Raw genomic sequence first — 57,374 nt, forward strand, 5'->3', positions numbered from 1 at the left:
TGCCTGGCCGGACCCATGCGATCGAGGTGCTGGGCTGGGGTTATCAAGGCGCGCGGGGCATCAAGTCCGGTGTGGTGGTCGACATGGACCAGGCCGAGCATGCGATCCGGCTGGCCGTCGACAGCGCGGAGCGGATGGCGGGCGTTACCGTCGAATCGCTGATTGCGAACATCAGCTGCGGCCGACTTCAGAGCGAGATTTTCAGCGCAACCGTTCCTCTGGCCGGTGAAAGCGTCTCGGAAGCGGATATCCAAAGGGTGCTTTCCGCCGGGTCGAGCCATTCTGTGACGGAAGGCCGGGCGGTCACCCATGCGCTGCCGATTTCCTATTCGCTCGATGGCAACCGGGGGATCCGCGATCCGCGCGGAATGATGGGCGTGAAGCTCGGCGTTGACATGCAGGTGGTGACGGCGGAAGTGCCGCCGGTGCGGAACCTGGAGCTGTGCATCAACCGGGGCCATCTGCACGTTGAGACACTGGTGGCGACACCTTTTGCCAGCGGCCTTTCGACCCTTGTCGACGACGAGGCCGAGCTTGGGGTGGCCTGTATCGACATGGGGGGAGGGACAACCACCTTGTCGGTCTTCATCGACGGCCACATGGTTCATCTCGATGCGATTGCGGTCGGCGGGCAACACGTCACGACAGACATCGCGCGCGCCTTTGCCACGCGTTTGAAGGATGCCGAGCGGTTGAAGACCCTGCATGGGTCGCCCCTGGCCAGTTCCGCCGACGATCGGGACATGCTGACCGTACCGCCGCTCGAAGACGACAACGATTTACCGAACCAGATTCCGCGTTCGGCCCTGACACGTGTCATCCGGCCGCGGATCGAAGAAATTCTTGAACTCGTTCGCGACCGTTTGACGGCCTCCGGCTTTGCCGGCCGGGTTGGAAAGCAGATCGTGCTGACTGGTGGGGCTAGCCAGTTGACGGGTTTGAGTGAAGTTGCGCGTCAAATTCTGGGGCGCAACGTCCGTCTCGGCCGGCCTTTGGGCGTCGCCGGTCTTCCCGAGACCGCCAAAGGTCCGGCTTTCGCCGCGGCCGTCGGTCTCTTGATTTATCCGCAAGCCGCACAGATCGAACAGTTCGAGCACAAGAACCGCCGGTCGGCGTGGAGTGGGCAATCTGGCTATCTGGCCCGTGTCGGCCAGTGGATCAGGGAAAGCTTTTGACGACATGAGCCAAGGACAGGAACTGCCGGAAACGGCTGACGAGATTAGGGAAGAAGAGGGAACCCAGAATCAGGGTTCTGAAGCGGGTCGCGAGGAAAACATGACCATCAACCTGAAGATGCCCGATATCCAGGAGCTGAAGCCGCGCATCACGGTCTTCGGCGTCGGCGGCGCGGGCGGAAACGCCGTCAACAACATGATCACCGCTGGGCTTCAGGGCTGCGACTTTGTCGTCGCGAACACCGACGCCCAGGCTCTTGCCATGAACCAATCGGAACGCCTGGTTCAAATGGGCGTCGCCGTGACCGAGGGCCTTGGCGCCGGATCCCAGCCCGAGGTTGGCGGAGCGGCCGCCGAAGAGGTGATTGACGAGATCAACGACCACCTGTCCGGGTCCCACATGGTGTTCATCACCGCCGGCATGGGCGGTGGCACAGGAACCGGTGCGGCGCCCGTGATCGCGAAGGCAGCCCGCGAGCAGGGTATTCTGACCGTCGGCGTCGTCACGAAACCTTTCCATTTTGAAGGCCAGCGCCGCATGCGCATTGCCGACAGCGGCATCGAAGAGCTGCAGCGCAATGTTGATACGCTGATCGTGATCCCGAACCAGAACCTGTTCCGGATCGCCAATGCCCAAACCACCTTCGCCGATGCCTTCGCCATGGCCGATCAGGTGCTTTACTCGGGTGTTGCCTGCATCACCGATCTGATGGTCAAGGAAGGCCTGATCAATCTCGACTTTGCCGATGTGCGCTCCGTGATGCGCGGCATGGGCAAGGCGATGATGGGCACGGGTGAAGCGTCGGGCGAAAAACGCGCCCAGCAGGCGGCCGAGGCAGCCATTGCCAATCCGCTGCTGGACGAATCCTCCATGAAGGGGGCTCGCGGCCTGCTGATCTCGATCACGGGCGGCAATGACCTGACCCTCTTCGAGGTTGACGAAGCCGCAACGCGTATCCGCGAAGAAGTGGATCCGGATGCCAATATCATCCTCGGTGCCACCTTTGACGAAAGCCTGGACGGCATCATCCGCGTGTCCGTGGTAGCGACGGGCATCGACCGCGAGGCTGAGGCGCGCATGCACGAGCTTCACACCAGCCCGATAACGGTCACATCGGCAGCGAAGCCGGTCCTGGAAACGCCCGCCGCAACGCCGGCCGCCCCGCAAACCTTGGCACGGTCCGAAGACGTGGCGGCCAAGGCGATGGCCAGCCTGGAACGGGAACTCGCCCTGCCGGACCCGAAGCCGGTCGCCGCGGCAACGGATCCGGATGTCGAAATCACACGCTACCAGCCGGCCCCGTCGCCGATGCGCCCGGGCAGCGGTGAAGTTGATTTCGAGAACGCACCGGTTTCATCGGCCGCCCATGACGAGCCGGTCAGCAAGCCCTATATCCCGCCGGCACCGGAACAGCATTCGCCCGCGCCCCGCATGCCGCGCGTGGAGGACTTTCCACCGATCGCTCAGCGCGAAATGATGGCCAAGCAATCAGCCGCGTCCGGATCTGTTGCGTCCGCTCAACCGGCGGCCGGCATCGGCCAAGGTCCCGGACATGGGACGGAAGGCGCGGAGGAACACGACGAAGATCGCCGCCCGATGGGGCTGCTGCGCCGCCTTGCCAGCGGTTTGGGCCGCCGTGAAGACCACGAGGACGACGGTCTAGACATGGGGCACGCGGTTTCCCAACGGCCCGCTCCGGCGCAGCCGGCCGCGGCTCCGGCTCCCCGCCCGGCCCAGCCAAGGTCCGAAACCGGCGGTGCGGCGGGGCATCTTGATCCCACCGGGCGCGCTCAGCCCAAGCCTCTGTCGCATCCGGATGACGAACAGTTGGAAATCCCGGCCTTCTTGCGCCGGCAAGCCAACTGATTCCCGCCGGCCATCAGGTTTTCCTCTCTCCACGGCCCGCAACATATTGGCGCGGGCCGTGGGGTGTTTCTGGGATAGTTCAATTCATTCAGAGCGTTAGAGGCGCAGATTTCGTTACAATCCGTAATAAAGCTTTATTTCTGTCAACAGGCCCGCGGGCGTATGGTCCTGCCACCGCGCAATGTTGTTAATAGTTCGTAATCGACTGTCTCGTCTTTTGAGCCAATCACGCGGTGCGACAGAAAAGGGCCTGGATTGCATGACGACCCAAATCGATCGCCAAACGACGATTTCCCAACAGATCACCCTTCAAGGGATCGGGGTCCATTCCGGCAAACCGGCCACACTCACCTTGCTACCCGCCGAAGCTGGTGTGGGGATTGTATTTCAGCGGACCGATAAAGATGGCTCACCGCTTATCCCCGCATTGTGGAGCCGTGTGACCGCCACGTCCCTTTGCACCGTGCTTGGAGATCCGGCGAACCACGGGGTGTCTACCGTTGAACATTTGATGGCGGCCCTGGCTGGTATGGGCGTCGATAACGTCATTGCCGAACTGGATGGGCCGGAAATGCCGATCATGGACGGCAGCAGTGCGGGTTTCGTGCAGGCCATCGCCGATGCAGGGCTGCGGCGCCTGGATCGCGGCCGCCGCTATCTGAAAATCAAGCGCAAGGTGCGCGTCGACAATGGCGGCGCTTGGTGCGAGCTGGTTCCCAATGACCGGACGAGATTCGATATCACCATCGATTTCGAGACGCCGGTTATCGGAAAACAGCGGTTTGCGGCCGATCTGACCCCTGCGATGTTTGAAAAAGACTTGGCGCGCGCGCGGACATTCGGTTCGGTCCAGGACGTCGAAAAGCTTTGGTCGATGGGCTTTGCCCTGGGGTCGTCGCTGGAGAATTCGGTGGCCCTGTCGGAAGGGAAGGTCCTCAATCCGGAGGGCACCCGCTGGCCGGACGAATTTGCCCGGCACAAGGCCCTGGATGCCGTCGGAGACCTGGCGCTTGCGGGTTTGCCGATCATCGGTACCTACCGGTCCTACAAGGGCGGGCACCGGATGAACCATGCCATCCTCGAAAAGCTGTTCGAAGACCGGAGTGCTTACGACATCATCGAAGCCCCCGTTTTCCGCAACGCCGGCCAGGCCGCACCCGGTCTTGCCGCAGCTGCTTTCGGTCCCGAGACCAATTGATCGTCCGCCGCTTTGCGGCTGGTGTCGGCCGGTTGCCACAAAAACGCTCCAATATGCCGTCACAGCCATCAATTTCGGGCGTGACGGGCATGGGTCCTTTCCGGTAAACAACGTCCGACGATGTTCAAATTGGAAATTTGCAGCGAGAAGTCATTCGGGTGAACCCTTGGATGGCCGCTGGAAGACAGTAAGACTGGGGCGTAACGGTGACGGATATGAAGCAGCAACATAGAGGTCTGTCCCTCACCGGACTTGCGAAAATGGTGTGTCTGCTGCTTCCCCTTGGTTTGGCGGCATGCTCCTCAACCGGGGACCAGGACGATTACGCGCTGAACGACACGCCGCCGGAGGTTCTCTACAACGAGGGCTTGGCGCTGCGGTCACAGGGCAATCTGAAGGCGGCTGACGACAAATTCCGCGAGCTGGACCGCCTTTATCCCTATTCCGAATATGCCAAGCGCTCGCTTGTGAACATGGCCTTCATCAACTACCGGCGCGGGAACTACACCGATGCGATCACGTCGGCCCGGCGGTTTTTGACCCTTTATCCGGGCAACGAAGATGCGGCCTATGCGCTCTACATCATCGGTCAGAGCTACTACGCGCAGATCCCCGACATCACCCGTGACCAGCGGGTGACCATGGAAGCCGCGCAAGCCTTTTCCGAATTGATCCAGCGCTATCCGGATTCCGAATATGTGGCCGATTCCCGCACGAAACTGATCGCCGCCGAGGACCAGCTTGCCGGCAAGGAAATGCAGATCGGGCGGTACTATCTGAAGAAGCGCAACTACATTGCCGCGATCAATCGGTTCAAGACGGTGGTGCTGGAGTATCAGACGACCCGCCATGTGGAAGAGGCCCTGTTCCGGCTGACCGAGTCCTACTATTCCTTGGGTGTCGTGAACGAAGCACAGACGGCCGCCGCCGTCCTCGGGCACAATTTCCCGGATACCGCCTGGTACAAGAATGCCTACGCCTTGCTGAACGAAGGCGGATATGCACCGTCCGAGGACAGTGGCAGCTGGATCAGCCGCGCATTCGACGGTATCAACGTGCTCTGATCCCACCGCCGATCATCCGATCCGGAGCACCTATCATGCTGGTCACGCTGGCCATCCGCGACATCGTCCTGATTGACCGCCTCGATCTCGACTTCGCCGACGGAATGTCGGTTCTGACCGGGGAAACCGGCGCGGGCAAATCCATCCTTCTGGATTCCCTTGCCCTTGCCCTTGGCGGACGGGGCGACGCGGATCTGGTCCGGCATGGCGAAAAGCAGGGTCAGGTTTCCGCCGTTTTCGATATCGCGGGCGATCATGTGGTTCGGAACCTTCTGCGCGAAAACGATGTTCCAGATGATGGCGACGTCATTCTCCGGCGAATCCAGACCGCCGACGGGCGCACGCGCGCATTCATCAACGATCAGCCGGTCAGCGTTGGATTGATGCGGCAGGTCGGCAATCTTCTGGTGGAAATCCATGGTCAGCATGATGACCGTGCCCTTGTTGATCCGGAGTCCCACCGGGCGCTTGTCGATTCTTTCGGCGCCCTGAGCGCCGATCTCGGCGAGGTGGCGGCCGCCTATTCGGCCTACCGGAGTGCCGAGCGGGCTGTTGCCGATCACGAGGCGCGTATCGAGCACGCGCGCAAGGAAGCCGACTTCCTCTCCGCCGCCGTTGACGAGCTCTCGCGGCTTGCCCCCAAGGCGGGCGAGGAGGAGGAACTGGCCGAACGCCGGGCCACCATGATGCAGGTCGAGAAGATCGCCGGAGATCTCAACGAAGCGTTTGAGACCCTGAATGGCGGGGCCTCGCCAATCCCGGAATTGGCGAGCCTCTTGCGGCGAATGGAGCGCAAGGCGGACAGTGCGCCTCAGCTTCTTTCCGGCCCCGTGACGGCGTTGGCCGCCGCGTTGGACCATCTGGAGGATGCCCGCGCCGGTCTGGAGACCGCCTTGCGGGAGACCGATTTCGATCCGCGCGAGCTGGAGCAGGTGGAAGAGCGGCTGTTTGCGCTGCGCGCCGCCTCGCGCAAGTTCTCGGTTCCGGTCGACGGCCTCGCCAGTTTGTGCAGCCGTATGGCGGCCGATCTTGCGGATCTGGATGCCGGCGAAGACAAGCTGGCCGCCTTGAAAAATGCCGCGCTTCAGGCGCGGGAGGCCTATGACAAAGCCGCCGCGTCCTTGTCGGGCAAGCGGGAACGGGCCGCTCGCGAGCTGGAAAAGACAGTGATGGCGGAACTGCCCGCGCTCAAACTGGAACGGGCCCGGTTCATCGTTGAAATTTCCGCTGATCCGGATCGCCGGAGCCGGACCGGGATCGATGAGATGGAATTCCATGTCCAGACCAACCCCGGCACCAAGCCGGGACCGATCATGAAAGTCGCCTCCGGGGGAGAGCTTTCGCGCTTTCTTCTGGCGTTGAAAGTGGCCCTGGCGGACAAGGGCTCCGCGCCGACGCTGGTTTTCGATGAGATCGACACGGGCGTTGGCGGTGCGGTCGCCGAGGCGATTGGGGTGCGTCTGGCGAGACTGGCGAGCACGGTGCAGGTGCTGACCGTGACCCATGCGCCGCAGGTCGCGGCCCGCGCTCACGGGCATTTCCTGATCGCAAAGGAGGCGACCGATCCGGAGCGGGTCGCAACACGGGTGAAGCGCATCGACGCGGATCACCGCAGCGAGGAAATCGCGCGCATGCTTGCCGGCAGCACGATCACCGAAGAGGCGCGCGCCGCCGCCCGCAAACTGATCGCCGAAGCCACCGCCTGAGGTGTCCGGGATGTCCGGTCCGGGGCTTGACCTTCTGTCCGGCTTCCCGATTTTCTGGTTTGACGATTCCCTCCAGCCTTTTTCACGGACCTCCCATGACCGAGCCATCCGCTGCCGATCTCTCTTCGCAGGCCATTGAAACCCTGACACCGGAAGACGCCAAGGCGGAGCTGGCGCGGCTGGCAGAAGAGATCGCCGGGCATGACAAGCGCTATCACCAGGAAGATGCTCCTTCGATCTCGGACGCCGAATATGACGCGCTGCGCCAGCGCAATGCGGCTATCGAGGCCAGGTTTCCCGAATTGATCCGTCCGGACAGTCCGTCAAGCCAGGTTGGCGCGGCGCCTTCCGAGGCCTTTTCCAAGATCACCCATAAAGTGCCGATGCTGTCGCTCGACAACGCCTTCAGCGACGGGGATGTGCGGGATTTTGTCGGTCGGGTGCGGCGGTTTTTGAAATTCGATCCGCTTCAGGGGACGCTTGGCGTAACGGCCGAACCCAAGATCGACGGCCTGTCCCTGTCTTTGCGGTACGAGAGGGGGCAGCTTGTCTATGCGGCGACGCGGGGTGACGGCACGGTCGGCGAGAACGTGACCGCCAACGCCAAAACCATTTCTGACATCCCGGTCAAACTCAAGGGCGAGATGCCCGACGTGGTGGAGGTGCGCGGCGAGGTCTACATGAGCCACGCCGATTTCCGGGCGCTGAACGAGCGGATGGCGGGAAATGGCGGCAAGGTGTTCGCCAATCCGAGGAATGCGGCGGCCGGATCGCTGCGCCAGCTCAACCCGGAGATCACCGCATCGCGGCCGCTCAAGTTCTTTGCCTATGCCTGGGGCGACATGAGCGAGGTTCCTGAAACCACGCAGTATGACATGGTGCAGACCCTGGGCCGGTGGGGGTTCGTGATCAATTCCAGGATGCAGCGCTGCGACAGCGTCGAGGCTCTGCTCGATGTCTATCATGGCATCGAGGAAGAGCGGGCAAAGCTCGATTACGATATCGACGGCGTTGTCTACAAGGTCGACCGGCTGGATCTGCAGGAACGTCTCGGCTTCGTCTCCCGCTCGCCCCGCTGGGCGATCGCGCACAAGTTTCCGGCCGAAAAGGCCTACACCATCCTCAACGAGATCGAGATTCAGGTCGGGCGCACGGGCGCGCTCACCCCCGTTGCCAAGCTGGAGCCCGTGACCGTCGGCGGCGTGGTCGTCTCCAACGCGACGCTTCACAACGAGGATTACATCAAGGGGATCGGTCAGGACGGCGAGCCGATCCGCGGCGGCAAGGACCTGCGCGCCGGCGACACGGTTCAGATCCAGCGGGCCGGCGATGTCATTCCGCAAATCATCGATGTGGATCTCGACAAGCGGCCTTCCGATGCGCGGCCTTTTGAATTTCCAACCGTGTGCCCGGCCTGCGGCAGCCATGCAGTGCGGGAGGAAAACCTCAAAACCGGACGTCTCGATGCCGTTCGCCGGTGTACCGGCGGGCTCATCTGCCCGGCGCAGGCCACCGAAAAGCTGAAGCACTTCGTGTCCCGCAACGCCTTCGACATCGAAGGTCTGGGCGACAAGCAGGTGGATGCCTTTTACAAGGACGGGCTGGTCATGGCCCCGGCCGATATCTTCACGCTGGAAGAACGGGACAAGCGGGCGCTGACCAAGCTGCGCAACAGGGAAGGCTGGGGTGCGGTTTCGGCGAAAAACCTGTTCGAGGCGATCAACCTTCGCCGGGAAATCGATTTGCACCGGTTCATCTTCGCGCTTGGGATCCGCCATGTGGGGGAAGGCAACGCGAAGCTGCTCGCCCGCGCCTATGGATCCTGGGTCACGTTCTACAAGGCGATGACCGAGGCGGCGGACCATGGCAGCGAAGCCTGGGGTGACTTGAACGCTATCGACGGGATCGGCCAGATCGTGGCCGAGGCCCTGGTCGAGTTTTTCGCCGAGGAGCACAACCGCCGCCAGCTTGATGCGCTGATCGCGGAAGTCACTCCGAGGGATGCTGAAAAGATCGTGGCAACCGGCTCGCCGGTCGCCGGCAAGACAGTTGTCTTCACCGGGTCCCTGGAACGGATGACCCGCGACGAAGCCAAGGCGATGGCGGAGCGTTTGGGCGCGAAAGTGTCCGGTTCTGTGTCCAAGAAAACCGATCTGGTCGTGGCCGGTCCCGGAGCGGGCTCGAAACTCAAAAAGGCGGAAGAGCTGGAAATCGAGGTCATTTCGGAGGATGACTGGTTTGACCGGGTTGGTGGCCCTTAACACTCCGCCCGGCGGCGGGGTTTTCCCGAAGAAAGTTTGGAGCACGCCTCGTTCTTGAGGGGTATGTTGCTATAATGTTCTCCAAACCGAGCAACAGAACTGGCTGAGCCATGACCAACCCGACCGGGTTTGATGATCCGCGTGCCCCGTTTGATACTGCCCCGGCGCCTTCCGCTGGGGGGATTGCCGCACGTGCCATGGCCGCGCGCCGGGCGCCGGCTTACCTGGATGGCCTGAACCCGGAACAGCGGCTGGCGGTAGAGACAACGGAAGGACCGGTTCTCGTTCTGGCGGGCGCGGGCACGGGCAAGACGCGGGTGCTGACCACGCGGATCGCCCATATTCTTGCCAGCAATCTGGCGCGGCCGTCCGAAATCCTCGCGGTGACCTTCACCAACAAGGCGGCACGGGAGATGAAGGAGCGGATCTCCCGGTTTATCGGCGGCAATGTGGAAGGCATGGCCTGGCTCGGCACGTTTCACTCCATTTGCGTCAAGATCCTGCGCCGTCACGCCGAACTGGTGGGGCTCAAGTCCAGCTTCACGATCCTTGATACGGATGATCAGATCCGGCTTCTGAAACAGATCATTCAGGCCGAGGGGCTGGACGACAAGCGCTGGACCGCCAAAGCCTTCGCCGGCATGCTGGATGGATGGAAAAACCGGGCGCTCACCCCGAAGGATGTGCCGGAAGGCGAGGCGCGCGCGTTTGCCAATGGCAAGGGCCGCAAGCTCTACGAGGAGTACCAGGACCGGCTGTCGATCCTGAACGCGGCGGATTTCGGCGACTTGCTGCTGCATGTCATCACGCTGTTCAAACAGAACCCGGACGTTCTGGCCGACTATCAGCGGCGGTTCCGCTACATGCTGGTGGACGAGTATCAGGACACCAACATCGCCCAATACCTGTGGCTGCGGCTCCTTGCCCAGGGCAACCCGAATGTCTGTTGTGTTGGCGATGACGACCAGTCGATCTATGGCTGGCGCGGGGCCGAGGTCGACAACATTCTGCGCTTCGAGCACGACTTCAAGGGCGCGGCCGTGATCCGGCTGGAGCGGAACTACCGCTCCACCAGCCATATTTTGGCGACCGCCTCGCATCTGATCGCCCACAATCAGGGGCGGCTCGGGAAAACGCTGTTCACGGATTTCCACGAGCCGGATCACGATCTGGTCCAGGTCGCCTCGGTTTGGGATTCGCAGGAAGAAGCGCGCTCCATCGGCGATGAAATCGAGGCGCTGCAAACCAATGGCCACAAGCTGAACGACATCGCAATCCTTGTCCGCGCCTCCTTCCAGATGCGCGAATTCGAGGACCGGTTCGTGACGCTGGGGCTGAACTACCGGGTGATCGGCGGGCCGCGTTTTTATGAGCGCATGGAAATCCGCGACGCGCTGGCCTATTTCCGCTGCGTCGTCCAGCCCGCGGACGACCTGGCGTTTGAGCGCATCGTGAACACGCCGAAGCGGGGCCTCGGCGAGGCGACCTTGAAACTGGTTCACGGCCTCGCGCGTGCCGAACGCATTCCCCTGATGCAGGCGGCCGATCAGCTGTGCCAGACCGAGGACCTCAAGCCGAAAGCGCGGAACACGCTGAACCAGGTCTTGGCCGACTTTACCCGCTGGCGCAGCCAACTGGCGGGCGTCAAGCATACCGAACTGGCCGAAATCATTCTGGATGAGAGCGGCTACACCGAGATGTGGCGCAAGGACCGCTCCGCCGAAGCGCCGGGCCGGCTCGACAACCTGAAAGAACTCATCCGGTCCATGGAAGAATTCGAGTCCATGGCCGGGTTCCTGGAGCACATTTCGCTTGTGATGGACCGGGATACGGCGGAAGCCAATGATGCCGTGTCCATCATGACGCTTCACTCCGCCAAGGGGCTGGAATTCGACACGGTGTTTCTGCCGGGCTGGGAGGAGGGGCTGTTTCCGCACCAGCGCTCCCTGGATGAAAGCGGCCGGGCGGGGCTGGAGGAAGAGCGGCGGCTGGCCTATGTGGGCATCACCCGCGCCAAGAAGCGGGCGAAACTTTACTTTGCCTCCAACCGCCGGATCCATGGCCTGTGGCAATCCACCGTTCCGTCCCGCTTTCTGGACGAGCTACCGGCGGAGCATGTCGAGATCGCCGAAGCCGCGTCCAGTTATGGCGGCTATGGCGGCGGCGGATATGGCGCGTCGCGGTTCGACCGTGCGGATCCGTTCGAGCGGGGAAGTTACTCCACGCCTGGCTGGCAGCGGGCTCAGAAGGCCAAGGCGGCCAGTTCGGAACTGTTCGAGCGCTACGATACAAGATCGTCCCGCACCCGCCGGGAAGGCCCGCGCACCATCGAAGGCGAGCTGGTGGCCAAGTCTGTCAGCGAAACGCCGTCCGAGTTCTCCATCGGCGAACGCGTGTTCCACATCAAGTTCGGTTATGGCGCGATCACGGCGATCGAGGGCAACAAGCTGACGATCGACTTCGAGAAGGCCGGCCGGAAGAAGGTGATTGACAGCTTCGTGGAGCGGCACTGAGGCCGGTCAGAGCTCGATGCCTTTCGTGTCCGGGGCTTGTTCCAAGTAAACGCGCTCTTGAAGAAACGGGTGGATGTCAACGGCCTGCTTCAGAACCTTTTGGGCCAGCCGGGCGCGCCCCTGTGCGATCAGAACGCGGAATTTGCCGGACATGGCTCCGAAATGGCGCGGTTCGATATCCAAAACGCGATCTATGGCCTGTAGCGCTCCGTCCATATCCCCCTTCAGATACAGCAGGAACGCGCGCTGGTTCCAGGCTTCGGCATAACCGGGCGCAATCTTCACGACGGCTTCGAGATCCGCCAGGGCCCCTTCATAGTCGCCAAAGCGCCGTTTGGTCATGGCGCCGCGGACGGAAGCCTCCAGGTCCGGTGCCGGGGCAGCGCCAATCCACCCTTCCCAGATCTGCGCTTCGATCTGCCGGGCTTCCATTTCGGTTTTGGAGGCTTTGAGGGCCGCGAACAGGGCGTCCTTGCCGTCCGGCTTTGACAGTGCGGGATCAAGGGTCCAGCACAGGGCGGCGGCCCAGACGACAAGTCCTGCCAGAACAGCGCGCTTTCGCCAAAACGCGGCCACTACCGAGACATTCAACATGCTTTGTCCTTCCGCTCTGCCGAGAATATGTGCGCGAATGCCGTTCTGACGAGCCTCGATGGGGCGCATTTGCGCTGGCTCTGGGCCAACAGGCCCGCTATACCGCACGGCACCGCTCGTCCATATGAAACCCTGGCAGTCCGTCATGCAAACCGTCCGTGTGCGAATCACCGCTGAAGAACTCGAAGCCAAACGGATCTGGGAGATCCTTGGCCGCACTTTCGAGGACGATGGGAATCCGGTGACGATCTATGAATCCTCGCCCGATGGGCGGTTCTGGTCGGCCGAGATCCTGCTGTTTGGCATGGAGGCAGAGGAGGCTGCCGCCACCGTGCGCGACCGTGTGGGCTCAGATGCCTTCGCCGCGCCACTCGAGGCGGAGGTGCTGCCGGATCTCAATTGGGTGGAGAAAAGCCTGGAAGGGCTCAAGCCCGTGCGAGCGGGCCGTTTCATGGTGCATGGCGCCCATGACCGCGACAAGGTGACCGGCGGGGCCATCGGTCTTGAAATAGAGGCGGCCCTTGCCTTCGGCACGGGACATCACGGCACGACCGCCGGCTGTCTAATGGAAATCGACAGGCTCTTGAACCTGCGGGAGTTTGAGCGAATTCTCGATCTCGGCACTGGCACCGGGGTGCTTGGCATTGCCGCGGCAAGGCTGGCGCGCCAGCCCGTCCTGGCAACGGACATCGATCCGGTTGCAACCCGGACGGCAGCTGAAAATGCCCGGTTGAACGGCGTAGGTCCGCTTGTGACCACATTCACCGCCGATGGCACCCATGACCGGCGATTTTCGGCCTACGGTCCGTTCGATCTGGTGATGGCCAATATATTGGCGCGTCCGCTCATGCGGATGGCGAAGTCAATTTCCGGCCAGATGGCGCGATCAGCGGTGCTCGTCTTGTCCGGTTTGCGGATCGAGGACGGACCCCGCATTCTGTTTGCCTATGGCACTCAAGGGTTTCATCTGGCCCGCAAACGGCAGATAGACGGCTGGTTGACGTTGACCTTGGTGCGTGGCGGGGCGAAAGCCTGTCGCTCGGCGTCACGGTCGCCGACAAACAAAAAGCGCGGCCATAGGACCGCGCTCTTTGTTTTGATTGGCTGGCTAAGATCTTAAAAGACCATCGAGCTGGATCCTTCGCGCTCCAATTCCTTGCGGTCGTAGCCGTGCGCGGCGAGGGTCGCGTCGTCGAGCGAGAGCAGGTAGCCGTTGACGTAGCGGCGGGCCTGCGCGGATCTGGCTTCAATCATGCGGTCAAGTGTGCGGCGGACAAAACTGCCGCTCGCGCGTGTGGTGGTCGAAGTGCTGGTTACCATGGTTCTGGGTCTCCGTGCGAACATGAGGTTACGGGCGTTTCCAAAAACGTCCTCGTTTGTTGTTCTTTATATGCAGGGGCTTAAGCCGAAGGACTAGGTCCGAAGGCGCATGCCTGCCTTGCGTATCTCGCAATGCAACACTCTATGCTGCGTTGCAATATAGACTCCAATCCGCGCGAGATCAACAAAAATTGGGTTAAATCAGCCTGCTTGTTTTGAAGTCGAAGGCGGCATAGTTTGCCCGAATGTTTCAAAGCTTCGATGATATTTCCAATCCCGCCTGTGGTGCGCCGCATGCCGCGCTGCTCAGATCCGAACTCCAGCGCCGGGGGCTTGACGGTTTTTTGATCCCCCGCGCCGACGCGCATCAGGGGGAATATGTGCCGCCGTGTGACTGCCGTCTCCAGTGGCTGACGGGCTTCACCGGATCGGCGGGCATGGCGGCTGTTCTCGCGGATGAGGCCGCGGTTTTCGTGGACGGCCGCTATACGATCCAGGTGCGCGATCAGGTGGACATGGCGATCTTTCCTGCCCAGCATCTGATCGAGGAACCTGTGTCCAAGTGGCTTGCCGCTCGCCTGATCCCTGGCCAGAAGCTTGGCATCGACGCGATGCTGCACACCGTCAATGACGTGAAGAAGCTGCGAGCTGTTTGCGAGGCGGCCGGTGCCGAGTTGGTGCTTCTGGAGGACAACCCGATCGATGCCGTCTGGGCGGACCGGCCGGACGCGCCGCTGGGGGCGGTTCGCCTTCACGGTGTGGAAAAAGCCGGACGCAGCGCTGAGGACAAGCTTGCCGAAATCCAGAAGAGCATTGCGGATAAGAAAGCCGATCTTGCAGTTCTAACCCAGCCGGATTCCATCGCATGGCTGCTGAACATTCGCGGGAGCGATGTCAGCCACACACCTCTGCCATTGTCTTTCGCGACCGTCCCTGCCGAGGGCAAACCGACCTTGTTCATCGACGGCCGCAAGCTTTCCAATTCGGTTCGGGATGCCCTGTCCGCCATCACCGATATCGCCGAGCCGATGGGTCTGATGCCCCATCTGGCAAGCCTGGGCTCGGATGGCAAACGGGTCATGATCGATCCGGCGCTTGCGGGGGAGGCGATCGCCGGCACGGTGGCTGCGGCCGGTGGCGTGCTTGTGGAGGCGCAAGATCCGGTTCTGCTGCCGAAGGCGGTCAAGAATCCGGTCGAGATCGAAGGGGCCCGGGCGGCGCATGTCCGCGATGGTGTGGCCGTTGTGCGCTTTCTCGCGTGGTTCGATCAGGTTGCACCGGCCGGAAACCTGGACGAGATCGGAGCCGCCGAAAAACTGGAGCAGTTCCGGCGCGAAACCGGTCTGCTCAAGGAGATTTCCTTCGACACCATTGCGGGCGCGGGCCCGAATGGCGCGATTTGCCACTACCGCGTCAGCCGCACCAGCAACCGGACAATCCCGGCCGGAAAGCCGTTCCTGATCGATTCGGGCGCGCAGTATGAGGACGGCACAACGGATATCACCCGAACGCTTGCCGTCGGACCGATGTCGGACGAAATGAAACGGCACTATACCCTGGTTCTGAAGGGCCATATCGCGATCTCGACCGCCCGCTTTCCGGAAGGCACGACCGGCGCTCAATTGGATACGCTGGCCCGCATTGATCTGTGGAAGGCCGGTCTCGACTTCGACCATGGCACCGGCCACGGGATCGGATCCTATCTGTCCGTCCATGAAGGGCCGCAGCGGATCGCCAAAACCGGCTCCACGCCATTGAAGCCGGGAATGATCCTGTCCAATGAGCCTGGCTACTATCCGGCCGGCGAATATGGCATTCGCCTTGAAAACCTCGAACTTGTCGCAGAGCCGAGGGATATTCCCGGCGGCGAGCGGCCGATGATGGGGTTTGAAACGATCACCCTGGCGCCTTTCGACCGGCGTTTGATCGATGTGCGGCTTTTGTCCAATGCCGAACGGACATGGCTCGACGGATACCATATCCGGGTCAGGCAAACCCTTCTGCCGCATCTGGATGATGCCGTTTGCAAATGGCTGGAGGAGGCCACCGAGCCGCTTTAGGTCGCCGGGATCGTGAGGCCGCTCGATCTGGCCGGGCGCGTTGGCTGGCGGGGCTGATCACCGATGCTCTTCTTCGCTAACCTGAATGAGCGCCTTGTTGAAGTGGTTGAGCGCCCGGACATGGCGGGCTTGTCCGATGACGAGTGTGGCCTTTCCCCGTTCGACGACCGGGAGGCTGTCCCTGCCGGTTTCATCGAACATGCGCAAGGCGCTTTCCAGCGAATCGGTGGCGTGCAGATACGGTCCGCTTGCCGGATCGAAGACCCGTTCCTCGTCCGTTTCAGGGGGCGGATCCATGAACTGGCGGACCTTCACACTCGCGATCAGATAGGCATGCGTTCCCTCGTGAAGGCAGACGCCGCGCATGCCAAGCTGCCAGTGGAAATACGATTTTCCGTGGATCGCCTGGGTCAGCCCGGTTGCGATCGACACCGCCAGAAGCAGGGCAATCGACAGGGCATATCCGCCGGTCAGCTCGAATACAATGACGGTGGTTGACACTGGTGCGCCGAGTACGGCCGCGGCCACGGCGCCCATGCCAAGGATGGCATACAAGCCGTGGCTGGACGCCATCTCCGGAAAGGCCGAGGCCGCGATCAGCCCGAAAGCCCCGCCGGTCATGGCGCCGAGATAAAGCGACGGCGAGAAAATTCCGCCGCCGAATCTGGAGGCGAGCGTGATGGCCGTTGCGGCCGTCTTGGCGACCAGCAGGGCAAGGAGCATGGTCAGGGGAAGCTCTTGTTTCAACGCCAGGTCGGTCGCTTCATAGCCAACGCCCAGAACCCCGGGATACGCGATGCCAATGGCGCCAACCGCGAAGCCGCCCACAACGGGCCTGAGCCACAGCGGCATGGTGATGTTCCTGGCCACGTAGTCGGAGCCGATCAAGGCGAACTGGAAAATGATGGCAACAACGGCGCAGGTCAGCCCCAGCAGCGCGAAAGCCGGGATTTCGAGATAGGACGTGATCTCGTAAGGGGGGATTTCAAACGCCGCGACATCGCCGAACCACAGCCGCGTCAACAGCGTTCCCATCACGGAGGCGAGCACGATCGGGACAAACGCCGATACCGCATAGTGCCCCAGGATCACTTCGTGGGCGAACAGCACACCGGCAATCGGCGCATTGAACGATGCTGACACCGCGCTGGCCACCCCGCAGGCGAGCAGAATGCGGCGGGCCGAATCCGGCAGATTGAACATGCGGCACAACGCCGTTCCGATGGTCGCCCCGAGGTGAACGACCGGGCCCTCGCGCCCCGCGCTGGCGCCGAACCCAAGGGAGATGGAGGTGATCAGGGCGGACATGAGTCCGGCGCGCAGCGGCAGACCGCGACCACCCAGCGCCCGGGCTTCGATCACATCGGCGACGCCACCCGCCCTTTGCTTGGGCTGATATTTTTCCAAGAGCCAGCCGACAAGCAGGCCGCCGAAAGCGGGAGCGCAGAGGATGATCAACCAGGGCTGGCGTTCCGTGGCGGAGATCACCAGTTCCGAGGCCGTTCCGAGCCAGGTCCACTGGAACAGGCCGATGGCGGTGCGGAAGGCGATCGCGGCAATGGCAACCAGCAGACCGATCACAATGGACAAGATCCAGACCTTGGGAAGCTGGTTGCCCATGAAGGTGCGCATGTTCGGGGTAACCCAGCCGAGGACGATCTGGGGAAGCCGGTAAAAGCTTTTCAAAATCTTATGCATAATCGGCAGTCACTGTGGACTTTGCGCGAGGACAGGTCGCCCTTCAGTGTCGCTCGAAACCGCGCCGATCACCAGAGCAAAGACGAAATCGTGATCTTAAGCTGTGGTTGACGAGCCCCGCTTGATGCCGATCGCCCGACCGGCCCGTTCCGGACGCGGAAGGCTGGCATGGGCGTGGGCAAGCCCGGTGAGGTTGGCCAGGATATCGTCCGGCCATGGCGCGACCTTCCGGGCGGAGAGGTTGACATGAAGTGACATCTGCTCCGACGTGGCCGATAGCCAGCCGTCCTCCGCGTGCCGCAATTCCTGAAAGAAATGAGCCCGTTTCGAATCGAACTCGATGAGTTGAAGCGAAACGGCCACCGGCATCCCGGCCTCCAGTTCGCGCAGGTAGCAAACATGGACTTCTGCGGTGAAGAACGAAGCCTGCCGCTGTTTGACATAGTCGAGCCCCAGACCGAGCTTGATAAAGGCATCATCGACGGCCTGGTCGAACAGAACATTGTAATAGGCCATGTTCAGATGGCCATTGTAGTCGATCCATTCGTCCTTGACCGTCAACGGGCCGCTGACGATGGGGGCTGACGGCCATGATATCGGCATGATTTTCAGTTCCCTCGATAGAAGTGGCGGTTTGCCTTTGACCTTTTCCTTCGTGCCTAACATAGTCCAACCTCGGATTGAAACGCTTGTCGGGGAGTGAAGCAGCGTTATGGTCGTGGCATTTGAGCAGGAGTTGTCGGTCCACAGCCGGACAAACACGGGCCTTGTCATTGATGTGCTTGAACAGCAATTCGGGGATCGGTGCCAACGCTCGGCTGCCATTCGCCAGCAGCACGCGCACACCACAACATGGCTGCCGAATCAGCCGCCGGATGCGGTCGTCTTCGCCAAGTCCACGGAAGAGGTTGCCGATATCGTCCGGATTTGCGCAACCCATCGCGTGCCCATTATTCCGTTCGGGACCGGCTCGTCCCTGGAGGGGCATGTGAATGCCCCGGAAGGCGGCATTTCCATCGATCTTTCCGGCATGGACCGGATTGTGGAGGTCAATGCGGAAGATCTCGATTGCCGGGTCGAAGCGGGGGTGACCCGAAAGCAGCTTAATTCCTATCTCCGGGATACCGGCCTGTTTTTCCCAATCGATCCGGGGGCCGACGCCAGCCTCGGCGGCATGGCCGCGACCCGCGCGTCGGGCACGAATGCCGTGCGCTACGGCACGATGCGCGACGTCGTCATGGGGCTGACCGTCGTGATGCCTTCGGGCGAGATTGTGCGCACCGGCGGACGGGCCCGCAAGTCGTCTGCGGGATATGACCTAACGCGGCTGATGATCGGATCGGAAGGAACGCTTGGCGTGATCACCGAGTTGCAACTGCGGCTGAACGGGATCCCGGAAGCAATATCCGGCGGGGTTTGTCCTTTCCCCAACATCGAAGCGGCCTGCAACGCGGTCATCATGACAATCCAGTGCGGCATTCCCGTTGCCCGCATCGAACTTCTGGACGAATTGCAAATAAGGGCCTGCAACACCTATTCGAAGATGTCGCTCCCGGAAACGCCGACGCTGTTTTTGGAGTTCCATGGCACGGAGGCCAGCGCGCGCGAACAGTCCGAGTTGTTCAGCGCGATAGCCGAAGACCTGGGCGGCGGTCCGTTTGTCTGGGAAACGGAGGCGGAGAAGCGGACCAAGCTGTGGACCGCCCGGCATGATGCCTATTGGGCCGCGTTCACACTGCGCCCCGGCGCGAAGGGTGTCTCCACCGATGTATGTGTGCCGATTTCAAAACTCGCCGAATGCGTCGAGGAAACCAGGCGGGACATCAGCGATAACGGTCTGGTTGCCCCGATCGTGGGGCATGTCGGTGACGGGAACTTCCATGTTCTCATTCTGGTCGATGAAAACACGCCACGTGAAATCGCGCAGGCCGAAGCCTTCATCGAACGGTTGAATTGGCGTGCGATTCAGATGGGCGGCACATGCACCGGCGAGCATGGCATTGGCCAGGGCAAGGCCAAATACATGATGAAGGAACACGGCAACGGCCTGGATGTGATGCGGGCAATCAAACAATCGCTCGATCCGGACAACATCATGAATCCGGGAAAGATCATGCCGGTTTCGTGAGGTCTTTTTCCAGGACAGGGCGAATCGCGACACCATATCACCAGACAGGACCTCAAGGGCCGCACGGGCAGCCGGCTTGACCATGGGGCAAACGGGAATGGGAGAAGAGCGCTGAACTCCGTCTATATCTCGATAGGCGTGGCGATCATTCTGGTGCTGGTCACAGCACTGGTCGGCCCTTTCTTCGTCGATTGGACAGTGTACCGGTCGACTTTCGAGACCTATGCGGAGCGGGTGGTCGGCCACAAGGTGACGGTCCTTGGCGACGCGGACCTGCGCCTGCTGCCAGCCCCCTCCATCACCTTCTCCGACGTGCGGGTGGGCGAGGCGGAAGACCCGCTGCTGGTCGTTTCCCAGTTTCAGATGCGGATCGAACTCCCGCCCTTGATGAAGGGAGAGTTCCGGGTTCAGGATCTTAAGCTCGAGCAGCCGCGCTTGCGATTGTCCCTGGACGAGGAGGGGCGGCTTGATTGGCTCACCGCCCAGACCAGCGACGGTATGCTGGCCCGGCTTGCACCGGACGATGTGTCCTTCGAAAACGTCACGGTCTCGGGCGGTTCACTTGCCATCGTCGATGCCCGGTCGGGCCAGACCATTGAGATCGATAGCGGAAATCTGGCCCTCAGCGCGCGCTCGCTCGCAGGCCCGTTCCGTCTTGACGGCACATTGACCCATGGGCGTGCGCCCTACACCGTGTCGCTGGCCAGCGGGCGGCTCCTGCCCGAAGGCGGTATCCGGGTCAAGGGCAGCGTGACGCCGGCCGCTGTGCCGGTCGACTTGTCGTTTGACGGGAAGCTCCATCACGCCGACGCCGCGCCCTACTACGAGGGCGTTTTTGATCTGACGTCGATCGTCCTGGAGGATGCTCCCGAAAGCAGCTGGCAGATTTCCGGGGCGTTCACGGCCGATGTCGAGCGCGTTGATGTTCCGGAATTCGAATATGTGCTCGGTCCCGAGGACCGGCGCCTGTCGGCCTCAGGCACGGCCGAATTGATTTACGCCGGGGACCGGCGGTTCGAGGTGCGCGCACGCACCAAGCAACTCGACCTTGACCGTATGCTGGGAGGCGGGCCGCAGGCGCCCGTTCGTCTGGGTTCGGCGTCCGGAACGCTGATGGAGCTTTTCCGGAAGGTTCCACGCCCTGATATGAACGGCGTGATCAGTCTCGATGTGCCCGCCGTGGTTCTCGGCGGCGCCCTGGTCCAGGATGTGCGGGTCGATCTGGAGACGATGCTTGGCGGCTGGCGCTTGGCGCGCTTAGCGGGCCGCGCCCCTGGCCGGACGCTCATCGCGACCCAGGGCGATCTCGGACTGGCGACCGACCTGACATATCGCGGGCGCCTGTCTTTCAATTCGGCCCAGCCCGGAGTGTTCCTGGACTGGCTCGCACCGTTCGAAGGCCAGATCCCGCGCCTCGACCCGTTAGAATTCGATGGCCGGCTGAACATCATTCCGGGGGGCATGTCGCTGGATGGGCTCCGGCTGGCGCTGGCGGATGCGGAGGCGCGCGGCGAGCTTTCATACAGAATTCGGCCGAACCTGGCCGATATGTTCTCCCTGCAGCTCAGCGCGGACCGTCTCGATCTCGATGTTTTGTCGGATCTGGCGGGGGCGGTCCGGCAAGTTCACCATGGTGCGCTGGATGCCCCGGCGAATACCGCGAAGGGTCCCGATATCGAGTTGCGGATCAATGCGAATGAAATTGCAGCCGGCGGGATTGTTGGCGAAGGGATGGCCATCGAGGCCCAGTATGCCGATGGTGACCTCACGATAGACCGCCTTTATACGGCCGACCTGGCGGGCGCCGAGATCGACGCGCAAGGCCGTATTGAGGATTTGTTCGGCGCTCCCGAGGGCGAAATGCGCGGTGCGCTGGCGGCGCAAGACCTGACCGGCCTTGTCCAGTTGCTCGAAAACGTCGTTCCGGACATGACCGGGCTTGCAAGCCTCAAAAACGCCGCCCCTCATCTCGTGCCAGCACGTCTCAGCGCGGTCCTGACCGCCCGCGCTCAGGATGGACAAAGCGACGTATCGCTCGAGTTTCAGGGGACGGCCGCGGACAGCCGGGTCCAGTTGTCCGCCGGGCTTGACGGTCATGTCGATGACTGGCGGCATGCCCAAACGGCCGTGGATCTCTCCATGTCGGCAGGTGACGGTGGAGCCTTGCTGCGGCAACTCGGATTTGCCTTGCTGCCAGTCGACGATCTCGGGCCCGGCGACATTTCCCTTCAGGTTGGCGGACGGCCCGGTGATGCCCTGCAGGTGTCCTTTTCGGCTAAAGCCCCGGCAGCGGAAATCGCGGCAAGCGGGACCATTCGTCTGGAAGAGGGCGCGGATCCGGCGTTTGATCTGGACATAAGCGCGCAAACTGTGGACCTGACGCCGATCGGCCTGATGTTCGGCCGTGTCCTTCCGGTCATGGGCGGCGAAATACCCGGCAGCTTCTCGGCGCAGGTGCACGGAACCGGGAGTGTTCTGGAGAAGGCGGTATGGACGGGATCGATCGCCGGGGTCGATGTCAGCGGCGAGATTTCAGGTGACTTCCAGCCCTCCCCGGGGGCGAACGACCGGCGCCTTAGCGGCACGGTCAGTCTGGATGCGGTCGATCTTCGGGTCTTGAGCGAAGCCGTTCTGGGGCCGGATCAATGGTTTGCCACGGGTGACGGGTCTTCGATCTGGCCGAATGGTGCCTTTGGGGCGCCGCTGCTGAACTCCTTCGACCTGACCCTCGATTTGTCCGCCGGCAGCCTGACCGCAGGCGAGGGCTTTGCCCTTTCGAACGTGACCGCCGGCTTGAGGCTGACACCGGATCGGATGCGTCTTGACCGGATCAGCGGGACGTTCGAAACCGGAACGGCGTCGGGCGCATTGTCGATTGAGCGCTCGGGTCCGGAAGCGGCCGTGTCCGGACGCCTTCAGCTCCAGGATGCCGATTTCCGCCGTTTGTCCTGGCAGCGGGACGGCCGGGCCACCGGGACAGGGCTTCTGGATCTGTTTCTTGAATTCGAAGGCGCTGGGCGCTCAATCGCCGGGATCATCTCAACGCTCAATGGCGGTGGGACATTTTCCCTCTCCGATGGCACCTTGCGCGGCCTCAATCCGCAGGCCTTCGATCTGGTTGTCCGTGCTGTCGATGCCGGTCTGGAGCTTGAAGACAGCCAGATTGAAACGGCCTTTGTCAGTCACCTCGATGCGGGCCAGCTGACGTTTGACCGGCTCGAAGGTGCGGTCGGGCTGGTCGGCGGGCGTCTGACGGCAAGAAATGTGGCTGTGGATGCCGAAGCGGCCGAGGTTTTTGGATCCGCCGAAGTCGATCTGAACACCTTTGAACTCGACAGCGACTTCAGCGTGAGAGTGGATCCGGGCGAAAACGCCGTCACGGGCGCGGAGCCACAAGTCGGTCTTTTGTTTCAAGGTCCGGTCGACCGGCCGGACCGTCGGATCGATATCAGCCCCTTCACCGCCTACCTGACGCTTCGGGCCTTCGAGCAGGAGGTGGAGCGCGTTGAGCGGCTCCAGGCGGAAATCCTCGAACGGGACCGGCTTCTGCGGGAATTGCGCCGGTTGCGGGAAGAACGGGCCCGTGCGGAACGCGATGCCGAGGCCGCGGCGCGGGAAGGTGCCGATCAGAACGCGGGTGAAGACGGCGAGGCCGCCAACGGCGCGGAAAATGAAGAAGCCGCCACCGGGACCGACGCGGCCGAACCCGAAGCCAACGAGCGTGCATCCGCCGGCGATGCACGTGCTCCGGCAGCGCAAGTGCCCGCCCGGCCGCTGGAGCGCGAGCTTGAAGCGGAGCAAGCTCTGGACATCCCGGACAATGCAGCCTTCGCGCGCAGCATCCGCTCGATCCTTGAGACGGGCGCCGCCGGGACCGGCAGCCAGCCACTTCCGCCTTCGGCCTCCGGTTCACCGGCGGGAGGAAGCGATCTTCCGCCGCTGGATGCCCCGCGCACCATCGAGGATCTGATTGACAGCAGTGGGTCGCGGCCCATCATTACACCGGACTTCGGGGCAGAGCCAGCAACCCGTGCCGGGGGCGCAAACGAACGCCCGGCTGAAGCTCCGGTCTCTGGCCAAAGGGACCGCGCGCCCGAAAATCCGAGGTCTTCGGTGCCTCGTTACATCACCTTGCCGAGCGGGCTCGTGATGGAAAACCCGGATTGGCCGGGCTGACCTGGTTGACGCAAATGCCCCGCCAATTGCCTGCAAAGCTGAACGTCTTTCGGTTGCCGGCGCCTTTTGGAACCGATCCGCTTCCCGGAGAAAGCCGGCTCCCGTTCGAAACCCGCTGATTTAGCCTTCGCACTCCGCCTCGATTGCCTCACCTCAATCCGACCGGGTCTCCGCTGCCTTCTCCCGAAGGCTGTTCAAGGCCCAGACCCGCACCGAGGAGGAGAGGGGATTGTCCGGATCCCGGTCGCGGTCGATGCGCGCGATCAGGCGGGTCAGGGGCATGCCCGCCTCAAGCGCCAGGCCGTCAATCACCGCCCAGAACTCCGGCTCCAGCGCAAGGCTAGTGCGATGCCCGTGCAAGGTGAAGGACCGCTTGATGAGCGCCATGTGATCCGCCTGGTCAGTTTCCCGGATCATCGCCATCGGAAGGGGTCAGCTCACAAGAAGACAGCCTGTGCCCGTCCAGGGATCGGAGCCGCTTTTCCCCCTCGAACCTGGCCGCGGCCTTTTCAGCCTTGGTCTGGCCGAAGATGCGCCGGTTTTCTGCCGCCTGCCGGTCCTTGTCCTCGCGCTTCTTGCGCTTGCGGGCCTGCCGGAGATTGACAACCTCGCCGTTCATCGGCCGGTCCGATCAGGTCTTCTTCCGGAACGCGTCCAGAGACACGACTTCGCCGCCGGTGTCTTCCTCGGCGTTCTTAACAGGGAGCTTTTGGTCGGCGTTTGAGGCCGCGGCGGGCGTTTTCGCCACGTCCTGTCCGCCGTCCTTGGCCGTTTGCTTCATGGCCGATGGCAGGCCCGAGACCGTTTCCTGAGTGTCCCGTTCGGCCTGCGCCAATTCCTCGACGGCCTCCAGCAATTCTTCCGGCAGTTCCTCGGCTGTCTTGCCCGGGTCGAACTCCAGGGCGAACTGAACGGACGGATCGAAGAAGCCCTTGATCGCCGAATAGGGAACCAGAAGCTTTTCCGGAACGCCGCCAAACGACAATCCGACCTCGAATGCATGCTCGCCAATCGCCAGATCCCAGAACTGGTGCTGCAGGACAATTGTCATTTCCTGCGGATACCGGTCTTTCAGACGTTGCGAGATCCGCACGCCGGGCGCGGTCGTGTCGAAGGCGACATAAAAATGATGCTCGCCGGGCAATCCCGTCCGGGCGACCTCCGCGAGTATCTTTTTGACGGCGCCGCGCAAGGCGTCCTGGATCAGGATGTCATATCTAAGTAGGTCTTCGGCCATCGGCTCGTCGTTTATTAATCTCAGGTCATGGAGAACGAAGCGCCACATTGACCCCTGATCGAGGAAAAAGAAAGGCCTCAATAGGTTCAAGAGCGGGATAAACTCTACCGATACCCAGTTTAGTCCCGTTAGTCTGGAATGTCAGGTTGAAAGTGGAGGCTTCTGTTGCCAGGTGCCTCCGGACCCCGCCTGCCGGTGCTACCCAGCAGGGCTTTAAAGGACTACCGGCACCGCATTACGCAGCGACAGCGTTGTCCATAGCATAGTTGTCGTTTGCAACTATTAAGAGAGCCCGATAACGGTGGTACAATGCCGAGCAAAAGCACAGTCTTTACGCCCTCGTCGATCCTGTTTCGCCCCCGCCGAAATGCAGTTTCCAAACCGCAGCCGGGTCTGCACTTGGGTGGAGGCGCCGGGTACCGCCCCCGGGTCCGATAGGTTTATTGCACTGACCATTTATTGCCATAGCTGGTTGCCCAGCACCCATGCATATAGGCTTTTACGCCGGCGAATGAAAGGGGTGGGTTGCCCAATCGGTGGGGCCGCAAAGGTTCGACGGCCCTTTTTCTCCACAGCCGCATGGTGAAAACCCGCGCGGTGTCTGGAGCGGTCGGCAGAATCCGATTTCAATGCGGTCCCTGCCGGATTATGCGGATTGATCGATGCGGCGGCCAGCGATCGGGTTCGGTCCTTGGCGGATGCGGATGGAAAGGAACCAAGCGTGCAACAGTACCACGATCTCATGCAGAAAATCCTGGATGAGGGTGTCGACCGGGGCGACAGGACCGGAACCGGCACGCGGTCCATCTTTGGCCACCAGATGCGGTTTGATCTGTCGGACGGATTTCCCCTGGTGACGACGAAAAAGCTGCATGTCAAATCGATCATCCACGAACTGCTCTGGTTTCTCGCAGGCGAGACCAACATTGCCTATCTGAAGGCCAATGGCGTTCGGATCTGGGATGAGTGGGCCGATGAGAATGGCGATCTCGGGCCGGTTTACGGCTACCAGTGGCGGTCCTGGCCCGCGCCGGATGGCCGCAGCGTCGATCAGATTTCCAAGGTCCTGGAGATGATCAAATCCAGCCCGGAAAGCCGGCGTCTGATTGTCTCGGCCTGGAATCCGGCGCTGGTCGACGAGATGGCGCTGCCGCCCTGCCACGCGCTGTTCCAGTTCTATGTCGCGGACGGCAAGCTGTCCTGCCAACTGTACCAACGCTCTGCCGATGTATTCTTGGGCGTGCCCTTCAATATCGCGTCTTATGCGCTGCTCACCTTGATGGTGGCTCAGGTCTGTGACCTAAAGCCCGGAGATTTCGTGCATTCCTTTGGCGATGCGCATCTTTACCACAATCATTTCGATCAGGCTCGCGAGCAGCTGTCGCGATCGCCAAGGGCCCTGCCGGCCATGGCACTCAATCCACGGGTCACGGATTTGTTTGCCTTTACCTATGAAGATTTCGAACTGACCGGTTACGATCCGCATCCCCACATCAAGGCGGAGGTAGCGGTTTAGCACGCGATCTGGGAAACCAGCCGTTCCGAGAGACCTTGCAGCTTTCCGGGCTCCTTCTTCCTGTGCTACCGCAGCCTTCCAAGAAAGTTCGAATTCGGAGTGTCGCTTGGTTCACATCTTCCTCATAGCCGCTGTTGCCCGCAACGGGATCATCGGCGCGGACAACGACATGCCGTGGCAGCTTCCATCCGACCTCAAACACTTCAAGGCCTCGACGCTCGGCAAGCCCATGATCATGGGCCGGAAGACTTTCTTGTCCTTTGGCGGCAAGCCGCTTCCGGGCCGGCCGCATGTCGTCGTTTCGCGCGATCCCGACTATGCGCCGGGCGGCGTTGAGACGGCACAGTCACTCAGTGCGGCCCTGGAACGGGCAACTGCGCTTGCCAGCGATCTGGGCGTGAATGAGGTTGCTGTGATCGGCGGCGGGCAGATCTATGCGCAGGCGATGAATTTGGCCCATCGCCTGGAAATCACGGAAGTCGATGCCGAACCGTCGGGCGACACCCGCTTTCCCGATGTTTCCCCTGAAACCTGGTACGAGGCGTCCCGGATTGCTGGCCGGCGAACCGAAAAGGACAGTGCTGATTTTGAATTCGTCACTTATCTTCGCCGCACGTGAGCATTCCAACTTGAGTGGCGAGGTGGAGACTGGCACGGATGAATAGCCGCTTTTCCGGCCATTGGGCGACGTTTGACGCGCTGTCGGCCATGGACCTTTACAAACTGCTGAAGTTGCGCGTCGATGTGTTCGTGGTCGAGCAAAACTGCCCCTATCCGGAAATCGACGGACAGGATCCAAGGGCCTGGCATTTTCTGCTGAGGGAAACCGACACCGGCGAGCTTGCAGGCTGCATCCGTATATTTGAGCCCGAGGCCTCCTGTCCTTTGGCCCGCATCGGCCGGGTTGCCACGGATGGCCGATATCGGGGCCTCGGCCTCGGACGGCATCTGATGCGTGAAGGGATTGCGAAAGTGCAGGACCTGTGGCCGGCGGCCGGCATCGCCCTGTCGGCTCAAGCCTATTTGCTGACCTTTTATCGCGGCTTTGGTTTTGAACCGGTCTCCGGTGAGTATCTGGAAGACGGCATCCCCCATGTGGACATGGTGAGGGACAGCGCGCGCCGGCCGCCGGCCTGAAGGCGGATCCGAGCCGCGAACGCGGGCACGTGTGGCAATCCTGTCAGGCCGCGCAATTGTGCCGCATATCGCCCCGAAATTGCTTGAAAGTCCGTGGTTTTGAACCCATTTGTCGGACACGTGTGTCCAGCCATGATATGGCCAGCCGGCTGTGCCATTGCGTTGAAAGGGTAAGGGAAGCCCCCTATAACCTGCAGGACACGTGAGACAGACACGACGCATCGATGCCGGCATTTGCCGGCAAGCTCTAACGAAGGAAGTTTTGATGCCTTGGAGCAATCAGACGGGTGGAGGTGGTCCCTGGAAAGGGGGCGGCAACAATGGCGGCCCTTGGGGCGGCGGCGGAGGGAACTCCGGCGGTCCCTGGGGCGGCGGACCGAGCCGTGGCGGCGGTGGCGGCGGTGGCACGCCACCTGATCTTGAAGAGTTGCTGAAGCGAACCCAGGACCGGATGAAGAGTGTTTTGCCCGGCGGCGGGGGTGGTTTGGGCGCGCTCGGGATCGCGCTTGTCATCGGCGTTGTCGCCATTGTCTGGCTGGGCTCGGGATTTTATCGGGTGCAGGAAGGCGAGGTCGGGGTCGAGTTGGTGCTTGGTGAAGTGACCGACCAGACCGCGCCGGGCCTCAATTACAACTGGCCTTACCCCATCGGTGAAGTCTTTCTTCCCCAGGTCCAGCGTCAGCGAGAGCTGACCGTTGGCGTCGAGGAGTTTGTGACCGGGGGCGCGATCCGGACACGGGACGTTCCGCAGGAAAGCCTGATGCTGACGGGCGATGAGAACATCGTGGATGTCGGCTTCAAGGTTCAGTGGCGTATCAAGAACACCCGTGAGGGGATTTCGAACTACCTGTTCAATATTCAGAACCCGGAAGGAACCGTAAAGGCGGTTGCCGAAAGCGCCATGCGCGAGATCGTCGGTGGATCGAACATCGATTCGATTCTCACACAGAACCGGGTTGCCATTCAGAATGACGTCGGTGAGCTGATGCAAGCAACGCTGGATGCCTACCAAGCAGGCATCGAAATCACGGAAGTGCAAATGCAAAAGGTCGACCCGCCTCAGCAGGTCATCGATGCGTTCCGCGATGTCCAGGCGGCCCGCGCGGACCAGGAGCGGATCCAGAACGAAGCACAGGCTTATGCGAACCGTGTCGTCCCGGAAGCCCGCGGTGAGGCGGCCCGGGTGCTCGAAGCGGCCAGCGCATATCGGGACCAGACCATCGCGGAAGCGACCGGTCAGTCGCAGCGCTTCACGAAAATCTACGAGCAATACGTGAACGCCCCGGAAGTGACACGCGAGCGTCTCTATCTGGAAACTTTGGAAAAAGTCTTGGGCAACAACAACAAGATCATCATCGACAGCAGTGCAAGCGGCCAGTCCGGCGTGTTGCCATTCCTGCCGCTGAATGAACTCAACTCACGCGGGACGACACAGTCCGGCCGGACCGGAGGGAACCAGTGATGCGAAGCGGTATCCTTGCCGTCATTGTCGCCGTCATAGCGGTGATCGGCTACTCCTCTCTGTTTATCGTCAATCCAACCCAGCAAGCGCTCGTTTTGACTTTCGGTCAAATCGACAAGGTGGTCACGCAGCCTGGCTTGAACGTGAAATACCCGCTGATCCAGAACGTCGTGTATCTGGACAAGCGGATTCTTGATCTGAACATGTCGCCGCAGGAGGTTATTGCCTCCGACCAGAAGCGGCTTGTCGTCGATGCGTTCGCGCGCTACCGCATCAGTGATCCGGTGCTGTTCTATCAGCGTGTGAACAACATCCGTGAGGCGAACTTGCGCCTGTCGACGTTCCTTCAATCGTCCTTGCGGTCGGAACTTGCCAGGGCTTCGCTGATCGCGGTCGTTCGCGACGACCGTGCCGGTTTGATGGAAAACATCCGGCGGGATGTCAGCGCGAGTGCAGCCGATCTTGGTATCGAGGTGGTGGACGTGAAGATCCGCCGCGCCGATCTTCCGGAAGCCAACTCCCAGGCAATTTTCGCCCGGATGCAGACTGAACGTCAGCGCGAAGCGGCTGAAATCCGTGCGCAAGGTGAAGAACAGTCCCGCCGTATCCGTTCACGCGCCGATCGTGATGTTACGGTCATCGTGGCTGAAGCGAACCGCGATTCGGAAATCATCCGCGGTGACGGGGATGCCGAGCGGAACCGCATCTTCGCCGAAGCGTTCGGCCAGGATCCGGACTTCTTTGCGTTTTATCGGTCCATGCAAGCTTATGAAGCAGGATTGCGTGCAGGCGATACCAGCCTGGTTCTGTCCCCCGACTCGTCGTTTTTCCGGTACTTCAAGGATCCGATGGGAGTACGGGTGACGGAGGGCGCGGGACCCGGTGCAGCTCCGTCGGTCCAGCAGCCGGCGCCGACCGCGCAATCGGTCACGCCCAGCGATGAGGCGACACGCCAGGCGGCCAACGCGCCGCAATGAGCGATCTGATCGTTGCCGTCGGGTTGGTGCTGGCCCTCGAAGGGACCCTCTACGCACTCAGTCCCGGCGGCATGAAGGCAATGATGCGCAGTGCGCTGGATCTGCCGGACCATATCCTTCGATATGCCGGCCTTGGCGCACTCGCGATCGGTGTCTTGATCGTTTGGGCAATTCGCGGATAACGCAATTGTTAGGGCGGGAGAACGGGCCTTCTCCCGCCCTCTCTCTATTCTGAAATGGAGGCGGACCTGATAAGGTTCGGCCAAGATGTTCGATCCGAAATGGACGGAGGAGTGAGCCATATGGCACGAGATTTTATCCGGCGCAGCGCCAAGGCAATCGCCTTGACGGCCGCAACGGCGGTTTTCGGGGGCGTCCTTGTTGTGTCGCCTGTACCCCATGCCCAGGCCCAGGTTCAAATCCAGGGCCCGGCATCGGTTGCGGACCTCGCCGAAAGCCTCGCCGGTGCGGTCGTGAACATTTCAACCGCGCAAACCGTTGAAGGCCGGCGGTCGGTGCCCATGCCACAGGTTCCGGAGGGATCGCCCTTTCAGGAGTTCTTCGAGGAATTTTTCAATCGTCAGAACCCGGACAACAATGACCAGCCCCGCCGTGTGCAGTCGCTCGGTTCGGGTTTCGTCATCGACGGTGAAGAAGGCATCATCATCACGAACAACCACGTGATCGAAGGGGCCGACGAGGTCACCGTCAACTTCAACGACGGTACAAAGCTGGTTGCCGAAATCATCGGGACCGATGAAAAGACAGACATCGCCGTGTTGAAGGTGGAGCCAGCGTCTCCGCTTCAGGAAGTCAATTTCGGGGATAGCGCCGGGATCCGCGTCGGCGATTGGGTCATGGCCATCGGTAACCCGTTCGGCCTTGGCGGCACTGTGACCGTGGGGATTGTGTCGTCGCTCAACCGGGATATCAATTCCGGGCCATACGACAATTTCATCCAGACCGATGCCTCGATCAATCGGGGTAACTCGGGCGGCCCGTTGTTTGACATGTCCGGCAATGTGATCGGCATCAACACGGCGATCATTTCGCCCTCCGGCGGCTCGATCGGCATTGGATTTGCCATTCCGGCCGAGACGGCCATCCGGGTGATCGCCCAGTTGCGGGAGTTTGGCGAAACCCGGCGCGGCTGGCTCGGTGTGCGGATCCAGGAAGTGACCGATGAGATTGCCGAAAGCCTTGGTATGGATGAGGCGATCGGTGCCCTGGTGGCCGGGGTCGCGGATGATGGTCCGGCGGCTGCGGCCAAGATTGAGCCCGGTGACGTGATCGTCGAGTTCGATGGCCGTGAAGTGCCGGCCATGCGGGAACTGCCCCGCATGGTGGCCGAGACAGCCATTGGCAAGGAGGTCGAAGTGGTCGTCCTGCGCAAGGGCGAGCGTGTGGTCCTCGGCGTCACACTTGGCCGGCTGGAAGAAGCGTCCGTCGAAGATGGCGGCAACGCCGAGAGCCTGGACGACGCTCCGGAACCAGCTCAAGCCAGTGAGATCCTCGGCATGATGCTGGTGGAACTGGACGATGCCCTGCGCGAAGAATTCGGCATTGACGAGAGCGTGTCCGGCGTTCTGGTCAAGGAGGTGCTGCCCGGTACATCGGCGGAGGAAAAGCGCATTCAAGCCGGCGATGTGATCAAGGAAGTGGCTCAGGAGCCCGTCACGACGCCCGAAGATGTGATGTCGGAAGTGCAAAAGCTGGAAGAGGCGGGGCGTGCTTCCGCACTGCTCCTCCTGTCGAACCAGGCTGGCGAGCTGCGCTTCGTGCCGGTCCGGATCGAAGAGTGATCCCAAGACCGGCCCGGTGAACTCCGCAGGGGCCGGACTTTGGGGTGATATGGCGGCCGGTACCTCCCGGCCGCCGTTCCTATGAGGCGCTCCGGCGCCCTTTTTCATGCGGACACTTATGCGAAATTGCATGGCTGGCTTGCGTGTTGCGCATCTGTTCGCCCATTGCCGCCGTTTCAAACAAGGCGCATAGTCGAAGGGTTTCCAGCTCGGTTGCCATTCGTTACCCATGTGTGGATGCCGGTTTCAAGGCGGGTCTAGCCGCCAGGCAGTCACCCAGACGCGGCAGCACAATCGCACAAAGGACAATTCATGGCGCCACGCGCCGACCTCTTTCGTCCGCAAGGCGCACCCGCGCCCACGGGGATGACGCGGCCAGCGCCGCTTTTGGGAATTCTTCTCAAAGTTCTGTCCACCTTGGCGTTTTTCGCCATGATCACCCTTTTGAAGATTGCCGCCGAGACCGTTCCAATCGGTCAGATCGTGTTCGCGCGCAATTTCTTCGGCCTGTTTCCGGTGCTGGCAATGGTGGCTTTCCGGCGGGAGCTTGTTCTGGCTTTCAAACCCGTCAATAAGATGGGCCATCTGTGGCGGGCAATTGTCGGTTTGACCGCGATGATCTTCTCGTTCACCTCATTCGACCTTTTGCCGTTGCCCGATGCGACGGCCATCGGTTTTGCCTCGCCGCTCATGGTGGTCGTGTTCGCCTACTTCCTGTTGGGTGAACCGGTGCGGATCTACCGTTGGAGCGCGGTGCTGGTCGGTTTCGCCGGGATCCTCGTGATCTTGTCGCCGCATCTGGGCGACGAGGCTTTTGACCAGACATCGACGATCGGCGCCATTTCCGGAACCTTGGGAGCTGCCTTTGCCGCGCTGGCGATGATCTTCGTGCGCAAGCTGTGTGAGACAGAGCGCACCTCGACGATCGTGATCTGGTTTTCCGGTTGCGCCTCGGTCCTGTCGCTTTTGACGCTGCCGCTTGGATGGCTGATGCCGGGCCAGGCGTGGGTCCTGCCCGATGCGCATACCGCGATGCTTCTTGTCCTGATCGGTTTGTCCGGAGGGGTGGGGCAAATCCTGCTGACCCAAAGCTACCGGTTCGCTGATGCCTCCACGATTGCCCCGTTCGACTACGTGAACATGATCTGGGCCATCGCCGTTGGGTGGTTCCTGTTCACCGAAGTGCCGGAGCCGGCCGTCTTGATCGGCTCTGTCATCGTGATTGCGGCCGGTGTGTTCGTCATCTACCGCGAACACCGGCTTGGTCTCGACCGGACCAAGGTCCGCCGTGCCTCGACGCCCTCGAAGTCCTGAGCGGAACCGGTTAACGGGTCAAAATGCCTTGAAGGTGATGATTGTGCGTGTGTCCTGAATGCCCGGGATCGGGTGAACCTTTTCATTCACGAAATGGCCGATGTCGGAATCATTTTCGACATAAAATTTCACCAGAAGGTCCATGTCGCCGCTTGTCGAATAGATTTCCGATGCGATCTCCGCATCGGCAATGGCATTGGCGACCCGGTAGGTTTCGCCGAGCTTGCATTTGATCATCACGAAAAAGGGGATCATGCGGCATGTCCTGCGTTGCGATTGGCGGATGCCATGGACATGACGGATCCTGGCCTTGCAGTCAATTCCGCATCGTGGCGATCGGTCCGGGCAGCTCCCCCGCTTGCATTGACCGGTTAGCATTGTTACCTGTGTGCCATCTCATGGGGGTGCCCGGCGGCAAGCGACCGGGCTGAGAGGCAAGAGCCAACTCCTTGAACCTGATCCGGTTCGGACCGGCGGAGGGATTGAGATCTGGCCACCGAGCCCCGGCCGTGCAGGCGCGGCGAATCTCACTTCAATCCAAGGGTCCGGCGATGCAAGGAACGGACTTTAAATGGAACCGGCAATCGACGCCGATGTGATTTTCGATGCGCTGGAGCGCGTCCGGCGCACTGTCCCGCGTGTTCATGTCATCACCAATACGGTCGCCCAGACACTCACGGCAAATGTGCTTCTGGCTCTTGGCGCCGTCCCGTCCATGACGATCGCCCCGGCCGAAGTCGCTGCCTTTGCTGAGAGTGCGGACGCGCTTCTGATCAACCTCGGCACGCTGGATGAGGACCGCAGGCAAGCGATACCGCGGGCCGTTCATGCGGCATCGGCCGCCGGACGGCCTTGCGTGCTGGACCCCGTTTTCATCGACCGCTCGCCGCGGCGCGCGGCCTATGCCCGAAAGCTTTTGCACGAAAGCTGGAGCGCTATTCGCGTCAATGCCGCGGAACTTGACGCCTTGGGCGGGACCGGGTCCACACAGGCCGCTAACATCGGATTTTCTCCGGTCCTTGCTGTCACCGGATCCGTGGACCGGGTCCAGGACAGCACCGGCAGGGCCGCCTCACTTGCCAATGGTCATCCGCTGATGGGCCGGACGACCGCGACCGGCTGCGCTGGCGGGGCCGTGCTGGCCGCCTTTCTCAGTTGTTCGGACGATCCGTTCGCCTCGGTCTGCGCCGGACTGAGCGTGTTCAACGTCGCCGGTGAAATTGCGGCGGCACGCGCCCGGGGTCCGGGCAGCCTGGTGCCTGAGCTTCTGGATGCGCTCTACAGGCTGCAGCGAACCGATATTCAAGACCGTCTGGCCGCGACCCTCGACCCCACAGAATGAAGGAGATTGCATGACCGCTATTGCTGTAACCATCGCCGGATCGGATTCGGGGGGCGGGGCCGGAATCCAGGCGGATCTCAAGACCTTTTCCGCCCTCGGTGTCTACGGTGCCAGTGTGATCACCGCGCTGACCGCCCAAAACACCCTCGGTGTCAGCGCGATCCACAACCCGCCTGCCGATTTCGTCGCCGCGCAGATGGCGGCGGTCTATGGCGATCTGTCCGTCGATGCGACCAAGATTGGCATGTTGTCCGTGCCCGAAACCATTGACGCGGTCGCCGACGGGCTGAAGCGGTATCGGACCGGACCGGTCGTTCTCGATCCCGTGATGGTGGCGGCGTCGGGCGATCCCCTTCTGGCGGAAGCTGCGGTTGCCGATCTTGTCGAAAAGCTGCTGCCGCTTGCAACGGTCATCACGCCGAACCTGCATGAGGCAGCGCATATCCTGAGAACAGATATGGCCACGACAGAAGGCGAGATGGAACAGCAGGCCCGCAGACTGATGGACCTCGGCGCTCAGGCCGTGCTGCTGAAAGGCGGACATGGTGTAGGGACCCACAGCACCGACCTGTTCTTGACCGGGGCCGGCGCGACATGGCTGAGCGCGCCGCGCCATGCCACACAAAACACCCATGGGACGGGCTGCAGCCTGTCCTCCGCGATGGCCGCCGAGCTTGCCAAGGGACAAGCGCTGGCGGAGGCGGTCGACGCGGCCAAGGACTATATCACGCGCGCGATCCGCGCCGCCGACACATTGCGTATCGGGGCAGGCCATGGACCCGTGCACCACTTCCACGCGCTTTGGAGAGACGGATCATGACGGATACCCGAGCAGACCGCAAAACAGCCCCTTTGTCCCGCAGGCAAGCGCTCGCCCTGGGCGGCGCGGCCGGGGCAAGCCTTGCCGCTCCCGGCCTGGTCCGGGCGAACGAGGGGAATGTCCAATGGAGGCTTGTGACCTCCTGGCCGAAAAACCTGCCCGGGCCAGGGGTCACGGCTCAACGCATTTGTGATCGCGTCGCGCGCATGTCCGCTGGCCGTTTCACGATCAAGCTATACGCTTCCGGCGAGCTCATTCCCGCGCTCGGTGTGTTCGACGCCGTTTCGTCCGGGACGGCTCAGATGGGACATACGGCTTCCTTTTTCTGGCAAGGCAAGGCGCCGGCATCCGTGTTCTTCACCGCCGTGCCCTTTGGTCTGGTTCCGCAAGAACATATCACCTGGATTGAGCATGGCGGGGGGCAGGCGTTGTGGGATGATCTCTATGCGCCGTTCAACATCAAAGCCGTCATGGCCGGGAACACCGGGGTGCAGATGGGGGGATGGTTCAAACGCCAGATTGACAGTCTGCAGGATCTCAAGGGGCTGACCATCCGAATGCCGGGGCTCGGCGGAGAGGTGATGCGCCGGCTGGGGGCGACCCCGGTCAGCCTGCCGCCCTCGGAGATCTATCAATCCTTGCAGACAGGTTTGATCGATGCGGCGGAGTTCCTGGGGCCGTGGTCGGACCGTGCCATGGGCTTCCAGAAAGTCACCAAGACCTATTACGCGCCCGGATTCCATGAGCCCAACGGAACCGGCGAAGCCTTGTTCCACCGTCCGGCCCTTGACGCGCTGCCGGACGACCTGCGCGCGATCCTGATGGAGGCCTGCCGTGCGGAGAACGCAAGGGCGCTGTCCGAAAGCGAATGGGAGAACGCGACCAGCCTGAAGGCCCTGCAGGAGGAGGACGGTGTTGTCATCCGCTTCTATCCTGATGAGGTGCTGTCCACCTTGCAAAATACCGCGCAGGAGGTTCTGAGCGAATTTGCTGCAAAGGATGCCTTGAGCGCGCGTATCCTGGAAAGCTATCGGGAGGCGGAAGCCCGCCTGTCGCCCTGGAGCAACATCGCGCTGCGCCGCTATCTGGCCGCGCGCAGCGGATAGACGGCGGGAAAAGTCAACACTGGTAGCGTGTCGGCCGGCCGTGTGCCGGCCGGTCCCCTGTCCAAGCCTCCGTGGGCCCCCGCCATCTTGGTGACCCATGGGCAATGGCCCGATTCATCTTGCCAATCGAACCAAGAAAAAAATACTCGTATAGATTGCATTCGAGTCGAGGAGAGCTGTGCCCGGGGAGCTTGAAGAGGCTGCAACGCCCTTGTCGCGTGGCATTTTCGCAACGGTCCGGCTAAATATCTCTGCAACCTTCGGCAGATCAAAATTGCCTAAAAAAAAGGCAATATTCATATCTTGTGTCAGCGCAGTGACTCAAAGATCTCAATTTGAGGGGTAACCCTTACGTAATCCTGCTCCTCCGCACCCCGGCCGATGATTTTTTCAGGTTCATATTGCAGTGCCGCAGGGTTTCTACGTTCCGCGCCGTGGTTCCTTTGCCCGTTGATCTTCCGAAACACTTGGAAAAAGACTGCCCTCACAGACGAATACAAACGGACACAAATCATCGCGCTTTCCTAAGGGAAGGTCGGTCTAGGGGGAGAAAAAAATGGTATGGGCAGTACGAAAAAAAGCGCTTCTCTTCACCAGCTCAGCCGTCGCGCTTTCGCTCGCGGCGGGGTCGGCGTTTGCCGGGGGCTTCGCGCTGCGTGAACAAAGTTCCTACTACCAAGGGACGTCTTTCGCCGGAAATGCCACGTCGGGTCCATCAGTTTCATCCATGTTCTGGAACCCGGCTGCGATCACCGGAGTGGGGGAGGGCTTCACGTTCGAAGCGCATAATTCGTTTATCCTGCCGCAGGCGGAGTTGAACGGCACCAATACGGTGCTTGGAACCACTCTGCCCGTTTCGACCGGGGATATCGGATCGGATGCATGGGTTGGAGCGACCTATACGACCTATCGCGTCAACGACGATGTCGTTTTCGGTCTGGGTGTGAACGCACCTTTCGGCTTGTCCACGAAGGTGGAAAACCCGAACTGGGCGGGGGCCGGCTACAATCGCTCCTCAAAAGTGTTCTCGATCAATGTGAACCCTGTTGTTGCCTATCAGTTCAATGACATGATCTCGGTCGCGGCCGGGCTGCAGTTCCAATATGTGTCGGTGCGCCTGACAAATTCGGCGGCAGCGCCGGGGGTTTTCAACGCGTCGACCACCTTGCAAGGTGACGGACTGGGCTATGGCGTGACAGCCGGTCTGACGTTGAAGCCGTTCAAGGGAACCGAACTGGGTGTCGGCTACCGCTCCGCGGTTGGCGTTGACCTGGATGGCAATGCCTTCCTGCCGGCCGGCGTTCCAGGCCGTCTGGCGCCGGGCAGCTACGGCATTACAACCTCGCTTGTCACACCGGATATGATCACCGTTTCCGCCAAGCAGGATATCACCGAAGATGTCCGGCTCCTGGCGACATTCGAATGGGCGAATTGGAGCCGGTTGAAAACCCCGAAGATCGACGAAGACACTGTGGGTCAGATCTCCGAGCTTCCGTTCAACTATGATGACGGCTACTTCCTGGCGCTGGGCGCTGAGTATGACTGGAACGATAAATTGACCTTGCGGGCCGGCGGTGCCTACGAATGGTCGCCGATCAACGAGACCATCAGGTCTGCCCGCTTGCCGGACAATGACCGGATCTGGGCCAGTCTGGGTGCTTCATACAAGTTCAACAAGCATATGTCGTTCGATCTTGGCTACACCCACATCTTCGGGACCGATACGAACCTGAACGTGGGCCCCGGGCACCAGGACTATTCTGCAACGAAGGGCAGCCTTGTGGCCGACGTGGACTCTTCGGTCGACATCTTTTCCGCCTCCATGCGGATGAGCTTCTGATCCGGTTGGATCATCGCTGTTCAGTGATCGGCAGCCCGCGGCCCGCCTTTCGGCGGGCCGTTTTTGGTGCGTCAGAGCATTTTCCGACACCTTAATATAGAGCAAGCAGTTTCTACCGGTCAGATTGGAACGGTGCGCTTCGACCTGACGGGGACTGGCTTTAGAATGCGGAGGGGAATAACCCGCCATCCATCAAGATGTTCTGGCCGGTGATATAGCCCGCGTGCCGGGAGCAGAGGAACGCGCAGGTCTGGCCGAATTCTTCCGCCGTCCCGAACCGCTGGGCGGGGATCAGGGCAGCGGAAGTCTTGCGGACCTCCGCGAGGCTTTTTCCGGTTTGCGCCGCTTCACGCTCAAATCCGCCCGCCAGCCGGTCCGTGTCCATTTTGCCCGGCAGCAGATTGTTGATGGTGACGCCGGATCCTGCAACGTCACGGCACACGCCGGCCAGAAACGCCGTAAGGCCCGCCCGGGCGCCGCTCGACAGATCCAGCCCCGAAATTGGCATCCGCACGGACAATGATGTGATGTTCACGATCCGCCCGAAGCCCCGGTCCTGCATGCCGGGAACCACGGCCTGGATCAATTCGACCGGCGTGATCATGTTTTGGATGACCCCATCGATCATGGCGTTCCGGTCCAGCTCGGTGTAGTCCTTGCGCGGCGGTCCGCCATTGTTGTTTACGAGGATGTCCGGCGCCGGGCAGGCGCCGAGCAGGGCCTTTTGTCCCTCCGGTGTGGAAACATCGGCTGCGACCGGAACGACCGTCACCGGAAAGCGGTTCTGGAGTTCCTCGGCCGTACGGGTCAATTGCGCGGCGTCCCGGCCATTGATGACCAGATTGCATCCCGCTTCCGCCAGCGCGCTCGCGCAGCCGCGGCCAAGTCCCCGGCTGGAGGCGCATACGATGGCCCATTTGCCCGAGAGTCCCAGTTCCATGTTTTTGCTCCTGTTTTTCGGTACTGACTTGGACAGGACATTCCTGTGTTCGCGGCCCAAGTGCAAGCCATTGGTTGGTGTTTATCGGCTTTGCTGTGAGCCCGGCCGGTCAGGCCGTCTTCGGTTGCCGTAAGATTCGCCCGGTCTTCGGTGCCTCGATCCCAGCGGTTCCGCGGCATCCCGGTTCCTAAGCTGTCATAATAATGAAACTTGAATCGGGTCTAACGCGGCGTACGTCCAAGCAGGAGCGCTAGCATGTCCGTTGCCGAAACGTCGCGGCATTTCAGGTCTTTGTTCTTATCGGACATCCACTTGGGGACCCGTGGATGCCAGGCCGAACTATTGCTCGATTTCTTGCGCGATCACGATGCCGAAACGGTTTATCTCGTTGGCGATATCGTTGACGGGTGGCGCCTGAAACGGTCCTGGTACTGGCCTCAGGCTCACAACGACGTGGTTCAGAAGATCCTGCGCAAGGGGCGCAAGGGCGCGCGGATCGTCTATATTCCCGGCAATCACGACGAGTTTTTGCGTGACTTTCTCGGCACCCATTTTGGCGGCGTCGAGGTGGCCGACAGTATCGTTCACGAAAGCGCGGACGGCCGGCAATATCTCGTCATTCACGGCGACCAGTTCGATGTAGTCATTCGCCATGCCAAATGGCTGGCCTTTTTCGGGGACAAGGCCTACGTTTTCGCGCTCGGGGTGAATACTTGGGTAAACGCGGTGCGCCGCCGCCTTGGGCTCACCTATTGGTCCCTATCCGCCTGGGCCAAGCTCAAGGTCAAGAACGCGGTGAGCTTCATTGGACGGTTCGAGGATGCCTTGTCGGACGAGGCCCGGCGCCAAGGGGTCGATGGCGTGATTTGTGGCCACATCCACCATGCCGCGAGCCGGGACATGAACGGCATTCATTACATCAATACCGGAGACTGGGTGGAAAGCTGTACCGCCGTGGCCGAGCATCACGACGGGACGTTCGAGGTTATCCAATGGGCGAAGCCGGTGCAAACGGGGATCGTGCAGGAGCCGTCGGGCCGCCGTCCGGTTGCCGCATGACCTCGGTTCTGATCGTTTCGGATGCGTGGCATCCGCAAATCAATGGCGTCGTGCGGTCGCTCGAGCGGACGGCCGAAGAACTCGAGGCCGCGGGCGTTATCGTGAAGTTCCTCACGCCGCAAGCCTTTCGCACATTGCCCTGTCCCACCTACCCTGAAATCCGATTGTCGCTCACGGTCACGGGCAGGGTCCGCAAGATGATCCGCGACCTCGGGTGCGACCATCTGCATATCGCGACAGAAGGGCCGTTGGGCATCATGGCCGCCCGCGTGGCCCGCAAGGATGGGTTTCCGTTCACCACCAGCTACCACACCCGGTTTCCCGAGTATCTTTCGGCTCGTTTACCGGTTCCTTTGGCGTGGTCCTACGGGTGGTTGCGTCGCTTCCACAATTCCGGTGACGGATGCATGGTGGCGACACGTTCGCTGGAAACGGATTTGCGGGACCGGGGGTTCACCAATCTCATGCGCTGGTCCCGTGGGGTCGATGAAAAGCTCTTCCAGCCCTACGAGGGAACGGTGCTCCCGGCCGATCTGCCCCGACCGGTGTTCATGAATGTCGGGCGGGTGGCGGTGGAAAAGAACATCGAGGCGTTTCTCGATCTGGATTTGCCCGGTTCCAAGGTGGTTGTCGGCAGCGGGCCGCAACTCGACAGTCTCAAGCGCAAGCACCCGGACGTCCTGTTCACGGGACCCAAGGTCGGAGAGGATCTGGCCCGGCATTATGCGTCGGCCGATGTCTTCGTTTTCCCCTCCCTGACCGATACGTTTGGCAACGTCATGCTGGAAGCCCTTGCCTGTGGTGTACCGGTGGCCGCGTATCCGGTGATGGGTCCGATCGACGTGATCGCCGATACCGGCGCGGGTGTCCTTTCCGAGGATCTGCGAGAAGCGGCGATCGGAGCCCTTGATGTGCCTCGGGATCACTGCCGCAAAGTTGCCTTGGATTTCACCTGGGCGGCAAGCGCCCGGCAGTTCCTCGACAATGTCGAGGCGGCCCACGATGCGTTCTACGCCCGCCGGAAATCCGCGGCGGCCTGACGGCACCGGTTCAAATCTTTTCCAGCGCACAAGTCGCGCCCCCCTGACACGGCGGGTTCCCACTCCCGGTCCGCAGGGCTATTGTTTGACCGCCATCCCCGTCCCGGCTGGGGTGCTTACCTTCCGATCGAGACTTATCATGACTGTTTCCGCCCCTGAAGCTTGCCGTCTGCCCGCGCGCGCGGATATCGACCGTGCCCAACGCCGCCTTCTGGGGCACGCGGTTGCCACACCCCTTTTGAGATTTCCGGTCCTCGATGAGGCCGTCGGGGGTACGGTTCTGGTCAAGGCCGAGAACCTTCAGCGAACCGGTTCATTCAAGTTCCGCGGTGCGTTCAATGCGCTTTCCGAGATACCGCAAGACCGGCGCGGATATGGTGTTGTCGCATGTTCATCGGGCAATCATGCACAAGGGGTCGCGGAAAGTGCCCGCGTCCTTGGCATGCCCGCGACCATCGTCATGCCGGCGGACGCGCCGCAGATCAAGCTGGAGCGGACACGGTCCATGGGCGGCAAGGTCGTGACCTATGATCGCGCCAGTGAGGACCGGGAAGAAATTGCCTTCAGGATCCAGCAGGAGACCGGCGCTGCCTTTGTGCACCCCTTCAATGATCCGCACGTCATTGCCGGGCAGGGGACCGTGGGAGTGGAGATTGCCCAACAGGCCGCCCAAATGGGCCTGAGCCCTGAACTGGTGCTCGCGTGCACCGGCGGCGGCGGTTTGTCGAGCGGGATCGCGCTGGCGCTGGCGTCCGACCTGCCGGACGCGGTCTTCCATACCGTCGAACCGGAAGGTTTCGACGACTACCGCCGGTCCCTGCTTTCAGGCAGTCGGGAAGTGAACACCGCGCATGGCGGGTCTGTTTGCGATGCGCTGTTGAGCAATACACCGGGTGAACTCGGGTTTTCGGTTCTCAAGGACCGGGCGGGACCCGGTCTGGTGGTGAGCGATGAAGAGGCGCTTGCCGCCGTTGCCTTTGCCTTCCGGGAACTGAAACTCGTTGTCGAGCCGGGCGGTGCCGTTGCGCTCGCGGCAATTTTGAGTGGCAAGCTCAGCGCTGCAGGCAAAGTGGTCTGTGTCGTGCTCACCGGCGGGAATATCGACCCGCAGATGATGATCCGTGCCCTCGCCCTGTGAGGGGCCGGCGCCGTGCCCAAGGTGGCTGAGTTTTCAACAATGATTGCTGATATTCGTTATGCAACCTTTCGCTTATCCCGTGAGGCTTTGTTTTCGTTTCAATAACTTCTTCAGTCTATTCTGAGTCGATCTAACAGGGTTGAGGCGGAGTGAGATTATTTTTTTGCGATGCAGCAACGCATTCCTGTCGCATATTCTTCGGTATTGTTTCGCCGATGCTGTCTGACTCTGAATATCTTTGAAAAGATTTTCTCTATTGTGATTTTTCTCAAGCGTTTAAACGCAAAAAGAACGACCGGGCCGGATTGGCTCTAAAGACGTGAGGAAAAAATGGCACGGATCGATAACGAAACACGTCGGCGGTTTTATCGGATTGAGAAAGCTGATCTTGAGATGGCCCGGGCGGTTTGGCCGTTGATCGAGAAAAATCTGCCCGAGGTGCTTAAAGGATTTTACGCCCATGTGGAGTCGGTTCCGCATCTTGCGGACATGGTGGACGGTCAGGTGCCACGCCTCATCAAAGCTCAAACGCACCATTGGGAAGCGTTGTTTCGAGAGGGGCCGACGGAGACCTATTTCAGCAATGCCCGGCGCGTCGGTTTGGCTCATGTCCGGATTGGTCTGGCCCCGTCTTGGTATATTGGCGGGTATTCCTTCACCTTGAACGCCCTGGCGCGAGTGATTGCCAAGGCCTACCGGTTTGCGCCGGGCAAAGCGGCCCGCGCGCGCGAGGTGGTCAACAAACTGGTCATGCTTGATATGGATATGGCGATTTCGACCTATCACGACGAAACTTTGAGGATGGTGGAGGACCGCGAGGAGCAGATCCGCAGCGCCATCGCGGAATTCGATCAGTGCATGGACACAACCGTGCACGAGTTGACGGGAGCCTCGGGCGACCTGCAAACAAGTTCCGGGAAACTGTCGGCCGTTTCCGCCGAGATCTCCGAACGTGTTTCGCGGATGGACGAAGCATCGGTCAATACCGATCAGAGCATGCAATCGAGCGCGGCGGCCACGGAGCAAATGACCGGCTCGATCGAGGAAATCGGCCGTCAGGCGACCTTGTCGAGCGAGATCGCTCAAGAAGCTGTCGCGGGTGCCCAGGCCACCCACCAGTCGGTGCAGGCGCTCGCGCATGTCGCCGAGCAGGTCGGCTCGGTGATCGAACTTATCTCCGAAATTGCGGAGCAGACCAATCTCCTGGCGCTCAATGCCACGATCGAGGCGGCGCGGGCCGGAGAGATGGGCAGGGGCTTCGCCGTCGTTGCCTCGGAAGTGAAGGAACTTGCCGGCCAGACAACCAAGGCGACCGAGGAAATCACGCAGAAGATTGCCGGAATTCAAAGCGCGACCCGTCAATCCGTGGCCGAGATCGAGGGCATAACGACGACCATTTCCCGCGTCTCCGAGATCGCGACCAGCATCGCGTCGGCCGTTGAACAACAAACGGCCGCCACGGCTGAGATTTCCGAGAACGTCCAGATCGCCGCCCGTGGCACACGGGCGTTCGCTCAGGACATCGAGGCCGTCAGGGCCGTGTTGGCGGAAGCGGAGGCGACCGCCGGGCGCATCGGCGACCTGTCGGCGGTCCTGCGCGCCCAGGCAGGCCGTCTCGGCGAGGAAAGCCGGTCCTTCTTCCAGGAGGTTCAGGCGAACGAAAAGATCAACGCTGCCTGAGCCTCTCCTCACAAGATTGCATCGCTTCGCAATCCGCCGAACCAGGACCAGACGGTCCAACACTTGAACAGTGTGAGCAATTTTTCCCGCTCAGGTTGGAGCGGACCGGTTCGACGTGGCCGGGGATTTCTCTAACTTGACCGGGTACGCCGGCGTTTGACAGAACGGGTCCATGAAAAAAGCCGGCGCGTGCCGGCTTTCGTGTCTCCGAAGGTCGGAAGCGGGGGGATTAGTTGAACAGCGCCTGACGTTCGGCCTCGGACAAATCTGCCAGCGGATCGTTGTCTTCGGATGCGGCCTCGGCTTCGGCATGCTCCCAATCGGCGTCGGCTTCGGCTTCGGCTGTTTCCTCGATAGGTCCAGCGTCAGCGTCTTCCGCATCGATGGTCTGGACGGGGTCATTGTCGAACAACTTGTCGATCTCGTCCTTGTCCAGCATTTCGTCCGGCGTATGGCTGGCCTCGAATTCGGCCAAGCTGTTATCTTCACCGGCCATATCCTCTTCCGATCCGGTGGAAGAGAACATTTCATCGATCGCGGAGGCATCCATCGGTTCTTGCGGTGCGAAGGCCGTGTCCGCTTCGAAGCTATTCGGCTCGAAGTCATCCGCGGTCGCTGCCGGCGCCAGTGCTTCTCCCGATGTTTCGGCCAGAGCCGCGGAAAAGACCGCATCGTCCACCGACATCAGTTCGTCGACATTGGTCTGGCTGACGCCTTTGCCCTCCATTTGCGGGCCGTTCAGCAGATGGGCATCCGGACGCTCATCCTTCGGCCCGTCGAATTCTTTCTGGGTGATGTCGTCGTCATCGATGCCCCAGATGTTGATCATCAGGTTGATCCGGCTCTCCAGATAGCGAAGAACCTGCACCACCTTGTTGGTGCGTTGACCGGTGAGGTCCTGGAAGGAGCAGGCCATGAAGATTTCCGTGGCCATTTCGTCGATATTGTTGCAGATCTCGTCGCTTGCCCCGGCTTCGCGCAGGGTCCAGGCCTGTTCCTGGATCTTCTCCGCCGATTCGAGAATGACTTGGGTCGCGCCTTCGGTCTGCGAAACGATGGCATCCAGTTCATGGGAGGCGTCGATGAACCGGTTGGTTGTCTGGTCCTCGGCCTTGATGTTGGCGATTTCGTTCTTGGTGCGTTCGATCGCCTCGTGCATATCTGCAATATCGAGACGGATCCGGTCCAGATCGGGAACCTTGCGCTGGCGGGTCACAACCTTTTCAAGGCGTTGGATGGCGCCCAGGATCTCCAGCGATTCAGGAGTCTTGTTCCTTTTCACGAACTCGGCCAGAAATCTCCGGCCTCTATCGGATTCCATCAGCGTCTGCTCGAGCGTCGTGTACTCGGCTTCGCTGATCGGCTCTGCTTCTTCCTGGATAGCTACGGTCTGCATACGCACGCTTCTCAGCTTGATAATGGTGGTGCTGTGCCGTACTCGAACAGCTTCGATCCTGAGCTAAATCCAGAAACGTTAACATCTCCCTAGGCGCCCGCCAGACCGGACGGTTTCATGCTTTCACAAAAGACGGCCGTGTCCGCCGCGGTCGGCACACTCTTCGCCAGTCATTTTTTCGGCTTCGGCCTTTTCCTGCCGTTCTTCCCAATGGTGCTGGAAGCGGGCGGGCTGTCGGCGGAAAGCATTGGTCTCGTGCTCGGTATCGCCACGGGCGCGCGCATTGCGGCGGCTCCCGTTCTGACCAACCTGTCCGACCGGGCGGGCCAGCGCCGGAAGGCCATGTTGTTGTACTCCTTGGGCGGTTGCCTGTTTCTCGCGCTGTTCTGGATTGGGTCCGGTTTTTGGTCGGCGTTGGTGACAACCATCGGCCTGATGGCGTTCTGGGCTCCGATTGTCCCCTTGAGCGATGCCTATGCGCTGGATGTGGTCCGCCGGTTTGGGGCCGATTATGGGCGAATGCGGCTTTGGGGATCAGTGGCGTTCGTGCTGGCCAACCTGGCCGGTGGCGCATTGGCACAGACCGGGGCCGCCGCCTGGCTGGTTGCCCTTATGGGTCTTTCGATCCTGGCAACGGGCCTGGTTGCGATCGCCTTGCCTGCATCGGGTGTCGGCGGAAAGAAACCGGATGGCGCGCCGGCCCGGCTTGACGGGGTGTTCCGCCGGCCGTGGTTCTGGGTATTCCTTGGGGTTGCCGGGTTGCTTCAGGCAACCCATGCCGGGTTTTACGGGTTCGGCACCCTGTTCTGGATCGCCGCCGGGCTGGGAACCTTCGAGATCGGGATTCTCTGGTCGATTGGTGTTGCCGCTGAAATACTCTTGTTTTTCATGGCCGCGCGGTTCTCACCGGTCATCGGCCCGCTGGCGCTGCTCGGCATGTCCGCTATCGCCGCCGTGGTCCGCTGGAGCCTGTTTCCTTTCGCGCTCGATTTCTGGTCGATCGCCGCGTTGCAGCTTCTTCATGGCCTGTCGTTCGGAGCAGCGCATTTGGGGGCGGTTGCGTTTTTGGGCCGTGTCGTGCCGCCGGAATGGGGCGGCACGGGCCAAGGCTTGCTGACCACGTCCTCAGGCCTTCTCACGGCGGCGGGCATCGTGTTGTGCGGCTGGCTGTATGCGTTCAATCCGGCGCTGGCTTTCTATGCCATGGCGGCCGCCGGTGCGGTTGCCGGTTTGGGGCTTGTGCTGGCGCTGCCCGCGCTGCGGCGGCAGAACGCCGGCACGTCAACCCCATAAGGCGGGGTCCGGCGGAAACAGCGTGCTTCCCTCAAAGCGTAGGCCCGGGTCGCGGTCCTTGGACAGAAGCAGCGGGCCGTCGAGGTCAACATAATCGGCGCCTTGCGCGGCAAGCACAGCTGGGGCCATGGCCAGGGACGTGCCCAGCATACAACCGACCATGACCTTGAACTCCAGATCCCTTGCGCTGCGCACCATCTTGAGTGCTTCCGTCAGACCGCCCGCCTTGTCGAGTTTGATATTCACGGCATCGTACTTGGCGCGAAGGGCTTTGAGGTCCGCGCTGGTGTGAAGGCTTTCATCCGCGCAGATGACCGCCGGGCGTTCGATATCCGCCAATAGGTGATCGCGATCCGCGGGCAGGGGTTGTTCGATCAAGGCGACACCGGCGGCAGCGCAGGCCTTGGCGTTGACCTCGAAACAGGTTTCGTCCCACGCTTCGTTGGCATCCACGATCAGCGTGCTCTCCGGGGCTTTCTCGCGGACGGCGGCAATGCGTTCGTCATCGCCCGCGCCGCCCAGCTTGACTTTCAAAAACGGGCGGTGGGCCGCCTTTCCGGCGGCTGCCGCCATGGTGTCCGGATCGCCCACGCTGATCGTGAACGCGGTCGTCAGCGGTTTGAGCGCGGGAAGTCCGGCCATCTGGCCCGCCCCGCGCCCGGCCAGCTTCGCGTTCAGGTCCCAGAGCGCGCAATCGACAGCGTTGCGCGCGGCACCCGCCGGCATGGCGCTCTGCAACGCGTCCAGCGAAAGGCCATTTTCCAGTTGCCCGCGCAGCTCCTCTATTTGCGCGGTCACACTGTCGAGGCTTTCGCCATAACGCGCATAGGGGACGCATTCGCCCCGGCCCGTGACCGCCCCTTCGCTCAGGTGGACGACGAGGACATGCGCATGGGTCCGGCTGCCGCGTGCAATGGCGAAGCCTCCCGCGATTTCGAAGCTTTCCGCACTGATGTCGAGGCGGCGGCTCATGGCGCGCCATACTCCGCAACGATCTTGTCCACCATCGCTTCGATGCCGAACCGCACCGGATCGGTGGCGGGCAGCCCGAACTCCTCGCCGATCTTGGCCAGATACTTCCAGGCGTCGTCTTCGCTGAGCGCGGCCGTGTTCACGCTCACCCCGATACACTGGATATCCGGGTTGGTCAGCTGGCCGCATTGTATTGTCAGGTCGATCACCTGTTGTATCCCCGGCAGCGGGGTCTGGACGCCGCGCATCGTGGTGCGTGTGGGCTCATGGCAGACGATGAAGGCATCCGGCTGTGAGCCGTGCAGCAATCCCAGGGATACCCCGGCGAATGACGGGTGATAGAGTGAGCCTTGTCCTTCAATCACCTGCCAATGCGTGTCCTCCGTGGCCGGTGACAGCCATTCTGCGGCGCCGGCAATGAAGTCTGCGACGACCGCATCGAGTGCAAGGCCGCGGCCCGAAATGAAGACGCCGGTCTGGCCCGTCGCGCAGAACGAACTGGAGAAACCCCGCTCGTTCAGCGCCTTGTCCATCGCAAGGGCCGTGTACTTCTTGCCGACGGAACAGTCGGTTCCAACGGTGAGGATCCGCTTTCCGCTGCGTTTGGTTCCCTTTCCGGTCTCGAAGGTTTCCGAATTGTGACGCACGTCGTGAAGCGCGCGGCCGTTGCGTTCCGCAGCCTCGCGGATCGCCGGGATGCTGCCCAAGCGCACATGCAGTCCGCTGGCCACATTCATGCCCGCGTTCAGAGCGGCCACGATCGATTCGATCCAATGCTCCGGCAGGCGCCCGCCGGCATTGACCGCTCCCACGATCATCGTTCTCGCGCCGGCCGCGGCTCCCTCCGCGATGCCCATGTCGGGCAAACCGGTGTCTGCCGCGCACCCCTCGAGGCGCACTTGGCCCAAACACCAATCCTTGCGCCAATCCACAATGCCGATGGCGGTTTTTGCGGCGAGCGAATCGGGTACATCGCCAAGGAACAAGAGGTAGGGGTGTGCGATTTCCATGTTGAACGCTTTCCTTGAGAACGCGGGTCCCTGAGAGCGCCGGTCCTTGAGAACACTGGTGGGCGTCTAGACGACCGGCTGCGCAGTCAGGTATACGGGTGGTTGGTTTGAAGCGGCAAGAGGGCGGGCCATAGACTTGGCTTTTCTAGAGAAAAATACGCCTCCGGCATTCCGGATCGATGCCCGGTCGCCCGACCATCAGATTTTGTGTTTGAGCGGTGATTGGACGGTGAGCACTTTGGCGGCTGCCGAAAAGCTCGTCAACACAATCAAGCTGGACCGGAAATTGACCAGCGTGCAGGTCGACGACATCGGCATGCTCGACACCAGCGGTGCCTGGCTTGTCCACCGGTTGCGTGCCGCGCTTGAATTTGAAGGGCAAAGGGTAGACATCGTCGGCGCCGATGCCGAGCGGGAAAGCCTTTTCAGCCAGATCGAACAGCATCACCCGCCACGGTGGCGGCCGGAAACGACCTCGTTTTCGATCCTGGGGTTTCTGGAGCTCACCGGACGGCAGGTTGTCGAGGTCGGCAAAGACTCCCTTCGCATGCTGCATATCCTCGGCTCGCTTGGAGCCGTTCTTTCGACCGTTTTGCTCCATCCCAAAAGGTTGCGCGGCATCGCCATCGCGGTCCAATTCGACAAGACCTGCATCGGAGCCGTGCCGATCGTGGCCTTGATGAGCTTTCTGATCGGCGCGATCATTTCCCAGCAGGGCGGGTTCTATCTGCGCCAGTTCGGGGCGGATATCTTCGTGGTGGATCTCGCCGGCATCCTTGTTTTGCGTGAAATCGGGGTGATCCTGACCGCGATCATGGTGGCGGGACGATCGGGGTCGGCCTTTACCGCGGAACTTGGGGCCATGCGGATGCAGGAGGAGGTGGACGCGCTTCAGGTGATCGGTCTCAATGTCACCGAGGTTCTGGTGCTCCCGAGGATTGTGGCATTGATGATCGCGCTGCCGATCCTGACCTTTATCGCCAACCTTTCGGCGCTGTTCGGGGCGGGCCTGACAACATGGGCCTATCTCGACATTCCCCCCGCGGCCTATCTCAATCAGCTGCAGGCGGCCATCACGCTGGAAACCCTTTTGGTGGGTATCGTGAAGGCGCCGTTCATGGCGCTGATCATCGGCGTTATCGCTTGTGTCGAGGGGCTCAAGGTGGGCGGGTCGGCCGAATCCCTCGGCCATCACACGACGATGTCGGTTGTGAAAGCCATTTTTCTCGTTATCGTTGTCGATGGCTTGTTCGCTATCTTTTTCGCCGCAATCGGAATCTGATCCCGCCCATGCATGCTGCCGAAATTACAGATCCGCCTGCAGGGCCTCCCGAGGAGGCGGAGCCGGGTGACATCATCTTGTCCGCCAGGGGGATTACGGTCGGTTTCGGTTCGAAAATCATCCTGAAAGACCTCGACCTGGACATCCGGCAGGGTGAAATCCTTGGCTTCGTTGGGGGTTCCGGGACGGGTAAATCGGTGCTGATGCGGGCAATTCTGGGTCTGGTTCCGCGGCGGGCGGGCCGTATCAACGTGTTCGGCTACGATCTTGAAACCGCGACCGCCGCGCAACGGCAGTCGATCGAACGCCGATGGGGGGTGCTGTTTCAGCAGGGCGCCCTGTTCTCATCGCTCACCGTCAGGCAAAACATTCAGCTTCCGATGCGGGAACATTTGAAGCTGTCGCAAAAATTGATGGATGAACTCGCCTCTCTCAAGCTCGAGCTGGTCGGTCTTCCGCAGGACGCGGGGCACAAGTATCCCTCTGAATTATCAGGCGGTATGATCAAACGGGCCAGCTTGGCCCGGGCCCTTGCGCTCGATCCGGATTTGGTGTTTCTGGATGAGCCGACATCCGGGTTGGATCCGATTGGGGCTGCGGCATTCGACATGCTCACCGAGAGTTTGAGCCGCACCTTGGGTCTTACCGTCTATATGGTCACCCATGATCTGGACAGTCTGCATTCGATCTGTGACCGTATCGCGGTCCTCGGGCAAAAGAAGGTTCTCGCGATCGGCTCAATCGACGACATGATGAGCAACGACGATCCGTGGATCAAATCCTATTTCCGCGGCGAACGCGCCTTGCGGCGGACTTGAAGGCATTTTTAATGGAAACCCGGGCCAACTACATCGTGATCGGCGCCTTCGTGATGGCCACGCTCCTGGCCGCTTTCGGGTTTGTCTACTGGCTGGCCGTGACTGCGGAAAGCCGCGAAAATGTCTTCATGAAGATCGTTTTCCCCGCGCCCGTCACCGGTTTGCCCGTCGGTGGGCAGGTGCTGTTCAACGGGATCCGGATCGGCGATGTGAGTTCGCTCGACTTCGATCCTTCGGATCCGACCAAGGTCATCGCCACGGTTCGTGTCCGCCCTTCGGCACCGCTCCGTTCGGATACCAAAGCCACCTTGAATTTTACCGGCCTGACGGGTGTCGCCTATGTCGATTTGAATGGGGGAAGCCTCGATGCGCCGCTTCTCCTGGCGAACGCGAATGGGGAAACGCCGGTCATTTACGCAGAGCGGTCGTTGTTCGACGACTTGACCGACGGTACGCGCGATGTGCTGCAGAAGGCCGATGGAACGTTGACCCAACTGGAGGCCCTGCTGCAGGAAAACAGGCCGGTGGTTGCGCGCACGCTCGGCAATGTCGAAACCTTTTCCGAGGCGCTGGCCGCGAACACTGATGGTGTGTCCCAATTCATGGACAGCATTGCATCCGCGTCTGACGCCTTCACAAGCCTATCCGGGCGGATGGAGACCCTGGTCGAGCAGGGCGAGCGCCTGCTGGCTTCGGTTCCTGCCGATGAGGTAACGTCAATCGTGAACGACTTCGCCCGGTTCTCCGAGACTTTGGGAGATGCCAGCGGCGACATCGAACTGCTGCTGACCGATGCGCGCCAGGCCGCGCAAAATCTGGAAGGGTTTACCCAGAACCTCAATGCGGGTGTTGAAGATGCCCGCCGGATCATCAACGCGGTGAATCCTGACGACGTGCGCCGGGTTGCCGAGGGTGCCGGCGCGCTCGGGGATGTCCTGAAGGCGCGTTCAGGTGAACTGGACCGCCTCGTGTCGTCTTCTGCCCAGACTATGGAAAATGTCGCCGAAATCTCGGACAGTCTGGCCGGACAGCGCGAGACACTGGCTCAGGTGATCGAGCGCGGGCGGGATGTGATGGTCAAGGCTGATCAGGCCATGGATCGCGGATTGGAAATTGTCGCGTCCGTGCAGCCTGACCTGGTCTCCCGGATCATTGCCTCCACAAATACCTTTGCCGAAAACCTGAACACCTCCCTGGGGCAGGTGGATGCGATCATTGCCGGGGTCGACCCGGAGCGCGTGCGCCAAGCGGTGACCGATGCATCTGCGGTGCTGGACAACATCCGCAACCGTGAAGGCGAGATCAACGAGATCATTGCGTCAACGACCGCCTCGATGCAAAACATTGAAGTAATCACGGCAACCGTCCGCGACAAGGAAGACGAGGCGATTGAATTGGTCGCCGATTTGAGACGGGCCGCCACGCAATTCACCGAAACGCTGGCCAGCGCGAATTCGGTGATTTCGGCGATCGACCCAACTCAGGTGGCCAGCATCGTCGGATCGGTCGAGAGCGTCACCGGAGGGCTTGCCGGTCAGCGCCAGAGCATCGACGAGATCATTCTGTCCGCTCGGTCTGCCGCGCAAAACGTGGAGCGCATGACTGCCGATATCTCCAAACGCACACCCGATGTGGACCAGATCATCACGGATGCCCAGCAACTGACGGCGAACCTCAATGCGACGTCCGTCCGAATTCAGGGTATCGTCGACAATGTCGGAACGATGGTTGATGCGGACGGCGAAGGCTTCATCATGGAGGCGACGGCGGCGGCTGCTGCCATCCGGAAAGTGGCGGAGGCCTTCGAATCGCGGGCCGGCACCATCGCTGACGGCCTGGCGAAATTCTCCAATCAGGGGGCGTCTGACTTCTCGGCGGCGATGGCCCAGGTCAATCGGACACTTGTTGCAATCCAACGGGCCGTCGAGAGTTTCGACCGCAATCCGCAACGGGTCATTTTCGGCGGTGAGGAAGTTCCAACTTATACCGGCGGGCGACGCAGGTGAGACACGACAACAACGCGATCGGGCTGTCCCGCTGGGGGCGGCCGGAAAACGGCTCATGAGACGGGGCAGACGAACAATGACACGGCATTCCGGCGATACCGGCCGGCGGCACTTTCTCGCGCTGGTGGGCGGATCGCTCCTTCTCAGCGCTTGCAGCAGCTCCGGGCCGGTGGCGCTCTATGGTCTGTCAGCGGCGGCCGATCCGGGTGCGCCGGGGCGCCGCAGCAGCGCGCAGGTGCTTGTCACCCGCCCGCGGGCGCTCAAGGCCCTTGACACGGAATATATCGCGGTTGCCGAGCCCGGTCCGATCTACAGCTACTTTCCCAATGTGGCATGGGCAGATTCACTGCCGAGCGTCGTTCAGTCCAAGATCGTTGAAACGTTGCAAAACACCAACCGTCTTCGCGGAGTTGGCATGCCGGGTGACGGTCTGCTGATCGATTATCAACTGCAGACCGAGCTAAGGGCGTTTGAACTGCGCGTGGGGGGATCCAGCCGCGCCCTGGTCGAAATCGCGGCCAAACTGGTCAACGATCGCAATGGCCGGACCGTGGCAAGCCGCGTTTTCCGGGTCGAAAGTTCTGCGGGGACAACTGACCCTGACCGGGCGGTTGCCGCCTTGAACCGTTCGGCGGATCAGGTTTTCAGCCAGATCGCCGAATGGACCCTTCAGAGCATTTGACAGGGCAGAGGGATTGAAGACGCTGCAGGCCGGGTTTCCCCGGCCTTTCTTTTCACGGCGTCCTTCACAAGAGCATCAGCGATAGGCCCGGGACCGCGATCAAGATCCCCAGCCGGAGGATATCGGCTGCCCAGAAGGGGAAGATGCCGAGAAACATCGTCTTCAAGGGCACATCCGGAAGAACGGAGCGCAGAACGAAGACATTCAGGCCGATGGGCGGTGAAATTAGGCTGATTTCGGTCACCACCACCACGATGATCCCGAACCAGATCACGACCATTTCCGGGTCGGACAGGATCCCCGTGCCAAAATCCAGAGATGTGACTAACGGAAAGAAGATCGGGACTGTTAGCAGGATCATGGACAGGCTTTCCAGAACCGCCCCGAGCAGAATGTAGATCAACACAAGCATGAGCATCACCATGTAGGGGCTCAACTCCAGCGACGTTACCCACTCGAGGATCGCGTCGGGCAGGCCGGCGAAGCTCACGAAATTCGAGAACACCTCCGCGCCGATGATGATCGCGAAGATCATCGCGGTCGTGCGGGCGCAATTCACCGCGGCGGAGAAGAGACGGCCCCAGGTCAGGCCGCCCGAAAACAGGGCGATCAGAAATGCCGTCCCGGCGCCGATGCCCGCCGCCTCCGTCGGGGTGAAAAACCCGCCATAGATCCCGACCATAATGACCAGGAATAGCCCGAAGACCGCCAGAACGCCCCAAAAGTCCCTGCGGCTGAGCGTTGGGATCTCATTGCCCTCCGGCGCCAGCTCCGGCTTCAGGCGGACGGCGACGAAGACGGCCCCCATGTAGAACAGCACGCCGATCAGGCCGGGGATGATACCGGCGATGAAAAGCTTGCCGATATCGGCCTCGGTGATCAGTCCGTAGATGATCAGGATCACACTGGGCGGGATGAGGATGCCCAACGTTCCGCCGGCTGCGATGGATCCGGTGGCCAGACTGTCGGCGTATCCGGCCTTTCGCATGGAGGGCATCGCCACCTTGGACATGGTGGCCGCAGTTGCCAAAGAGGAGCCGCAAACAGCGCTGAAGCCCCCACAGGCAACGACAGTCGCCATGGCAAGGCCGCCGCGCAACCGGTAAAGCGCGGCATTGGCAGCCGAGAACAGGGATTGGCTGACACCTGAGATCGTGAGGAGGTTTCCCATGAAGATGAACATGGGGATCACGGACAGGGTGAAGGACAGGCCGGTGTCGAATGCCGTTCCGCCGAGCAGGTTTAACGCCGCGCTCCAATTGCGCAGCACAGCGAACCCGACGGTTCCAACGAGGATCATGGCAATGGCGACGGGAACCCTGACGAGCACCAGCGCGAAGAGGGCGGCAAAACCGAGAAGGGCTTCAATCACGGGAGCGGTCCAAAGCGTTTGGGATATGGCGGGGCAGATAGATCACGACCGCGCTCAAGAGACAGGAAGCTGCGCCGAGGAACCCGATCAGGTAGAGCGGGATTTCCAGCGAGTCGGTTACTTGACCGAAGCGTTGAAGCCGGAGCGCGTGATGCCAAATCTGATAGGCGATCACGGCAAAGACGATGCTGGTCACACCGACCGAGGCGAAAAGGGTCAAAAGCCGGAAACCCCGGTTTGCGATCCCGTCCAGCAATTCGACCTCGATGTGCTCGCGGGCCTGAGTGGTCAAGGGCAGCGCCATGAAGATCAGGGTCGCGAGCAGGAGTTCTGTCAGTTCATAAGCCCCGGACAGGGGGCTGTTGAACAGGTACCGGGCCACCACGTCCACGCAGATCATTCCGATCAATGCAAACAACACCACGAGGCAGGCCAGACCCAGCACTTTGCTCAGTCCGAGCCAGATCAGACCGATCCGGCTCGGACGTTTTGGTGAGGTGGACGCCATTTAGTAGGCAACGCCAGTCTTCGCGCGCATTTCAGCCAGTGCCGCGGCGCCGTCGAAACCGCTTTGGGCGACGGCCTCGGCCCATTCAGCTTCCTTTTTCGCTGCGATCGCCTTGATCGCCTCGGTCACGGCGGCCGGAGCCTGATACACTTCGATGTCCGTCTCGGCGATGAAGGCAGCGCCGGCTTCGTCCGATGCGTCCCAAGCCTTGCCCGCCATTTCGGCGAAGGCCGCCCCCGAAACCTTCTCGATCGCCGCCTTGTCCGCATCGGACAGGCCGTCCCAAACCCCTTCGTTCATCACGAGGAACCAGGAAGTGTTGTAGATACCGCCCGGGATTTCCATTGAGTACTTCAGGTGGTCGGTCAAATTGAAGGCCTTGAGCGCTTCCACCGGAAAGGTCACCCCGTCGATGACGCCGCGAGAGAGTTTTTCATAGACTTCCCCCGGTCCCATGAACTGCGTTGTGACGCCGAGTTCTTGCGCGAGGTCTGCGATATAGCCGCCCGGGGTCCGGATTTTCAGACCGGCGAAATCCTCCGGGGTCTCAATCTTGCGCAGATTGTTGTTGAACAGGCCAGGACCGTGAACGAACAGACCCAAAAGCTTGGTGCCTTGATGCTCGGCCTGCGCGTCCAGCGTGCCGCCATAGACTTCCCAGTAGGCCTTGGAGGCTTCGGTGGCCGTATCGCCGATGAAGGAGAATTGGCCGATGCGCGAACGCAGGAACCGGTCGTCCTTGGTGAAAGAGTGCAGACCGTATGTGATGTCGGCGATGCCATCGGCGGCCAGATCGTAGTGGGCGGGCGGCGGTCCGAGCGGCTTGGGCAGGATGCGAACCGTGACACGGCCATCGGTCGCCTCGGCGACCTGCTCGGCCCAGGGCTCCATCACATTTGTCACGATTGCGTGTTTGGGGGGCAGCCATGACGACAGAACAAGTTCGGTCGCAGAAGCTGCGCCAGCGGTCAGTGATGCTGCGGTGAAAGCGACAAGGCTTGCAAGTCCGCTCAGGCGGGTCTTGGACAACATGGTTGCGAATCCTCCCTCGATCCGTGATGCTTTGCGCGGGGCTGGGCCATCCAGGCTCTTGCAGCCCGCGTGACAGCACTTTAGTTTCAAATGAAACTAAGTCAACCGTAAACCGGATCGTACGGCCCATGACAGCAGATACACTTCCTCCAGGATCCCGGCCGCTTTCGGACGAAATCGCGGAGGGAACGCCGATCGATCAGGGGCAAGCGGATCAGCTGTTCAACCTTCAGTCGTTTTTCCCGTATCTGGTGCGGGTCTTTTATTCCGACGTGACCAGCGCGCTTGCGTCCATCTATACCCAGGATCATGGTTTGACCCCGTCAGAATGGCGCACCATGGCGATCCTGGGGGAACACGGGCGGATGCCGGCGACCGAAATTGTCGAGCGGTCCAGTATGGACAAGGTGTCCGTCAGCCGTTCGGTGAAGAAGATGCACGACCGGGGGCTCCTGGAGAAAGCCGATCATGCGCAAGACGGCCGCAGCTCCCTGTTGTTCCTGTCGGCGGCCGGACGGGCGGCTTATCGGGACATCGTTCCCAAGGTGCTCGCCGTTGAACAGAAAATGCTCACCGGCATATCCGAAGAGGAGTTCCGCATGTTTTTGAGTGTCATGCGGAAGGTGCGGGACAACCTGAAGGATTGACCCGGGTCCGGAGGCCTTTTCAAGCGGAAGGATCCGCTTCCTGGGGCCGGCGCGGATGGCCCATGTCCGGACCGTCGCCTCCCGCTGGAGCAAGCGGCTGGGGGCCGGCATCGAACCGGGGGGCGGTGGTCTTGAGTACAGGATTGCGGGCCGACACATTGAGGCGGCTTTCCCGCCAGACGACGA

Annotated in this window: 49 protein-coding genes, 1 other RNA gene and 1 riboswitch (2 of these 51 only partly in view); of the genes, 33 read left to right on the forward strand and 17 right to left on the reverse strand. The window is 61.4% G+C overall.

Features of this window, described 5'->3' with window-relative positions:
- From ftsA to F0184_RS03080, 7 genes are all read left to right on the forward strand, one after another.
- On the forward strand, window positions 1-1,175 hold the 3' portion of the coding sequence (ftsA, locus tag F0184_RS03050; RefSeq protein ID WP_150494309.1) for a cell division protein FtsA. It extends 148 nt beyond the left edge of the window; 1,175 of the gene's 1,323 nt are visible here — the last part of the coding sequence; the start codon falls outside the window, past its left edge; the stop codon is at window positions 1,173-1,175.
- Between the two features lie 100 nt (window positions 1,176-1,275).
- Complete coding sequence (ftsZ, locus tag F0184_RS03055; RefSeq protein ID WP_150494647.1) at window positions 1,276-3,042, forward strand: cell division protein FtsZ; 1,767 nt, start codon at window positions 1,276-1,278, stop codon at window positions 3,040-3,042.
- Between the two features lie 259 nt (window positions 3,043-3,301).
- Window positions 3,302-4,240 (forward strand): UDP-3-O-acyl-N-acetylglucosamine deacetylase, encoded by a 939-nt coding sequence (lpxC, locus tag F0184_RS03060; protein ID WP_150494312.1) that lies wholly within the window; start codon window positions 3,302-3,304, stop codon window positions 4,238-4,240.
- 215 nt (window positions 4,241-4,455) lie between these two features.
- On the forward strand, window positions 4,456-5,304 hold the full coding sequence (locus tag F0184_RS03065) for an outer membrane protein assembly factor BamD (protein ID WP_150494314.1): 849 nt from the start codon (window positions 4,456-4,458) through the stop codon (window positions 5,302-5,304).
- Window positions 5,305-5,339: 35 nt separating this feature from the next.
- Complete coding sequence (recN, locus tag F0184_RS03070) at window positions 5,340-7,010, forward strand: DNA repair protein RecN (protein WP_150494316.1); 1,671 nt, start codon at window positions 5,340-5,342, stop codon at window positions 7,008-7,010.
- Between the two features lie 95 nt (window positions 7,011-7,105).
- Window positions 7,106-9,271: an NAD-dependent DNA ligase LigA gene (ligA, locus tag F0184_RS03075; protein WP_150494318.1), complete on the forward strand. Its 2,166-nt coding sequence runs from the start codon at window positions 7,106-7,108 to the stop codon at window positions 9,269-9,271.
- 110 nt (window positions 9,272-9,381) lie between these two features.
- Complete coding sequence (locus F0184_RS03080) at window positions 9,382-11,784, forward strand: ATP-dependent helicase (protein WP_150494320.1); 2,403 nt, start codon at window positions 9,382-9,384, stop codon at window positions 11,782-11,784.
- A 6-nt stretch (window positions 11,785-11,790) separates the two neighbouring features.
- On the opposite strand, the gene F0184_RS03085 is transcribed toward F0184_RS03080, so the two are convergent.
- Window positions 11,791-12,378, reverse strand: a complete 588-nt coding sequence (locus F0184_RS03085) for a tetratricopeptide repeat protein (RefSeq protein WP_172971965.1) — start codon at window positions 12,376-12,378, stop codon at window positions 11,791-11,793.
- Between the two features lie 145 nt (window positions 12,379-12,523).
- Between F0184_RS03085 and F0184_RS03090 the strand changes: the two genes are divergently transcribed.
- Window positions 12,524-13,498, forward strand: coding sequence for a 50S ribosomal protein L11 methyltransferase (locus F0184_RS03090; protein ID WP_150494324.1), 975 nt, complete (start codon window positions 12,524-12,526; stop codon window positions 13,496-13,498).
- Here the strand turns inward: F0184_RS03090 and F0184_RS03095 are convergent.
- The gene (locus tag F0184_RS03095) at window positions 13,495-13,698 is read right to left on the reverse strand and encodes a hypothetical protein (protein WP_150494326.1); all 204 of its coding nucleotides are present in this window, start codon (window positions 13,696-13,698) and stop codon (window positions 13,495-13,497) included. The genes F0184_RS03090 and F0184_RS03095 overlap by 4 nt on opposite strands.
- Window positions 13,699-13,943: 245 nt before the next feature.
- Here F0184_RS03095 and F0184_RS03100 point away from each other — a divergent pair, with 245 nt between their 5' ends.
- Window positions 13,944-15,758 (forward strand): aminopeptidase P family protein, encoded by a 1,815-nt coding sequence (locus tag F0184_RS03100; protein WP_150494328.1) that lies wholly within the window; start codon window positions 13,944-13,946, stop codon window positions 15,756-15,758.
- 57 nt (window positions 15,759-15,815) lie between these two features.
- Here F0184_RS03100 and F0184_RS03105 read toward each other — a convergent pair whose 3' ends face one another.
- The gene (locus F0184_RS03105; protein ID WP_150494331.1) at window positions 15,816-17,456 is read right to left on the reverse strand and encodes a chloride channel protein; all 1,641 of its coding nucleotides are present in this window, start codon (window positions 17,454-17,456) and stop codon (window positions 15,816-15,818) included.
- 96 nt (window positions 17,457-17,552) lie between these two features.
- A complete protein-coding gene (locus tag F0184_RS03110) occupies window positions 17,553-18,059 on the reverse strand; it encodes a thioesterase family protein (protein WP_150494333.1) in 507 nt (168 codons plus the stop codon).
- 109 nt (window positions 18,060-18,168) lie between these two features.
- Here F0184_RS03110 and F0184_RS03115 point away from each other — a divergent pair, with 109 nt between their 5' ends.
- Together F0184_RS03115 and F0184_RS03120 are read left to right on the forward strand one after the other, a co-directional pair.
- On the forward strand, window positions 18,169-19,584 hold the full coding sequence (locus tag F0184_RS03115) for an FAD-binding oxidoreductase (protein ID WP_150494335.1): 1,416 nt from the start codon (window positions 18,169-18,171) through the stop codon (window positions 19,582-19,584).
- A 138-nt stretch (window positions 19,585-19,722) separates the two neighbouring features.
- On the forward strand, window positions 19,723-23,760 hold the full coding sequence (locus F0184_RS03120) for an AsmA family protein (protein WP_208998285.1): 4,038 nt from the start codon (window positions 19,723-19,725) through the stop codon (window positions 23,758-23,760).
- Between the two features lie 153 nt (window positions 23,761-23,913).
- Here the strand turns inward: F0184_RS03120 and F0184_RS03125 are convergent, their stop codons facing one another.
- The 4 genes from F0184_RS03125 to ssrA form a co-directional block, all read right to left on the reverse strand.
- Complete coding sequence (locus tag F0184_RS03125; RefSeq protein WP_150494339.1) at window positions 23,914-24,147, reverse strand: ribbon-helix-helix domain-containing protein; 234 nt, start codon at window positions 24,145-24,147, stop codon at window positions 23,914-23,916.
- A 13-nt stretch (window positions 24,148-24,160) separates the two neighbouring features.
- Window positions 24,161-24,379, reverse strand: coding sequence for a DUF4169 family protein (locus F0184_RS03130; RefSeq protein WP_150494341.1), 219 nt, complete (start codon window positions 24,377-24,379; stop codon window positions 24,161-24,163).
- Between the two features lie 12 nt (window positions 24,380-24,391).
- On the reverse strand, window positions 24,392-24,997 hold the full coding sequence (locus F0184_RS03135; RefSeq protein ID WP_150494649.1) for an SspB family protein: 606 nt from the start codon (window positions 24,995-24,997) through the stop codon (window positions 24,392-24,394).
- Window positions 24,998-25,148: 151 nt separating this feature from the next.
- Window positions 25,149-25,518: a transfer-messenger RNA gene (gene ssrA, locus F0184_RS03140) on the reverse strand.
- 200 nt (window positions 25,519-25,718) lie between these two features.
- Here ssrA and F0184_RS03145 point away from each other — a divergent pair.
- The 8 genes from F0184_RS03145 (at window position 25,719) to F0184_RS03180 (ending at window position 33,205) form a co-directional block, all read left to right on the forward strand.
- Window positions 25,719-26,513 (forward strand): thymidylate synthase, encoded by a 795-nt coding sequence (locus tag F0184_RS03145; RefSeq protein WP_150494343.1) that lies wholly within the window; start codon window positions 25,719-25,721, stop codon window positions 26,511-26,513.
- Between the two features lie 106 nt (window positions 26,514-26,619).
- On the forward strand, window positions 26,620-27,132 hold the full coding sequence (locus F0184_RS03150) for a dihydrofolate reductase (protein WP_150494345.1): 513 nt from the start codon (window positions 26,620-26,622) through the stop codon (window positions 27,130-27,132).
- Between the two features lie 38 nt (window positions 27,133-27,170).
- Window positions 27,171-27,650, forward strand: coding sequence for a GNAT family N-acetyltransferase (locus tag F0184_RS03155; RefSeq protein WP_150494347.1), 480 nt, complete (start codon window positions 27,171-27,173; stop codon window positions 27,648-27,650).
- Window positions 27,651-27,915: 265 nt separating this feature from the next.
- Complete coding sequence (gene hflK, locus F0184_RS03160) at window positions 27,916-29,112, forward strand: FtsH protease activity modulator HflK (protein WP_150494349.1); 1,197 nt, start codon at window positions 27,916-27,918, stop codon at window positions 29,110-29,112.
- A complete protein-coding gene (hflC, locus tag F0184_RS03165; RefSeq protein ID WP_150494351.1) occupies window positions 29,112-30,089 on the forward strand; it encodes a protease modulator HflC in 978 nt (325 codons plus the stop codon). The genes hflK and hflC overlap by 1 nt, the downstream gene beginning before the upstream one ends.
- Window positions 30,086-30,271 carry a DUF2065 domain-containing protein gene (locus F0184_RS03170; protein ID WP_150494354.1) on the forward strand — a complete coding sequence of 62 codons (186 nt, stop codon included), beginning with the start codon at window positions 30,086-30,088 and terminating at the stop codon, window positions 30,269-30,271. The genes hflC and F0184_RS03170 overlap by 4 nt, the downstream gene beginning before the upstream one ends.
- Window positions 30,272-30,391: 120 nt before the next feature.
- Window positions 30,392-31,891, forward strand: coding sequence for a Do family serine endopeptidase (locus F0184_RS03175; protein WP_150494357.1), 1,500 nt, complete (start codon window positions 30,392-30,394; stop codon window positions 31,889-31,891).
- A 312-nt stretch (window positions 31,892-32,203) separates the two neighbouring features.
- Complete coding sequence (locus tag F0184_RS03180) at window positions 32,204-33,205, forward strand: DMT family transporter (RefSeq protein ID WP_244298957.1); 1,002 nt, start codon at window positions 32,204-32,206, stop codon at window positions 33,203-33,205.
- Between the two features lie 18 nt (window positions 33,206-33,223).
- Here the strand turns inward: F0184_RS03180 and F0184_RS03185 are convergent, their stop codons facing one another.
- Entirely contained in the window at window positions 33,224-33,460 is a 237-nt protein-coding gene (locus tag F0184_RS03185) for an Lrp/AsnC ligand binding domain-containing protein (RefSeq protein ID WP_150494359.1), read from the reverse strand.
- Window positions 33,461-33,595: 135 nt separating this feature from the next.
- Window positions 33,596-33,704: riboswitch (TPP riboswitch) on the forward strand.
- A 72-nt stretch (window positions 33,705-33,776) separates the two neighbouring features.
- Here F0184_RS03185 and thiM point away from each other — a divergent pair.
- From thiM to F0184_RS03205, 4 genes are all read left to right on the forward strand, one after another.
- Window positions 33,777-34,547 carry a hydroxyethylthiazole kinase gene (gene thiM, locus F0184_RS03190; protein WP_150494361.1) on the forward strand — a complete coding sequence of 257 codons (771 nt, stop codon included), beginning with the start codon at window positions 33,777-33,779 and terminating at the stop codon, window positions 34,545-34,547.
- 10 nt (window positions 34,548-34,557) lie between these two features.
- Window positions 34,558-35,367: a bifunctional hydroxymethylpyrimidine kinase/phosphomethylpyrimidine kinase gene (thiD, locus tag F0184_RS03195; protein ID WP_150494363.1), complete on the forward strand. Its 810-nt coding sequence runs from the start codon at window positions 34,558-34,560 to the stop codon at window positions 35,365-35,367.
- On the forward strand, window positions 35,364-36,473 hold the full coding sequence (locus F0184_RS03200) for a TRAP transporter substrate-binding protein (RefSeq protein ID WP_150494365.1): 1,110 nt from the start codon (window positions 35,364-35,366) through the stop codon (window positions 36,471-36,473). The genes thiD and F0184_RS03200 overlap by 4 nt, the downstream gene beginning before the upstream one ends.
- Before the next feature lie 556 nt (window positions 36,474-37,029).
- On the forward strand, window positions 37,030-38,313 hold the full coding sequence (locus F0184_RS03205) for an OmpP1/FadL family transporter (RefSeq protein ID WP_150494368.1): 1,284 nt from the start codon (window positions 37,030-37,032) through the stop codon (window positions 38,311-38,313).
- 160 nt (window positions 38,314-38,473) lie between these two features.
- Here F0184_RS03205 and F0184_RS03210 read toward each other — a convergent pair whose 3' ends face one another.
- Window positions 38,474-39,253 (reverse strand): SDR family oxidoreductase, encoded by a 780-nt coding sequence (locus tag F0184_RS03210; RefSeq protein WP_150494370.1) that lies wholly within the window; start codon window positions 39,251-39,253, stop codon window positions 38,474-38,476.
- Between the two features lie 255 nt (window positions 39,254-39,508).
- Here F0184_RS03210 and F0184_RS03215 point away from each other — a divergent pair, with 255 nt between their 5' ends.
- The 4 genes from F0184_RS03215 to F0184_RS03230 all read left to right on the forward strand — a co-directional run bounded on the left by F0184_RS03215 (window position 39,509) and on the right by F0184_RS03230 (window position 44,170).
- Window positions 39,509-40,312: a UDP-2,3-diacylglucosamine diphosphatase gene (locus tag F0184_RS03215; RefSeq protein WP_150494372.1), complete on the forward strand. Its 804-nt coding sequence runs from the start codon at window positions 39,509-39,511 to the stop codon at window positions 40,310-40,312.
- The gene (locus F0184_RS03220; protein WP_150494374.1) at window positions 40,309-41,352 is read left to right on the forward strand and encodes a glycosyltransferase family 4 protein; all 1,044 of its coding nucleotides are present in this window, start codon (window positions 40,309-40,311) and stop codon (window positions 41,350-41,352) included. Before F0184_RS03215 ends, F0184_RS03220 begins: the two co-directional genes overlap by 4 nt.
- Window positions 41,353-41,491: 139 nt before the next feature.
- The gene (locus F0184_RS03225; protein WP_150494376.1) at window positions 41,492-42,490 is read left to right on the forward strand and encodes a threonine ammonia-lyase; all 999 of its coding nucleotides are present in this window, start codon (window positions 41,492-41,494) and stop codon (window positions 42,488-42,490) included.
- A 330-nt stretch (window positions 42,491-42,820) separates the two neighbouring features.
- Window positions 42,821-44,170: a globin-coupled sensor protein gene (locus F0184_RS03230; RefSeq protein ID WP_150494378.1), complete on the forward strand. Its 1,350-nt coding sequence runs from the start codon at window positions 42,821-42,823 to the stop codon at window positions 44,168-44,170.
- 229 nt (window positions 44,171-44,399) lie between these two features.
- On the opposite strand, the gene F0184_RS03235 is transcribed toward F0184_RS03230, so the two are convergent.
- Complete coding sequence (locus F0184_RS03235; protein WP_150494380.1) at window positions 44,400-45,566, reverse strand: protein phosphatase CheZ; 1,167 nt, start codon at window positions 45,564-45,566, stop codon at window positions 44,400-44,402.
- A gap of 117 nt (window positions 45,567-45,683) precedes the next feature.
- Here F0184_RS03235 and F0184_RS03240 point away from each other — a divergent pair, with 117 nt between their 5' ends.
- Window positions 45,684-46,859, forward strand: a complete 1,176-nt coding sequence (locus F0184_RS03240) for an MFS transporter (protein WP_150494382.1) — start codon at window positions 45,684-45,686, stop codon at window positions 46,857-46,859.
- On the opposite strand, the gene dgcA is transcribed toward F0184_RS03240, so the two are convergent.
- A complete protein-coding gene (dgcA, locus tag F0184_RS03245) occupies window positions 46,848-47,831 on the reverse strand; it encodes an N-acetyl-D-Glu racemase DgcA (protein WP_150494384.1) in 984 nt (327 codons plus the stop codon). The genes F0184_RS03240 and dgcA overlap by 12 nt on opposite strands.
- Entirely contained in the window at window positions 47,828-48,841 is a 1,014-nt protein-coding gene (dgcN, locus tag F0184_RS03250; RefSeq protein ID WP_150494386.1) for an N-acetyltransferase DgcN, read from the reverse strand. Before dgcN ends, dgcA begins: the two co-directional genes overlap by 4 nt.
- A 136-nt stretch (window positions 48,842-48,977) precedes the next feature.
- On the opposite strand from dgcN, the gene F0184_RS03255 reads away from it, so the two are divergent.
- The 4 genes from F0184_RS03255 to F0184_RS03270 all read left to right on the forward strand — a co-directional run bounded on the left by F0184_RS03255 (window position 48,978) and on the right by F0184_RS03270 (window position 53,629).
- On the forward strand, window positions 48,978-50,123 hold the full coding sequence (locus tag F0184_RS03255) for an MlaE family ABC transporter permease (RefSeq protein WP_188656264.1): 1,146 nt from the start codon (window positions 48,978-48,980) through the stop codon (window positions 50,121-50,123).
- A gap of 8 nt (window positions 50,124-50,131) precedes the next feature.
- Window positions 50,132-50,941 carry an ABC transporter ATP-binding protein gene (locus F0184_RS03260; protein WP_150494388.1) on the forward strand — a complete coding sequence of 270 codons (810 nt, stop codon included), beginning with the start codon at window positions 50,132-50,134 and terminating at the stop codon, window positions 50,939-50,941.
- 11 nt (window positions 50,942-50,952) lie between these two features.
- Window positions 50,953-52,947, forward strand: coding sequence for an MlaD family protein (locus F0184_RS03265; protein WP_150494390.1), 1,995 nt, complete (start codon window positions 50,953-50,955; stop codon window positions 52,945-52,947).
- A gap of 76 nt (window positions 52,948-53,023) precedes the next feature.
- Window positions 53,024-53,629 carry an ABC-type transport auxiliary lipoprotein family protein gene (locus tag F0184_RS03270; protein WP_150494392.1) on the forward strand — a complete coding sequence of 202 codons (606 nt, stop codon included), beginning with the start codon at window positions 53,024-53,026 and terminating at the stop codon, window positions 53,627-53,629.
- 64 nt (window positions 53,630-53,693) lie between these two features.
- Here the strand turns inward: F0184_RS03270 and F0184_RS03275 are convergent, their stop codons facing one another.
- The 3 genes from F0184_RS03275 to F0184_RS03285 are packed head-to-tail and all read right to left on the reverse strand — an operon-like array spanning window position 53,694 to window position 56,541.
- On the reverse strand, window positions 53,694-55,001 hold the full coding sequence (locus F0184_RS03275; RefSeq protein ID WP_150494395.1) for a TRAP transporter large permease: 1,308 nt from the start codon (window positions 54,999-55,001) through the stop codon (window positions 53,694-53,696).
- The gene (locus tag F0184_RS03280) at window positions 54,994-55,509 is read right to left on the reverse strand and encodes a TRAP transporter small permease (protein ID WP_150494397.1); all 516 of its coding nucleotides are present in this window, start codon (window positions 55,507-55,509) and stop codon (window positions 54,994-54,996) included. Before F0184_RS03280 ends, F0184_RS03275 begins: the two co-directional genes overlap by 8 nt.
- A complete protein-coding gene (locus F0184_RS03285) occupies window positions 55,510-56,541 on the reverse strand; it encodes a TRAP transporter substrate-binding protein (protein WP_150494399.1) in 1,032 nt (343 codons plus the stop codon).
- Window positions 56,542-56,669: 128 nt separating this feature from the next.
- Here F0184_RS03285 and F0184_RS03290 point away from each other — a divergent pair, with 128 nt between their 5' ends.
- Window positions 56,670-57,188 carry a MarR family winged helix-turn-helix transcriptional regulator gene (locus F0184_RS03290; protein ID WP_150494401.1) on the forward strand — a complete coding sequence of 173 codons (519 nt, stop codon included), beginning with the start codon at window positions 56,670-56,672 and terminating at the stop codon, window positions 57,186-57,188.
- Between the two features lie 19 nt (window positions 57,189-57,207).
- Here the strand turns inward: F0184_RS03290 and F0184_RS03295 are convergent, their stop codons facing one another.
- Window positions 57,208-57,374, reverse strand: partial view of a DMT family transporter gene (locus F0184_RS03295; protein ID WP_150494403.1) — the 3' end only. 835 nt of this gene lie beyond the right edge of the window; 167 of the gene's 1,002 nt are visible here — the last part of the coding sequence; its start codon lies off the right edge, out of view; it ends in the stop codon at window positions 57,208-57,210.

It is taken from the genome of Roseibium aquae (assembly GCF_008711285.1).
Classification (GTDB): Bacteria; Pseudomonadota; Alphaproteobacteria; order Rhizobiales; family Stappiaceae; genus Roseibium; species Roseibium aquae.

What these genes read in the sequence shown, in the direction of transcription:
- ftsZ (WP_150494647.1), top strand. Translation starts at nt 1,276, where the DNA reads ATGACCATCAACCTGAAGATGCCCGATATCCAGGAGCTGAAGCCGCGC.
- lpxC (WP_150494312.1), top strand. Translation starts at nt 3,302, where the DNA reads ATGACGACCCAAATCGATCGCCAAACGACGATTTCCCAACAGATCACC.
- F0184_RS03065 (WP_150494314.1), top strand. Translation starts at nt 4,456, where the DNA reads ATGAAGCAGCAACATAGAGGTCTGTCCCTCACCGGACTTGCGAAAATG.
- recN (WP_150494316.1), top strand. Translation starts at nt 5,340, where the DNA reads ATGCTGGTCACGCTGGCCATCCGCGACATCGTCCTGATTGACCGCCTC.
- ligA (WP_150494318.1), top strand. Translation starts at nt 7,106, where the DNA reads ATGACCGAGCCATCCGCTGCCGATCTCTCTTCGCAGGCCATTGAAACC.
- F0184_RS03080 (WP_150494320.1), top strand. Translation starts at nt 9,382, where the DNA reads ATGACCAACCCGACCGGGTTTGATGATCCGCGTGCCCCGTTTGATACT.
- F0184_RS03085 (WP_172971965.1), bottom strand. Translation starts at nt 12,378, where the DNA reads ATGTTGAATGTCTCGGTAGTGGCCGCGTTTTGGCGAAAGCGCGCTGTT.
- F0184_RS03090 (WP_150494324.1), top strand. Translation starts at nt 12,524, where the DNA reads ATGCAAACCGTCCGTGTGCGAATCACCGCTGAAGAACTCGAAGCCAAA.
- F0184_RS03095 (WP_150494326.1), bottom strand. Translation starts at nt 13,698, where the DNA reads ATGGTAACCAGCACTTCGACCACCACACGCGCGAGCGGCAGTTTTGTC.
- F0184_RS03100 (WP_150494328.1), top strand. Translation starts at nt 13,944, where the DNA reads ATGTTTCAAAGCTTCGATGATATTTCCAATCCCGCCTGTGGTGCGCCG.
- F0184_RS03105 (WP_150494331.1), bottom strand. Translation starts at nt 17,456, where the DNA reads ATGCATAAGATTTTGAAAAGCTTTTACCGGCTTCCCCAGATCGTCCTC.
- F0184_RS03110 (WP_150494333.1), bottom strand. Translation starts at nt 18,059, where the DNA reads ATGCCGATATCATGGCCGTCAGCCCCCATCGTCAGCGGCCCGTTGACG.
- F0184_RS03115 (WP_150494335.1), top strand. Translation starts at nt 18,169, where the DNA reads ATGGTCGTGGCATTTGAGCAGGAGTTGTCGGTCCACAGCCGGACAAAC.
- F0184_RS03125 (WP_150494339.1), bottom strand. Translation starts at nt 24,147, where the DNA reads ATGGCGCTCATCAAGCGGTCCTTCACCTTGCACGGGCATCGCACTAGC.
- F0184_RS03130 (WP_150494341.1), bottom strand. Translation starts at nt 24,379, where the DNA reads ATGAACGGCGAGGTTGTCAATCTCCGGCAGGCCCGCAAGCGCAAGAAG.
- F0184_RS03135 (WP_150494649.1), bottom strand. Translation starts at nt 24,997, where the DNA reads ATGGCCGAAGACCTACTTAGATATGACATCCTGATCCAGGACGCCTTG.
- F0184_RS03155 (WP_150494347.1), top strand. Translation starts at nt 27,171, where the DNA reads ATGAATAGCCGCTTTTCCGGCCATTGGGCGACGTTTGACGCGCTGTCG.
- hflK (WP_150494349.1), top strand. Translation starts at nt 27,916, where the DNA reads ATGCCTTGGAGCAATCAGACGGGTGGAGGTGGTCCCTGGAAAGGGGGC.
- hflC (WP_150494351.1), top strand. Translation starts at nt 29,112, where the DNA reads ATGCGAAGCGGTATCCTTGCCGTCATTGTCGCCGTCATAGCGGTGATC.
- F0184_RS03170 (WP_150494354.1), top strand. Translation starts at nt 30,086, where the DNA reads ATGAGCGATCTGATCGTTGCCGTCGGGTTGGTGCTGGCCCTCGAAGGG.
- F0184_RS03175 (WP_150494357.1), top strand. Translation starts at nt 30,392, where the DNA reads ATGGCACGAGATTTTATCCGGCGCAGCGCCAAGGCAATCGCCTTGACG.
- F0184_RS03180 (WP_244298957.1), top strand. Translation starts at nt 32,204, where the DNA reads ATGGCGCCACGCGCCGACCTCTTTCGTCCGCAAGGCGCACCCGCGCCC.
- F0184_RS03185 (WP_150494359.1), bottom strand. Translation starts at nt 33,460, where the DNA reads ATGATCCCCTTTTTCGTGATGATCAAATGCAAGCTCGGCGAAACCTAC.
- thiM (WP_150494361.1), top strand. Translation starts at nt 33,777, where the DNA reads ATGGAACCGGCAATCGACGCCGATGTGATTTTCGATGCGCTGGAGCGC.
- thiD (WP_150494363.1), top strand. Translation starts at nt 34,558, where the DNA reads ATGACCGCTATTGCTGTAACCATCGCCGGATCGGATTCGGGGGGCGGG.
- F0184_RS03200 (WP_150494365.1), top strand. Translation starts at nt 35,364, where the DNA reads ATGACGGATACCCGAGCAGACCGCAAAACAGCCCCTTTGTCCCGCAGG.
- F0184_RS03205 (WP_150494368.1), top strand. Translation starts at nt 37,030, where the DNA reads ATGGTATGGGCAGTACGAAAAAAAGCGCTTCTCTTCACCAGCTCAGCC.
- F0184_RS03210 (WP_150494370.1), bottom strand. Translation starts at nt 39,253, where the DNA reads ATGGAACTGGGACTCTCGGGCAAATGGGCCATCGTATGCGCCTCCAGC.
- F0184_RS03215 (WP_150494372.1), top strand. Translation starts at nt 39,509, where the DNA reads ATGTCCGTTGCCGAAACGTCGCGGCATTTCAGGTCTTTGTTCTTATCG.
- F0184_RS03220 (WP_150494374.1), top strand. Translation starts at nt 40,309, where the DNA reads ATGACCTCGGTTCTGATCGTTTCGGATGCGTGGCATCCGCAAATCAAT.
- F0184_RS03225 (WP_150494376.1), top strand. Translation starts at nt 41,492, where the DNA reads ATGACTGTTTCCGCCCCTGAAGCTTGCCGTCTGCCCGCGCGCGCGGAT.
- F0184_RS03230 (WP_150494378.1), top strand. Translation starts at nt 42,821, where the DNA reads ATGGCACGGATCGATAACGAAACACGTCGGCGGTTTTATCGGATTGAG.
- F0184_RS03235 (WP_150494380.1), bottom strand. Translation starts at nt 45,566, where the DNA reads ATGCAGACCGTAGCTATCCAGGAAGAAGCAGAGCCGATCAGCGAAGCC.
- F0184_RS03240 (WP_150494382.1), top strand. Translation starts at nt 45,684, where the DNA reads ATGCTTTCACAAAAGACGGCCGTGTCCGCCGCGGTCGGCACACTCTTC.
- dgcA (WP_150494384.1), bottom strand. Translation starts at nt 47,831, where the DNA reads ATGAGCCGCCGCCTCGACATCAGTGCGGAAAGCTTCGAAATCGCGGGA.
- dgcN (WP_150494386.1), bottom strand. Translation starts at nt 48,841, where the DNA reads ATGGAAATCGCACACCCCTACCTCTTGTTCCTTGGCGATGTACCCGAT.
- F0184_RS03260 (WP_150494388.1), top strand. Translation starts at nt 50,132, where the DNA reads ATGCATGCTGCCGAAATTACAGATCCGCCTGCAGGGCCTCCCGAGGAG.
- F0184_RS03265 (WP_150494390.1), top strand. Translation starts at nt 50,953, where the DNA reads ATGGAAACCCGGGCCAACTACATCGTGATCGGCGCCTTCGTGATGGCC.
- F0184_RS03270 (WP_150494392.1), top strand. Translation starts at nt 53,024, where the DNA reads ATGACACGGCATTCCGGCGATACCGGCCGGCGGCACTTTCTCGCGCTG.
- F0184_RS03280 (WP_150494397.1), bottom strand. Translation starts at nt 55,509, where the DNA reads ATGGCGTCCACCTCACCAAAACGTCCGAGCCGGATCGGTCTGATCTGG.
- F0184_RS03285 (WP_150494399.1), bottom strand. Translation starts at nt 56,541, where the DNA reads ATGTTGTCCAAGACCCGCCTGAGCGGACTTGCAAGCCTTGTCGCTTTC.
- F0184_RS03290 (WP_150494401.1), top strand. Translation starts at nt 56,670, where the DNA reads ATGACAGCAGATACACTTCCTCCAGGATCCCGGCCGCTTTCGGACGAA.